The sequence below is a fragment of the Cryobacterium sp. 10C3 genome (assembly GCF_034314285.1).
GTDB lineage: Bacteria > Actinomycetota > Actinomycetes > Actinomycetales > Microbacteriaceae > Cryobacterium > Cryobacterium glucosi.
Genome location: NZ_JAVIWF010000002.1, coordinates 3893457 through 3949931 on the forward strand (window position 1 = coordinate 3893457; position 56475 = coordinate 3949931).

The window sequence follows — 56475 nt, forward strand, 5'->3', positions numbered from 1 at the left end:
GCAACGTGGTGGCCGCGGGAACGGCCACCACGAAGAACGACGCCATCAAGGAGGCCGGCGCACTGCTGGTCGCCGCGGGTGCAGTGACCCAGGCGTACGTCGATTCGATGTTCGACAGGGAGGCGAGTGTGTCGACCTACATGGGCAACTTCCTCGCCATCCCGCACGGCACGAACGAGGCGAAGGAGTCGATCCTTCATTCGGCGCTCTCCCTCGTCCGCTATGACACGCCCATCGACTGGGACGGCAACCCGGTCCGGTTCGCAGTCGGGATCGCGGGGCTCAACAACGAGCACCTCGCGATCCTCTCGAAGATCGCCATCGTCTTCTCGGACGAGGACGAAGTACAGAAACTGATCGATGCAGGAAATGCAGGAGAGATTTACGCTCTCCTCGAGGAGGTCAACGCAGAATGAAAGCAATTCACTTCGGTGCAGGCAATATCGGTCGCGGATTCGTCGGCCTCCTGCTTCACGACGCCGGATACGAGGTGGTCTTCGCCGATGTGAATGCTTCCCTGATCGACGCCCTCAAGGCCGCGACGACCTACTCGGTGCATGAGGCGGGGAGGAGTCGACCACTCGCGTGGTCGACAACTTCCGCGCCATCAACAGCGCGACCGACGAGGCCGCCCTGATCCAGGAGATCGCGACGGCCGACATCGTCACGACCGCCGTCGGCCCGACCGTGCTGCGCTTCGTGGCCCCGGTCATCGCCGCCGGACTCGCGGCCCGCGACGCGTCGCTGCCCCCGCTCGCCGTGATGGCGTGCGAGAACGCGATCAACGCGACCGACGTGCTCGCGGAACAGGTCTGGCTCCACGTGGCAGAGGGAGATCGCGCGGCCGTCAACGCCCGCGTCGCCTTCGCCAATACAGCCGTCGACCGGATCGTTCCCGGGCAGGCGGACGGCAGTGGCATCGACGTCACCGTCGAGGCCTTCTACGAGTGGGTCATCGAGCGCGGCGCCTTCAACGGCGCCGTGCCCGTGATCCCCGGTGCGACCTTCGTCGACAACCTCGCGCCCTACATCGAGCGCAAGCTGTTCACGGTCAACACCGGCCACGCAACGGTCGCCTACCTCGGCTCCGTTGCCGGCGTCACGAAGATCTCGGACGCCCTCCTGGTACCCGAGGTGCTTGACGGCGCCCGGCGCGTCCTGGAGGAGACCAGCGCCCTCCTGGTGGCCAAGCACGGGCTCGACGAAGCCGCCCAGCGCGCCTATCGCGAGAAGATCCTGGTTCGGTTCAAGAACCCGGCCCTTCCCGACACCGTGCAGCGCGTCGGACGCCAGCCGCTCCGCAAGCTCAGCAGGCACGAACGCTTCATCGGCCCCGCCGCGGAGATCGCCGAACGCGGCACCCGCCCGACGGCACTGCTCGAGGCGGTCGGCGCAGCCCTCCGCTTCGACGTGGCGGACGACGAGCAGAGCGTCGAACTCCAGGCCAAGCTCCGCAGCCTCACGGCCGCGGGCTTCGTGACGGATGTCTGCGGGCTCGACGCGACGCATCCGCTCTTCTCGGACGTCGTCACCGTCGTCGAAGGCGTGCAGCGCACGCTCTAGGTCCGTCAGGCTCAAAAAGCACAATCGGCACTGAAGCGACACAACAGCACGATTCCGCACTGAAACGGGCGGCGGCAGCAGCAATTGCCAAGGGATTATAGGGAAGAATTGCCAAAAGGCAACTTCATACCATAGAGTAAATCCTTGGTGTCTGATGCCGTCGCCTGCGGCGTGTCTAGAGCACCATATCCCCGCACGACCAGCAATCAATACCTAGTGATAGTGAGTTATGGCCAAAAAAGACGGTGTCATCGAAATCGAGGGCGCAGTAGTCGAAGCTCTTCCCAATGCGATGTTTCGCGTTGAGTTGACGAACGGCCACAAAGTTCTTGCCCACATTTCGGGCAAGATGCGTCAGCACTACATCCGCATCCTTCCTGAGGACCGCGTGATCGTGGAGCTGAGCCCTTACGATCTGACTCGCGGCCGGATCGTCTACCGCTACAAGTAAGAAGTTGCTGTAAGTAACGGCCCGCGGCATTCCGCGGGTACGAAGACAGCGAATACAAGGACACACCATGAAGGTCAAGCCCAGCGTCAAAAAGATCTGTGACAAGTGCAAGGTCATCCGCCGCAACGGCAACGTGATGGTCATCTGCGAGAACCCGCGTCACAAGCAGCGTCAGGGTTAGCCGGTGGGAGTCTGTCACCCGACAGGCTCACCCTGGTGAACGATTCAACTGAATACAGAAAATAGCAGTGCCAGGAACCCCGCGAGGGGGACACCATCGGTTGGAGGCCGATGAACGGGCACTGCTACAGACCTCCACTCATATACAGGAGAAGCCATAATGGCACGTCTAGCCGGCGTTGATATTCCCCGCGATAAGCGCGTGGAAGTTGCACTGACTTACATCTTTGGTGTTGGCCGCACGAGGGCACTCAAGACCCTCGCCGACACTGAAATCGATGGAAACATCCGAGTCAAGGACCTGACCGACGAGCAGCTCGTCGCCCTCCGTGACTACATCGAAGGAACCTTCAAGGTTGAGGGTGACCTCCGCCGTGAGGTTGCCGCCGACATCCGCCGCAAGGTCGAGATCGGCAGCTACGAGGGAATCCGCCACCGCAAGGGCCTGCCCGTCCGCGGCCAGCGCACCAAGACCAACGCTCGCACCCGCAAGGGCCCGAAGCGCACCGTAGCCGGCAAGAAGAAGGCGCGCTAGGCCTCGGCCTGGCCCGTCTCGCCTTTAGGATTCAGGAGAAATTCATGGCAGCACCCAAGTCGGCCGTTCGGAAGCCGCGCAAGAAAGAAAAGAAGAACGTCGCCGTGGGCCAGGCCCACATCAAGAGCACGTTCAACAACACCATCGTCTCGATCACCGACACCACCGGTGCGGTCATCAGCTGGGCGTCCTCAGGTGGAGTTGGCTTCAAGGGTTCGCGTAAGTCGACCCCGTTCGCCGCACAGCTGGCAGCCGAGTCGGCCGCCCGCCAGGCGCAGGAGCACGGTATGAAGAAGGTTGACGTGTTCGTCAAGGGACCCGGCTCAGGCCGCGAAACCGCGATCCGCTCCCTTCAGGCCGCCGGCCTCGAGGTTGGCTCGATCAACGACGTGACGCCCCAGGCTCACAACGGTTGCCGTCCGCCGAAGCGTCGCCGCGTCTAAAGCACCCGCACTGGCCGGGTTCGTCCTCGTGACGACCCCGGTCGCCGCGGATCGCCGGGCCTGGACTGCTCCTCACGGAGCGGTCCAGGCCCCGCGCGATTCTTTTTCTTTCACACTCAACACCTCGCCTCGCAAGTGTCATATAGCGGACACTTTGCCGAAAGGAATCAATAGTGCTTATCGCACAGCGCCCCACGCTCACCGAGGAGAACATCTCGGAGTTCCGGTCCCGGTTCATCATTGAGCCGCTCGAGCCTGGCTTCGGTTACACCCTCGGCAACTCCATGCGCCGCACCCTGCTCTCCTCGATCCCCGGAGCCGCTGTCACCAGCATCCGTATCGACGGCGTGCTGCACGAGTTCAGCACGGTTCCCGGTGTCAAGGAAGACGTCACCGAGATCATCCTGAACATCAAGGGACTCGTCATCTCGAGCGAGCACGACGAGCCGATCACCGCGTACCTGCGCAAGCAGGGTGCCGGCCAGGTCACCGCCGCCGACATTTCGGCTCCGGCCGGCGTCGAGGTGCACAACCCCGAACTGGTCATCGCCACCCTGAACGACAAGGCGAAGTTCGAACTCGAACTGACCATCGAGCGTGGCCGCGGCTACGTGTCGGCCACCCAGAACCGCAACGAGTACTCCGAGGCCGGCCAGATTCCGGTCGACTCGATCTACTCGCCCGTGCTCAAGGTGACCTACCGCGTCGAGGCGACCCGTGCCGGTGAACGTACCGACTTCGACCGCCTCGTCGTCGACGTGGAGACCAAGTCGGCGATCTCGCCTCGCGACGCCATCGCATCCGCCGGTCGCACCCTGACCGAGCTGTTCGGTCTGGCCCGCGAACTGAACACCGCGGCAGAGGGCATCGAAATCGGCCCCGCGCCGGTCGACGCCGTGTTGTCGACCGAACTGTCGATCCCGATCGAAGACCTCGATCTGTCGGTTCGTTCGTACAACTGCCTCAAGCGTGAAGGCATCAACAACGTCAGCGAACTGGTCGCCCTCTCGGAGACCCAGCTGATGAACATCCGCAACTTCGGACAGAAGTCGGTGGATGAGGTCAAGGACAAGCTCGTCGAGCTTGGCCTGTCACTGAAGGACTCGGTGCCCGGATTCGACGGCGCCCACTTCTACAGCGGCTACGACGAAGAAACCATCTAAAAGCAGTCTCCCGACTGACTTTTGACTTTTGATACTGGAGATTACTAATGCCCACGCCCACTAAGGGAGCCCGCCTCGGTGGCGGCCCGGCACACGAGCGCCTCATGCTCGCCAACCTTGCCGCCTCGCTGTTCACCCACAAGTCGATCAAGACGACCGAAACGCGGGCCAAGCGCCTTCGTCCGGTCGCCGAGCGACTGATCACGTTCGCGAAGAAGGGCGACCTGCACGCCCGTCGTCGCGTTCTGGCCACCATCGGCGACAAGACCGTCGTGCACGAGCTCTTCACTGAGATCGCACCCCAGGTCGCCTTGCGCGAGGGCGGCTACACCCGCATCACGAAGCTCGGCTTCCGTAAGGGCGACAACGCTTCGATGGTCCAGATGGAGCTCGTCCTCGAGCCCGTCACCCCGAAGGTCAAGTCCGCGAAGACGTCCGCCGCTGCAGCTGCTGCCGTCGCGCCGGTCGTCGTCGAGGCCCCCGCCGAGACCGAGGCCGTCGTCGACGCCCCGGCCGAGGACGAGGTCGTTGCCGAGGCTCCCGTCGAGGAAGCCAAGTAACCCACGCTTCACCCGCTTCACCTGGAAGGGCCCGACTTCGGTCGGGCCCTTCTTTTTGATCTCCTAGGACACTGGGCGGAGGACGACGGGGTCCTGGCCGAGCCGGTAGGGGTCCCGGCCGTGCAACGGATGCTGGGGGGCGAGCCAGTCCAGCGCGGACGCGATGCAGTCGGCGTAGATCCGCCCTCCCGTGGGACCCGGGTGGATGTTGTCCCCGGCCAGGACGTCGGTGTGCGGCGCGATCGCGTCGTGCCAGCCGGCGATGCCCACGAGGCGGTGGTGGGCGGCGAAGCCGGCGAGTGCATCGTTCACGCCGGCCGTCCAGTCCCGGTCGGCGAAGGCGGTCACGAGCACGAGCTTCCGGTCGGGGCCGATCGCAGCCTCGATCGCGAGCAGCTCATCCGTGGTGATCGGCCCGTTCGTGCCGAGCCCGACGACGACGACCGGACGCAGCGTCCCGGCGGCGGCCTGGGCGGCAAGGATGTCCGGAGCCGCGCGCATGCCCCGGGACACGGCGGCGTCGATCAGGATGCCCGGGAACCGGTCTTCGAGCTCGGGTGCCGAGGCGAGCATCACGGAATCGCCGACGGCCGAGATCAGGTCGCCCGGTGCGACCGGCGCGGGCGCCGCGGTCGGGTCGCTCTTCCGCTCGGCGTCCTCGCGCTTCCGGTCGGCCTGGGCGGCTTCGAGCATGTGCCGGCCGCTCGTGATCCGTGCCTGCGCACTCGTCTCGGCGGGTGCGACGACGACAGCGGCCGTCGTGCCGCCGACGAGGATCAGGCCGACCATCGCTGCGACGCCGACGACCGCGAGCCGGGACCACGACTCGGTCGCGAAACCCGACAGGGAGCGGATGCCGCCGCGCAGGCCCCTGCGCCGCACCGGCTGCTCGAGCCACCGATACGAGGCTGCGGCCACAAGCACGGCGACGGCGGCGACGAGCAGGTGCACCTCGACGCCGGCGGCCGGCCAGGCGACGCCGGCGAGCACGAAGAGAGGCCAGTGCCAGAGGTAGATGCCGTAGGACCGTTCGCCGATCCACCGGAGCACCGGGGTGTCGAGCCAGCGGCCGAAGCGGGCGCCGCGCACGGCGGCCCAGATCACGACGCATGACAGCAGGCTGATAGCGGCGAGTCCGCCCCGGTACGCCAACGGGCCCGCGGCGGGCAACCACGCCGCAGCCGCACCGATGCCGAGCAATGCGGCGAGGCCGAGCCAGGGGCGCAGCCGGGCGGGGGAGGCGAGCCGGGAGGCGAACCGGGTGAAGCCCGCTGGGCCGGTGCGGGCGGCACCGGCGTTGGCGTTGCGGGTCGGTGCGCCCAGGCCGTTCGGGTGCCGCAGCAGCAGCGCGAGGGCCGCGCCGGCGAAGAGCCCGAAGCTGTGCGTGTCCGAGCCGTAGTAGACCCGGGTCGGATCGGAGCCCGGCTGGAACAGGAACCCCATCCAGAGCAGGGAGAGGAGGCCGAAGGTGCACACGACCGCCAGGCTGATCCGGGCGCTCCGGATCAGCAGCACCGCGAGCAGCGCAAACGGCCAGACCAGATAGAACTGCTCCTCGACGGCCAGGGACCAGAGGTTCCGGAACAGCTCAGGACTCGTCGCCGAGAAGTAGCTCGCGGAGCCTGCGATCGACACCCAGTTGTAGCCGAACGTGACCGCGCCGAGAACTTGCCAGCCGAGGCCGACGAGCACGTCGCCCCCGAGCATCCACGCCACGGTGCAGCAGAGCAGCACGAGGGGAACGAGCGGCGGCACGAGCCGGCGCACCCGGCGGCTCCAGAACCGGCGCAACGAGATCCGGCGGGACCGGGCATATTCGTCCACGAGGAGACCGGTGATCAGGAACCCGCTGATCACGAAGAACACGTCGACGCCGACGAAGCCGCCGGGCAGCACCTGTGGGAAGAAATGAAAGACGAGCACAACGCTCACGGCGATGCCGCGCAGGCCGTCGAGGCCGGAGAAACGGCGCGAATCCCGAGTCTCAGAGTCCGGGCGCAGGGATGCGGGAGTGCGGTAACTGAGTTTCATAGCGGTGAGCGGAGCCGATCCGGGTTCTACGATACCCGGCCCGGCACTTACACTTACCTCCGTGAATCTTCCTGCCGCCCCTGTTGTCTCCCCGCTCCCGGAGAACACCCGGATCAGGCTGGACATCGCCTACGACGGCACCGATTTTTCGGGATGGGCGATTCAACCAGAGCTCCGCACCGTGCAGGGCCAGATCGAGGCAGGACTCGCCACGATCCTGCAGAGCTACCCGCCGTATCCGTCCCTCATCGTCGCCGGGCGAACGGATGCGGGGGTGCACGCCCTCGGTCAGGTCGCGCACTTCGACCTCACCCCCGACCAGGTCGGGGGCCTGCTCCGACGGGGAAGGGGCCGGACCCCTGCGACGCTCGCGGTGATGGTGCAGCGGAGGCTCGGGGGGATCCTGGTGACCCAGCCGGAGATCGTGATCAAGGCATCCGCCGTCGCACCCCCGGATTCGACGCTCGGTTCTCGGCGAACTGGCGCCGCTACGAGTACCGGATCGCCGACTCGGTGCTCGGGCACAACCCTCAGGACCGGCTGCGCACGACCTGGCACGGCTTCGCGCTCGACCTGGAACCGATGCAGGTGGCCGCGGCGTCCCTGCTCGGGCTGCATGACTTCGCGACCTATTGCAAACCCCGGCCGGGCGCCACGACGATTCGCACCCTGCAGGAGTTCAGCTGGCGGCGGGACCCGGACGGCGTGCTCGTCGCGACGGTGCAGGCGGACGCCTTCTGCCACAGCATGGTGCGGGCACTCGTCGGGGCCTGCGTCGCGGTCGGAGAGGGGCGGCTCGCAGGGGAGCGGCTCGCGACGCTGCGGATCAACCGGGCCCGCACGAGCGAGTTCAAGGTCATGCCGCCGCAGGGCCTCACCCTGCTCGCGGTCGACTATCCCGCCGACGACCGGCTCGCGGCCCGCGCCCTCGACACCCGTGCCCGGCGCGCCCTCGACGAGGACGAAGAGTAGCGCAGCGCGTCGCCGAATCGCGCAGGCGAATTGCGCCAACGCTCCCGGCGGACTAGCATTGACCCTTGGTGTCTGTGCGTTGCAGCCAGGCACACGAACGTGAGCCCTCCATCGATCGTGTTCCCCGTCGGGGAACACACCCGGAGCGGGATTCACGAACACCTCCGTTCGAACAAGAAAGCAGCACAACAGTGACGCGCACTTATACTCCCAAAGCAAGCGAAGTCCAGCACGACTGGGTCGTCATCGACGCCACAGACATCGTGCTCGGTCGTCTTGCCAGCCACGCCGCCGTTCTCCTCCGGGGGAAGCACAAGGCAACGTTCTCTCCCCACATGGACATGGGAGACTTCGTCATCATCGTCAACGCCGAGAAGATCGCCCTCACCGGCAAGAAGCTCGAACTGAAGATCGCATACCGCCACTCCGGTTACCCGGGCGGCATTTCCGCCCAGAACTACTCGGAGATGCTCGAGAAGCACCCGACGCGTGCGGTTGAGAAGGCGATTCGCGGCATGCTGCCGAAGAACTCGCTCGGTCGCGCCCAGCTCGCGAAGCTCAAGGTCTACGCAGGCCCGGAGCACCCGCACGCTGCGCAGCAGCCCAAGCCGTACACCCTCTCCCAGGTCGCTCAGTAGCGCCGGCCACCAGACTTCTCGACTCTAAGAAAAAGGATTCACACCATCGTGGCGAAGATCGCAGATCAGATTGACCAGGCTCCGGAGAGCTATTCCACCGAGACCCCGGCCGAAATCGTAACCAAGGCGCCCCGCGCCGTCCTCAACGTTCCCGGCGCAGCCGTGGGCCGTCGCAAGCAGGCCATCGCCCGCGTGCGCATCGTTCCCGGCTCGGGCACCATCACGGTGAACGGTCGCGAATTCGGGGACTACTTCCCGAACAAGCTTCACCAGCAGCTCATCAACGACCCGTTCAAGGTCCTCGACCTGATCGGCAGCTACGACGTCATCGCACGCATCACCGGCGGTGGCCCCTCCGGCCAGGCCGGCGCCCTGCGTCTCGGCATCGCGCGTTCGCTCAACCAGATCGACGAAGAGAACAACCGCGCCATCCTCAAGAAGGCCGGCTTCCTCAACCGTGACGCTCGCGTCAAGGAGCGCAAGAAGGCCGGACTCAAGAAGGCCCGTAAGGCGCCTCAGTTCTCGAAGCGCTAGATCGATAGTCGGCGCCGACATGCCTCGACTTTTCGGCACCGACGGTGTTCGGGGCCTGGCCAACCGTGATCTCACGGCTGGCCTGGCCCTGGGCCTCGCCCAGGCGAGTGCCGCAGTTCTCACCCAGGGTCGCCGCGCTGAATCGCGTCGAGCCGAGGGTCGCCGTCCGGTGGCCGTCCTCGCGCGTGACCCGCGCATTTCCGGCGAATTCCTCGCCTCGGCAGTAGCCGCGGGCCTCGCCAGTTCCGGTGTCGACGTCCTTGACGCCGGCGTCATCCCCACGCCGGCCGCGGCATTCCTGATCGCGGACATCGGTGCGGACTTCGGCGTGATGATTTCCGCCTCGCACAACCCCGCCCCCGACAACGGCATCAAGATCTTTGCCTTCGGTGGCACCAAACTTCCCGACGACGTCGAGGATCGTATCGAGGCCCACCTCGACCACGACAAGCTCACGCCGATCGCCGGCGATGTCGGCCGGATCTCACGCTTCGCGGACGCAGAAGACCGCTATGTCGTGCACCTCCTCGGCACCCTCCCGCACCGCCTCGACGGTATCCACGTCGTCCTGGACTGCGCCAACGGCGCGGCCGCGGGCGTGTCCCCACAGGTCTTCACGGATGCCGGCGCGCAGCTGACCGTCATCGGCGCCCACCCGAACGGGCTCAATATCAACGACGGGGTCGGCTCGACCCACCTCGACAACCTCGCGAAGGCCGTCCTCGAGCACGGTGCCGACGTGGGCATCGCCCACGACGGCGACGCCGACCGCTGCCTCGCCGTCGACCGGCACGGCAACATCGTGGACGGCGACCAGATCATGGCGATCCTCGCCGTCTCGATGGCCGAGCGCGGCGTCCTCAAGGACCGCACGCTCGTTGCCACCGTGATGAGCAACCTCGGCCTCCGGAGGGCCATGGCGGCCAACGACATCCGCATGATCGAGACCAAGGTCGGCGACCGCTACGTGCTCGAAGAGCTCAACGCGAACGGCCTGTCTCTCGGCGGGGAACAGTCCGGACATGTCATCATGACGGACTTCGCGACCACCGGTGACGGTATCCTCACCGGACTCCACCTCGTCGCCGAGATGGCCCGCACCGGCAAGCCGCTCCACGAGCTCGCCGCCGTGATGACCGTGTTCCCGCAGATCCTCGTGAACGTGCGCGGCGTCGATCACCACGCGCTGAAATCCGACGAGGTCATCGCCGCCGCCGTGCGCGAGGCCGAAGCCGAACTCGGAGACACCGGCCGGGTGCTGCTGCGTCCGTCCGGCACCGAGCCGATGGTGCGCGTCATGGTCGAGGCGGCCGACCAGGCCACCGCCGACCGGCTTGCGCACTCCCTCGCCGACGTCGTGCGCCTGCGCCTCGCCCTCGACTCCCTCTAGGACCCGGGCCCGGTCGGAGCGAACGAGCGGTAGAGAATGCCGCGTTCGACGAGCGTCCAGGCCGTGCTCACCGTGAGGTAGAGCGTCGCGGCCAGCGGGACCACGCTCGCGAACACAAGCGTCAGGAACGGGAGCCAGCTGAGGATTGCGGCGAGCCGTGCTGCAGCGGGCCGGGCTGTCGGCACGACCGGAGAGGCGTATCGCGCAGCCAGTCGTCGAGAGAGCCCCGCGGTCAGGGCGATGACGGCGAGGAGCGCTCCGAACAGCATGAGTCCGGGCCAGAAGACCGGGGTGGTGCCCAGAAGCGCAAGGAACGACGTGCCGAGCGGGACGCCGCCGAGCTCCTGAGCGAGGAGCGGATTCGGTTGTCCGTTGATGCTGGCGAGGACGAAGAGCGCGTACACGGTTGACACGATCGGCGCCTGCAGGAGCGTCGGCAGGCATCCGGCCAGAGGCGACGCCTTCTCGGCCGCGTAGAGCTCGGCTGTCCTGCGGTTCAGCAGCTCGGGGTCGGCCCGGTACCGGCGTTGCAGCTCCCGGAGTTTCGGGGCGAGGCGCCTGCGGACGAGCTCGGCGCGCACCTGGGCGCGGCCGACCGGTACGAGAACTGCCCGCAATAGGAGCGTGACCAGGACGATGACGAGTGCGGTGCTGCTCGCGCCGGAGATGGGTGCGAGCGCGGAGGAGAAGGTGGTGACGGCCGCCGAGGCGGCTTGGAGCAGGGCTGCGACGGGCGCAACGGAATAGAGGTCCACGGAGGATATCCCAACGGTCGGAGGAAGAGGGGCGCGTCTGCGGTCGCGCTGCCTCGCCCTGCGTTGGAGTTGCCGGCTGAGGTCTAGGCGACCGCGAGCGGCCGGGCCGGTGCGCGCGGGCGTGGACGCCCGGCGGTGTTGGGATGACTCGGTGCGGCGAGTTCGCTGAGCACCTCGCGGTGTCGGTGGGAGCGGCGGCCGACTGTGATCTCGAGGGCGTCGGCGGCCGTGAGCCGGCACTGGACGCCGATCACGAGCGCCAGGCCGAGTACGGCGACGCCGGCGAAGAACATCATCCCCGGTTCGGTCGGCACGAGGATGAGCGCGAGCAGCGGACCGGCCAGGTACAGCACCAGCGCGGTGTAGGCGGCTCTCACGATCGCGCCTCCAGGCGGGTCGGCCAGAACGATTGGTGAGTCGACTCTACGCCGCGGAGTGAAGCAATTCGACGGAGATTTTCGGTTCTGAACCGGTCTACCCGGTCTCCCACGTATCGGAAAGCCAAAAACCCGTCGAATCGGTCAGGGCTGCGGGCGGATGCCTCACCGCTCAGAGCTTGCGGAGCAGCACCTTCGACACGGCGTGGTTCTCGTCCTTGCGGAGCACAAGGGTCGCCCGGGAGCGCGTCGGCAGGATGTTCTGCACCAGGTTGGGCTCGTTGATCTCGTCCCAGATACGGCGGGCCTCCCGGCGGGCCTCGTCCTCGGTCATCGTCGCGTACCGGTGGAAGTACGACTTCGGGTTGCTGAACGCGCCGCGCTGCAGGCGCAGGAACCGGTCGACGTACCAGCGGGCGATGTCCTGGGTGCGGGCATCCACGTAGACGGTGAAGTCGAAGAGGTCGCTGACCGTGAGCCCGTGCCCCGTTGTCGGCGGCGCGAGCACGTTGAGGCCTTCGACGATGAGGACGTCCGGCTGGCGCACCACGATCTGCGCGTCGGGAACGATGTCGTAGTTCAGGTGCGAATAGAACGGAGCCCGCACCTCGGCGGCGCCGCCCTTGACGGCGGACACGAATCGGAGCAGGGATCGCCGGTCGTACGACTCTGGAAATCCCTTGCGAGCCATCAGTCCCCGCCGGGCCAGTTCGGCGTTCGGGAAGAGGAACCCGTCGGTCGTCACGAGTTCGACCCGGGGAGTGTCCTCCCAGCGGGCCAGCAGTTCGCGCAGGAGCCGGGCGATCGTCGACTTGCCGACGGCGACGGACCCGGCGACGCCGATCACGAACGGGGTGCGCCGGGCACGTTCGCCGAGGAAGTCGCTCGTCGCCCGGTGCAACTGGCTTGCTCCAGCGGCATAGAGGTTGAGCAGGCGGCTGACGGGCAGGTAGACATCGGTCACCTCGCCGAGGTCGAGCGGCTCGCCGAGGCCGCGCAACTGCACGATCTCGGTCTCACGGAGGGGGAGCTGGGTGGTGGGTGCAAGGGCCGCCCAGTCCGCTCGATCCAGCTCGACGAACGGTGTGGTGTGGCCGTTGTTCCAGAGGCTCGCGGCTGGATCGGACATTCCACACAGCTTAGTCGGACTAAAATCGGGGCTATGTGCGGAATCGTGGGTTATGTCGGGGAAGATAAAAGCGTCGAGGTCCTGATGAGGGGGTTGCGGAGACTGGAATACCGGGGGTACGACTCGGCGGGGATCGCGGTCATCGACGATGACGGCGTGCTGAACACCAGGAAACGGGCCGGTAAGCTCGCCATTCTGGCCGGGGACCTCGAAGGCAACCCGATGAACAACGGCCGTACCGGCATCGGCCACACCCGCTGGGCCACCCATGGCGGACCGACCGACGCGAATGCGCATCCGCACCTCGGTGACAACGGCAAGCTCGCCCTTATCCATAACGGCATTATCGAAAACTTCTCCGTTCTCAAGGAGGAGCTCCTCTCCGAGGGCTTCACCTTCGAGAGCGAGACCGACACCGAGGTCGCCGCAGTGCTGCTCGGCCGCGAATACCAGCGCCTCGGCGACCTGAGCGCCGCGTTCCTGAGCGTCGTCGGCCGCCTGGACGGCGCATTCACCCTCCTCGCGGTGCACCAGGACCAGCCCGGTGTCGTCGTCGGCGCCCGTCGCAACTCTCCGCTCGTGATCGGTCTCGGCGACGGGGAGAACTTCCTCGGCTCCGACGTCGCAGCGTTCGTCGAGTTCACCCGCCGGGCCGTCGCCGTCGGCCAGGATCAGATCGTCACGATCACCCCTGAGGTCGTCACCATCACCGACTTCGACGGCAACGCCGTCGAGTTCGAGGAATTCGACATCGCCTGGGACGCCTCCGCCGCCGAAAAGGGCGGTTGGTCCAGCTTCATGGCCAAGGAGGTCTCCGAGCAGCCGGACGCCATCGCCAACACGCTCCTCGGCCGCATCCACGAGGGCCAGGCCGTCGTGCCCGAGCTCGAGGCCTTCGGCGACGACGTGCTCGCCGGCATCCGCCGGATCGTCATCGTCGCCTGCGGCACCGCGGCGAACGCCGGCTACGTCGCCAAGTACGCGATCGAGAAGTGGACCAGGGTGCCCGTCGACGTCGAGCTCAGCCACGAGTTCCGCTACCGCGACCCGGTGCTGAACCCGGAGACCCTGATCATCTCCATCAGCCAGTCCGGCGAGACCATGGACACCCTGATGGCGGTCAAGTTCGCCAGGGAGTCCGGCGCCAAGGCCATCTCGATCTGCAACACCCAGGGTGCGACCATCCCCCGCGAGTCCGACGCCGTGATCTACACGCACGCCGGCCCAGAGGTCGCCGTGGCCTCGACGAAGGGCTTCACCGCCCAGATCGCCGCCCTCTACCTCTTCGCCCTGCACCTCGCCCGCGTGCGCGGCAGCATGACCGAAGCGGATGCCGCGGCCCAGATCGTCGAGCTGCAGGCCATTCCCGCAAAGATCGCGACCACCCTGCTCCAGGAGAGCGCCGTGCACGAACTCGCCGCCTGGATGTCGGACACCCGTGCCGTGCTGTTCCTCGGCCGCCACGTCGGTTTCCCGATCGCCCTCGAGGGTGCGCTCAAGCTCAAGGAACTCGCGTATATCCACGCAGAGGGCTTCGCTGCCGGCGAGCTCAAGCACGGTCCGATCGCGCTGATCGAGCCCGGCCAGCCCGTCTTCGTCGTCGTGCCGAGCCCGCGCGGTTCCGCGCACCTGCACCCCAAGGTCGTCTCGAACATCCAGGAGATCCGCGCCCGCGGCGCTCGCATCATCGCGATCGCCGAAGAGGGCGACGTGGCCGTTCTGCCGTTCGCGGACACCGTACTGCGGATCCCGCTCGCCTCGCCGCTGTTCGAGCCGTTCCTCGCGGTCGTGCCGATGCAGATCTTCGCGATGGAGCTGGCAACGGTCAAGGGCCTCGACGTCGACCAGCCCCGCAACCTCGCGAAGTCGGTCACGGTCGAATAAGCGCGGACGGAGTGGGGACGGGCAGGCGGTCGCGGGCGTGATTCGTGGCATCGGCGTCGACATCGTCGACCTCGACCGGTTCGACCGGCAGGTTCTGCGCACGCCCGGACTCGTTCCCCGGCTGTTCGCGGCCGCAGAACGCGGCCTGCCCAACCACTCCCTCGCGGCGCGGTTCGCGGCCAAGGAAGCACTGATCAAGGCGCTCGGCGACAGCGCGGGCACGAGCTGGCAGGAGATGGAAGTCGTGAGCGACGCGCACGGTAACCCCGGATTCCGGCTGAGCGGGGTCATGGCCGAGGTGCTGCGTGCGCGCGGCGTCGACTCCGTGCACCTCACGATGACCCACGATGCGGGCGTCGCCTGCGCCTTCGTCGTGCTCGAGGGTGCATCGTGAGCGAGTTCCGCGAGGCCGTCATCGACCTCGGTGCGATCGCCGCGAACGTCGCCCACCTGCGCACCACGATCGGCACCCCGCATTTCATGGCCGTCGTCAAGGCCAATGCGTATGGCCACGGCGCGGTCCCCGTCGCCCGCACCGCCCTCGCCGCGGGGGCCGACTGGCTCGGCGTCGCCGATCTCACCGAAGCGCACGCGCTCAGGGACGCCGGCATCGAGGCCCCGCTCCTCGCCTGGCTGCACGGGCCCGACACGGACTTCGAGGCCGCGATCGCCAGGGACATCAACCTGGGTGTCTCGTCCGCCCGCCAGCTGCGGACCATAGCGGATGCCGCCGGCCGGCTCGGCCGCGTCGCCAATGTCCACCTGAAGCTCGACACCGGCCTCAGCCGCAATGGCCTGAACGGGCCGGACTGGGCCGAGGTCTTCGCGCTCGGCTCCGGCTTCGAACGGGACGGCCTCGTGCACGTCCGCGGCATCTTCAGCCATCTCTCCAACGCCTCCCCGGCCGCGGACGACGAGGCCGTCGCCCGCTTCAGCTCCGGCCTCGACCTCGCCGCAGCGGCAGGGCTGACCCCGGAGCTCGCGCACCTCGCGTCGACAGCGGCCGCCCTGCGCCTGCCCGCCGCCCGGTTCTCCATGGTGCGGATCGGCATCGGCCTCTACGGGTTGTCCCCCTTCGACGACGCGAGCCCGCGGGAGCTCGGCCTTTCGCCGGCGATGACCCTCCGCGCGAGCGTCGCCGCCGTGCGCCGGGTGCCTGCGGGAGCGGGCGTGTCCTACGACTACCTGTGGCGTGCCCCAGAGGACGGCAATCTGGCCCTCGTCCCGCTCGGTTACGCGGACGGTGTGCCCCGCGCGGCGTCCGGCTCTGCGCGGGTGAACATCAACGGCCGCGGCTATCCGATCGTCGGACGCATCGCGATGGACCAGTTCGTCGTGAGTCTCGGCCAGGACGGTGTCGACGTCGGGGACGAGGTCGTGCTCTTCGGCGACCCCGACGTGCGTGGGGGAGAGCCGGAGCCGGTGCCGAGCGCTGCCGACTGGGCGGATGCCGCCGGCACGATCAACTACGAGATCGTCACCCGGATCGGGCACCGCGTTCCGCGCAGCTACCGGGCTGTCCTCAGCGAGAGCGGGGAGCCCGCGCGATGAACCGCCGGGTGATCCCCGACGCCGCTGCGATGCACTCCTGGGGTGTCCGCGTCGCCGCTGAGCTCCGCGCGGGCGACCTGCTCGTACTGACCGGTCCGCTCGGCGCGGGCAAGACCACCTTCACCCGCGGCCTCGGCGTCGGACTCGGGGTACGCGGCGCGGTGACGAGCCCGACCTTCGTGCTCGCCCGCACACACCCGAGCCTCGTCGGCGGCCCGCCGCTCGTGCACGTCGACGCCTACCGGCTGCAGGGCGCGATGGAACTCGACGACCTCGACATCGACTTCGAGCATTCCGTCGTCGTGGTCGAGTGGGGCCGCGGGCTGCTCGATGGGGTCGCGGACTCGTGGCTCGACATCGAGATCGAGCGGCCGACGGGCGCATTGCAGACCGGGCCGGCGGGCGCGGCCGGCTCCGCCCGGGCATCCGCCGCACCCGGCCTGGACCTCGACGTCGACCTCGACGAGCCGCGCACCGTCACCATCACCGGGTTCGGCCCCCGCTGGGCCGCGTTCGAGGGCGCATGGCCCGGGGAATAGGCTGAACAGGTGCTTCTCGCCATCGATACCTCCGCCGGAACCAGCGTCGCGGTCGTCGACGGGGTCCGCGGCGTGCTCGCGGACATCGACACCGCAGACACCATGCGCCACGCGGAGGTGATCGGCAGACTCATCGCAGAGTGCCTCGACCGGGCGAACGTGCGGGTCGCCGACCTCACCGGTGTCGTCGGCGGCATGGGCCCTGGCCCATTCACCGGTCTCCGCGTCGGCATCGCCGCTGCCCGCGTCTTCGCTCTCGGCGCCGGCCTGCCCTTCCTCCCCGTGATCAGCCACGACGCCATCGCCCTGAGCCGCTTTCGGGCCGGCCACACCGGCGGCCTCGTCGTCGTGACCGACGCCCGCCGGCGCGAGGTGAACTGGTCGGCATACAGCGGGGCGGATGCCGCCGGCCTGCCCGTACGCCTCGCCGCGCCAGGGGTGGCGAAACCGGCCGTCCTGCTCGAGCCCGACTGGGTCTACGCGGGCCTGGTCCGCGCGGACGCCGTGACCGTTCCGGCCGCCGACCTCGGCAGGGTCGCCGAACTGCTGCTGGCCAACGACCGTGCCTTCGCGACCGACGCCGCCTTCTACCTGCGCTCGCCCGACGTCACCCTCTCCAACGGTCCGAAACGGGTGAGCTGAGTGACCTGGCAGCTGCGCCGCGCCCACGCGGGCGACCTCGACGGCATCATGGCCCTCGAGACCCGCCTCTTCGAGAACGACGCCTGGTCCGCGGAGGGCATGCTCCGGGACGTGACCGACCCGGACTGCTACTACCTCGTCGCGGTCCCGCCGGACGAACCCGACCGCATCGAGGCATACGCGGGGCTGCTCGCGCCGCGCGGGGCGCTCGAGGGCGACATCCAGACCATTGCCGTCACCGAGACGGCCCGCCGGCACGGTCTCGGCGGCACCCTCGTGCAGAGCCTCGTCACCGAGGCCCGCAAGCGAGGCATCCGCGAGGTGTTCCTCGAGGTCCGCGCCGACAACCCCGGCGCCCAGCGGGTCTACCTCCGGCTCGGCTTCGAGGAGATCGGTGTGCGCCGCGGCTACTACCAGCCGGACAACGTCGACGCGCTCGTGATGCGACTCGCAGTGCCGCCCGCGGAGGCGGCGCTCGCCGCGCCCGACCCGGTGCAGTCCCCGACCGACCCGACGGATGCCGCGGAGGCGACCGAATGAACCGCGACAACCCCCTGGTGCTCGGCATCGAAACCTCCTGTGACGAAACCGGCATCGGGATCGTCCGCGGAAGCCGGCTGCTCTCCAACACGATCGCCTCATCGATGGATGAGCACGCCCGGTACGGCGGCGTCGTACCCGAGGTCGCGGCGCGCGCCCACCTCGAGGAGCTCGTCCCGATGATCCGGGCGGCGACCGAGGACGCGGGCATCCGCCTCGAGGACGTCGACGCGATCGCCGTCACCTACGGCCCCGGCCTGTCCGGCGCGCTCATGGTCGGCGTCGGCGCCGCGAAAGCACTCGCGATCGCCCTCGGCAAGCCGATCTACGCGGTCAACCACCTCGTCGGCCACGTCGGTGCCGACGTACTCCAGACCGACGCCGATCCGGGCACGGAGCCCCTCGAATACCCGACGATCGCCCTCCTCGTCTCCGGAGGGCACACCTCGCTCCTCCTCGTGCGCGACCTCGTCTCCGACGTCGAACTGCTCGGCGAGACCATCGACGACGCGGCGGGGGAGGCCTTCGACAAGGTCGCCCGCATCCTCGGCCTGCCATACCCCGGCGGCCCGCAGATCGACCGCGTCGCGCTCGGCGGCGATCCGGCGTACATCCGCTTCCCCCGCGGCCTCAGCCATCACAAGGACATGGAACACCACCGCTACGATTTCTCCTTCTCCGGGCTGAAGACCTCGGTCGCCCGCTGGGTCGAGCAGACCCGCGACGCGGGGAGACCGTGCCGCTCGCGGACGTCGCGGCGAGCTTCCGCGAGGCCGTCATCGACATCCTGCTCACCAAGGCCGTCGCCGCGTGCACCGACCTCGGTGTGCCGCGACTTCTCCTCGGCGGCGGGGTGATCGCGAACGCGCGGCTCCGCGAGCTCGCCGTCGAGCGAACGGATGCAGCAGGCATCGCCCTGCGCATCCCGCCGCTTTCGCTGTGCACCGACAACGGCGCCATGATCGCCGCGCTCGGCGCCCAGCTGATCATGGCGGGTCACGAGCCGTCCACCCTCGACTTCGGTGCGGATTCAACGCTCCCTGCTTCCGTCATCCAGGGCTGAAAACCGCGTCCCATCTCCGGTTCCTATGCATCCGCGATACGCTGGACGCAACAGACATGGCGCGTCATGGGCGTTGACACCCGTTCAATGAGGGTGCAACTATGGCACCGCCAGCTGATCGAAGCCCAAAGGAGCCGTTAGTCATGACCGACCCGAACCAGCCTCCGGTAACCCCGCCCCCGGTGAACCAGCCCCCGATCTACCAGGCGCCCGCCGCGCCCGAATACCAGGCACCCGCCGCGCCGGCGTACCAGGCACCTGCCGCCCCCGCGTATGGCGCACCGGACACGTACGGTCAGCAGCAGTACGGCCAGCAGCAGCAGTACGGCCAGCCGCAGGCGTACGGCCAGCAGGCCTACGGCCAGCCCCTCGCCCAGGACAAGTACAACGTCCTCGCGATCGTGTCGCTCGTGTCGGCGTTCTTCGTCTCTCTCGCCGCGATCATCACCGGCCACATCGCCCTCAGCCAGATCAAGAAGACCGGAGAAAAGGGCCGCGGGCTCGCCATCGCCGGCCTCGTTCTCGGCTACCTGGGCATCGTCGCCGGCATCATCGGCGCGATCCTCTTCATCGTGCTGATCAGCACGGCCTCGACCAACGGGTACTCCAGCTACTGACCCACTGGATCGTCCCTGCCGGCCTGTCGTCACGACTGACCTGCCATCACCGTTGACCCGTCAATGAAGTGGAAAGGAACAGCTCATGAGTGATCTGAACGCCCCTGGTGCCTCGGGAATCCCTCCGGTTCCCGAGGTTCCGCAGGTGCCCGACGTGCCGCACGTGCCCGAGGTTCCCGAGGTCCCGCAGATTCCGCGCGGCGAGTCCACCGTGGCCGCTGCAGGGCCCCCGGAACGCAGCCCGTGGCATCCGGCGGCGATGGGTTCGCCGGTCCGCCGTTCACGGATCCTCCGACCGCCGGTCCAGCGCCCGGCGGTCCTGCCTCCGCCGGACCGCCGTCGCCGCCGCCCGGTTACGGGTATCCGTACCCGCCCGCCCCGGGGACGCAGGCTTCGACCCGCCAGCCGCTGCTCAGCATCCTCTCGCTTGTCGCAGGTGTCGTCGGACTGCTGGGCCTCCCGATCGCCTTCATCCCCTTCGTCGGCGGGGTGCTCACCCTGCTGCTGCCGGCCGCGGCCATCGTGCTCGGGGCGCTCGGTCGCACGAAGGAACCGCGCGCACGTGCCCTGTGGCTCACCGGCCTGATCACGGGCATCGTCGGCGTCGCCCTTTCCCTGCTGAGCATCGTCGTCTGGATCATCGTCTTCGCAAGCATGCCGAGTACCTACTAATATCGCTGAGAGCCCGTTCCCCGGGCGAAGTGAACGGACCGGGAGGCCGCAGTGACGGATGCACGACGTCCCACCGCCGGTGACGACCTCCGCTTCGAACTGACGCGCCCGCCGGAGGAGGTCACCGGCGAACTCGACTACGCGTCGACCGTCACCGCTCCCACCGAATGGGTGCCGTACGTCTACACCGAGTCCGAGCTGCGCGCCCTTGCGCGCAGGCGCGCCCGCTCTCTCGCCTCCCTCTTCTTCGGCGCCGTCGGCCTCGCCGGCGCCGTCTTCGTGGTCTGGACCGCGCCGCTCTCGCTCGCGGCCGTCGTGCTCGCCGTCTGGGCGAGCCGCACCGAACGCGCGGCCGTCGCGATCTGGGCCTGGGGCCTCGGCACCGGTCTCGCGGGCCTCGTCATCGCCGCCGGCTGGATCGTGCTGATCAGCCAGGGCATCAGCCCCATCCCGCACTGAGCTCCCGGCGTTGAGTGCCCGGCGCTGGGTGCCCGGCGCTGAGTGCTCAGCGCGGCGGCTGCACCCGCTCCACGAGCAGAGCGAGCCTGTGGCCGCCCGCCCGGGTGAGCACGAGAGTGGCGGACTCGGACCCGTGCAGCTTCAGCCGGGTGCGCAGCACGGCCGGGTCAACGTCCACGCCGCGCTTCTTGATCTCGAGAGTCCCGATCCGACGCTCCTTGAGCGCGAGCCGGAGTTTCTTCTCGTCCACCGGCAGCGACTCGAGCACCCGGAACGCCGTCGCGAACGGGGTCTCGTGCAGCGACTCTGAGCTCAGGTATGCGATGCCCTCCCCGAGCATCAGCGCGTCCATGCTGCGGGCCAGGTCGCCGATCAGCCGCGCCCGGATCACGGCGCCATCCGGCTCATACAGGTAGCTCCCGGGCACGCCCGCCTCTCCGGGCACGGTCTCGACATCCGGACTGTCCGCGGCCGCGGTCAGCTCGTGCCGGCCGTCCCTGCCCAGGAGCAGGGCCGAACGGCGGATGCCCTCGCGAGCGAGAACGCCGAACCAGAGTCCCATCTCCACGAGCTTTCCGTCCACGGACACCCACTGCGCTTCCGCGGCGGCGGGAATGGCGTCACGGTCGTGACCCGGACCGAGCTTCACTCCGATCGGCATCCGCTCGCTCAGTCCGAAGACGAAGTCGAGGTTCGGCGAATAATCCTCCGGGCGGGTCAGCCGGGAGGTATTGCTGTGACCGGCCGTACGGCGGGCCGGGTCGAGCCAGGCAGCGTCGAAGCCGGTGAGGTCGAAGGTCTCCGCGTCGCCGTGCACGACGGCGGCATTGTCGAAGGGGGCGAGGTTGTAGCTCGCGACCGTGGCCGTGACCTCGTCCGTGTCCACGGCGGTCACCTGGATGTCGAGCGCGGCGAGGGCCATCGAGTCGCTGCCGATCCCGCTGCCGAGATCGGCGACCCGGTTCAGTCCGGCAGCGGCGAACCGGCCGGCGTGCAGCGCGGCGACGTTCAGGCGGGTGGCCTGTTCGAGACCGGCCTCAGTGAAGAGCATCCGCCCGGCGAAGTCGCCGAACTTGGCCACGGCCTTCGCCCGCAGCCGCGATTGGCCGAGCACCGCGGTCACGAGTCCCTGAGGATGGCCGGCCTTCCGCAGGTCGCTCACCAGCCGAACCACATCGGAGGCGTTGTCCCAGGGCGGAAGCGAGTCCAGCAGGCGCAGCCCCTCGGGGGACAACAGGTCAACAAGCTCGGAGCGTTCCATTGTCCAAACGATATCAAGCCATGGCCGCCGCGCCCGGAACGCCCGAGTCTGGCACTCACGTTGCGTGAGTGCCAGAAGCGCCCTAAACTCGCTGTTAGCACTCTCGCTGTGAGTCTGCCAACCAAGTCTTAGCTAAGAAAGAGGTCAACCGTGTCGGTCTCCATCAAGCCGCTCGAGGATCGCATCGTCATCAAGCAGGTCGACGCCGAGCAGACCACCGCATCAGGTCTGGTCATCCCTGACACTGCCAAGGAAAAGCCCCAGGAGGGCGAAGTTGTCGCCGTCGGCCCCGGCCGCATCGACGACAACGGCAACCGCATCCCGCTCGACATTGCCGTGGGCGACAAGGTCATCTACTCCAAGTACGGCGGAACCGAGGTCAAGTTCGGTGGCGACGACCTCCTCGTCCTCTCCGCACGCGACGTGCTCGCCGTCGTCGTCCGCTAGGGATTCGTTCCAGGCGCCACGCACGACCGCAGTACACGTACGAACAACACAAAATCCCGGAGGCCTGATCATCCGGGATTTTGTGTTGCCAGGTCCGCCCGAGCGCGGCCCGCACCACCCAACACGTCCAGGCAGGGCACGCCCGCGAAGGGGAATCGTTGTGAGCAGGACACGGAGCCAGTCGGCCGAACCGACCAGCGGACTCGCCTTCGCGACCTCCGCGTACGGCCTCTGGGGCCTGCTCCCGCTCTTCTTCCTGCTGCTGCACCCGACGGGACCCTTCGAGGTCGTGGCCTGGCGCGTGCTCTTCTCCCTGGTCTTCTGCCTCGCCCTAATCACCGTCACCCGTGGCTGGCCCGCCCTGCTCACAGTCCTCCGCCGCCCGAAGACGGTCTGGGTGATGGGCCTGGCCGGCCTCCTGATCTTCGTCAACTGGCAGACCTACGTCTTCGCGACGCTGACCGGGCACGTGGTCGAGGCCGCCCTGGGCTACTTCATGAACCCGATCGTCACGGTGCTGCTGGGCGTCTTCGTTCTGCACGAGCGGTTGCGGCGCATCCAGTGGATCGCGGTCGCGATCAGCGCGGCCGCTGTGCTCGTGCTGACGCTCGGCTACGGGGCACTCCCGTGGATCTCGCTCGTCCTCGCCCTGTCCTTCGGGTTCTACGGGCTGATCAAGAAGAACGTCGGACCCGGCGTCGGCGCGCTCACCGGCCTCACCCTCGAGACCGCCTGGCTGATGCCGATCGCGGTCGCGGAACTCCTCATCGTGGGCGCCGTCACCGGGCTCACCTTCGGCACCGTGTCGCCGTGGCACACCGTCGGCCTCGTCTCAACGGGCGTCGTGACGGCCGTCCCGCTGCTGTTCTTCGCAGCCGCCGCCCGCCGCCTGCCGCTCAGCCTGCTCGGCCTCGTGCAGTTCGTCGCACCGGTGCTGCAGTTCCTCGTCGGGGTCTTCATCCTCGGCGAGCCGATGCCGCCGGAGCGCTGGGTCGGCTTCGGGCTCGTCTGGGTCGCGCTCGTGATCCTCACGGCCGACATGGTCGTCACCGGACGCGCCCCGCGGCGAGCATCCCCCGAACCCCTCTGACCGGCGATACGCTCGGAGCATCCCACCTGTGAAAGGACCACGGATGCCCTTTCCAGCTCTGAACGTCACCTCGCGACCCCGGGGGCTCACGTCTGCCGGTCTCGCGCTCACCGTCGTCGCCGCCGCGCTGCTGCTTTCCGGGTGCACCGCAGGGGACGCCCCCGTCGTCGTGACCAGCACTCCGACCGTCGCCGCGACGGTCGCGCCGACCGGCGACGGCACGCTCCTGATCGGCACGCTGTTCCCGATGACCGGGGAAGCGGGAGCCGCAGTGACCGGCGCCGCTCAGGTTGCCGGCACCGAGCTGGCCGCCCGCGAGATCCTTGAGCAGGCCGTGCCCGGCACTCTGCCGATCCAGCTCGTGCATCGGAACTCGACGGGGAACGTCGCGGCCGCGGTTGCCGACCTGGTGGCGCGACACGTTGACCTCGTTCTCTGGGACGCGACGAGTGCGGTGCCCGCTGATGTCACGGCATCCGTCGCCGCAGCGGGCATCGCCCTGCTGCCTCTGAACGACTTCACGAACGGCGGCACTCCGCTCGCAGCAGACGAGGCCTTCGCAGTGCGCCTGCGCACCTCGGACCCCGGGCTCGCCGACACCGCCGGAGGCGGGGAAGCCTTCGACGGGGTGGTGCTCGCGGCCCTCGCCGCGAGGGAGGCAGGCGACGACGGCGGGCCCTCGATCGCCCCGGCGCTCGACCGGGTCAGCCACGGCGACGCGGTGTGCGCATCCTGGGCATCCTGCATCACCGCCCTCGGTGAGAAGAAGCAGATCGCATACCAGGGCGTGACCGGGCGACGCTCCTAGTACAGCACCTCGTCCGACGGCGTCCCCCAGAGCAGGTGCCGGTGGTGTCACGAATCGCTAACGATGTTCTCTTTGCGCGGCAAGAAAACATCCTCGAAACAAAGTGATCCTAGGTTGGAGCCTAATAACGCGAGTGGGCCTCACCCGGAGGCGTACTTACGCGTGCAAGATGAAAGGGTACCCAGGATGATTAAATCCAAGCACGCCCTCCGGACCGCCATCGTGGCGGGAGCAGGCGTCATCGCCGTCATGCTCTCCGGTTGTGCATCCGGCGGCGGTTCAACCGCTACCACGACCTCGGCTGCGGCCGCGTCCTCGTACACCGACGCAGCTTGTGCGAGCGGAGCGTCCACGGACAAGTCGCTGGTCGTCGGCTCGATCCTCCCGATCACCGGTAGCCTCGCCTATCTCAACCCGCCGGAACTCGCCGGCGTCGGCCTCGCCGTCTCCGACATCAACGCCGCCGGCGGCGTCGACGGCAAGGACGCCTGCGTCCTGGCCACCGACTCCGGTGACAGCACGGACCTGACGATCTCGACCGCGTCCGCCCAGAAGCTCATCGCGGCCAAGGTATCCGTCGCGATCGGCGCCGCGTCCTCGAGCGTTTCGCTCAACGTCGTCGACTCCTTCGCCTCCGCCAAGATCGTCCAGATCTCCCCGGCCAACACCTCGGCCAAGCTCAGCGGCTACGGTCCGTTCTACTTCCGTACCGCACCGCCGGACTCGGTCCAGGGTTCCGCGCTCGGCCAGCTCATCACGGGTGACGGCAACGCCAAGGTCGCCTTCCTCGTCTTCAACGACTCCTACGGCACCGGCCTCCGCGACTTCACGCAGGCCAGCGTCGAAGCCTCCGGCGGAACCGTCGTCTATGGCGGCAAGGGCAACGGCCAGGAATTCCCCCCGGCCAGACCACGTTCTCGTCCGAGGTGACCGCTGCGAAGGCGACCAACCCTGACGCGATCGTCATCCTCGCCTTCGACGAGACCAAGTCGATCATCCCCGAGCTCAAGGCCCAGGGCGTCGACCTCTCCAAGGTCTACCTGTCCGACGGCAACACCGCCGACTACAGCAAGGACTTCGAAGCCGGCACGCTGACCAGCGCACAGGGCACGATCCCCGGCGCATACCCGGCTGATGACTTCAAGGCCAAGCTCGTCTCCTGGTACAAGGACACCCAGAACGCAGCTCTCGGAGACTTCTCCTACGCTCCTGAGGCCTACGACGCGACCACCCTCTCCGCCCTCGCGGCGCTGAAGGCCAAGTCCACCGTCTCCGCCGACATCCAGGCGCAGCTCGCGGCCGTTTCCGGCGCGAGTGGCAAGGGCACCAAGTGCAAGAGCTACGCCGAGTGTGCACCGCTCGTCACCGCCGGAACGGACATCCAGTACGTCGGACAGTCCGGCGTCGGCCCGTTCAACTCGCACAACGAGCCGTCGAGCGCCTTCATCGGCATCTACAAGTTCGACAAGGACAACAAGCCGGTCTGGCAGTCCGCCATCGAAGGACAGACCTCCTACTAGCAGGAGAGTGCTGATCGTCGGCTGAGGCCGGACGAACACAGGGAGCGGGGTCGGGCGAAAGCCCGGCCCCGCTCTTTCGTGCGCCCGCCCCCGCGCCTCCCCGCCCCGCGCCTCCCCGCCCCGCGCCTCCCCGCCCCGCGCCTCCCCGCCCCCGCGCCTCGCCGTGCTCGCCAGCATCCGCTCTTTCGCTGAGGTGTCGCAGATCGACGTTCGCCGACCCCGTGAACCTCGATGTGCGACCCCTCAGCGAGGTTTCCAGCCGCACCGGCGCCGGTTTCGGCAGCCCGCGCCCGCCGTTGCGGGAGCGCCTGAGCAGACGGGCGCAGCGGCGGATGTCGCCGGGGACACGAAAAGGCCCGTGCCTGCCCCCAGGGGGCTGGCACGGGCCTCTCGGCGGTGCGGGCGGGTCAGGAGATGATGACGGGCTTCTCGTCCTTCTCAGCGTCGACGTCCTTGGCGAGGGTGCCGAGGTAGAGCTCGATGACCTTGGGGTCGTCGGCGAGCTCGCGGCCGGTGCCTGTGTAGGCATTGCGGCCCTGATCGAGCACGTACCCGCGGTCGCAGATCTGCAGGGCGGCACGCGCGTTCTGCTCGACCAGCAGAATCGTGACGCCGGTCTTGTTGATGCGGCGGGTGCGGATGAAGGTCTCGTCCTGACGCACCGGGGAGAGGCCGGCGGACGGCTCGTCGAGGAGCAGTACGGACGGGTCCATCATGAGCGCACGCGCCATCGCGACCGACTGGCGTTCGCCGCCGGAGAGCGAACCGGCGCGCTGGTTGCGGCGGTCGGCGAGGGCGGGGAACAGGTCGAAGATCGCGTCGAGACGCTCGACGAGCAGCTTGGGCCGCAGGTACAGGCCCATCTGCAGGTTCTCCTCGATCGTGAGGGAGGGGAACACGTTGTTGTTCTGGGGGACGAAGCCGACGCCGGCCTGCACGAGGCGGTTCGCCTTGAAACCGGTGATGTCTTCGCCCTTGAGCGTGACGTTGCCGCTGCGGACGGACACCAGTCCGAACAGTGCCTTGAGCAGCGTGGACTTGCCCGCGCCGTTCGGGCCGATGATTCCGATGAGCTCACCGGGGTAGACATCCAGGTTGCAGCCGTTGAGGATATTGACCCCGGGAACATAGCCGGCGACGAGATCCGTCGCTTGCAGGACCGGAGCGGGAGAGCCTGTGGGTACAACCATGACTACGCGTCGCCTTCCGTGCGGTTTTCGAGTTCGACCTCTTTGGCCAGTTCCTCCGCGACTTCGTCCGTGAGGAGCGAGTCGTCGCCGAGGTCGGTGTCGTGGTGCGCGCCGAGGTAGGCGTCGATCACGGCCTGGTCGTCCATGACGGTGGCCGACGGGCCCTCAGCAACGACCTTGCCCTCGGCCATCACGACGACCCAGTCGGAGATGTGCCGCACCATGTGCATGTCGTGCTCGACGAACAGGACGGTCATGCCCTCGTCGCGGAGAGACTTGATGTGCCCGAGCAGCGACTGGGTGAGTGCGGGGTTGACCCCGGCCATCGGCTCGTCGAGCATGATCATGGTCGGTTCGCTCATGAGCGCCCGCGCCATCTCCAGGAGCTTCTTCTGGCCGCCGGAGAGGCTGCCGGCCATGTCGTTCTTCTTCTCGAGCAGCTTGAATCGCTGCAGGAGGTCCTCGGCCTGCGCCGTGATCTCCCGTTCGCGCGCGGCCCAGAGCGGCTTGATCACCGCGGCGAAGAGGTTTTCGCCTGGCTGGTCCTTCGCGCCAAGGAGCATGTTCTCGAGCACGGTGAGCCTGCTGAGCGCCTTCGTGAGCTGGAAGGTGCGCACCATGCCGCGCTGGGCGACCTTCGCCGCACCCATGTTGTTGACCGAACGCCCGTTGAACATCGAGCGGGCGGCCTGGTCGGACTTCGGCCCACCGATGAGGCGCGGAGCGGAGCTCGGCTTGTCGAAGCCCGTGATCAGGTTGAAGAACGTGGTCTTGCCCGCGCCGTTCGGGCCGATCAGGGCCGTGATGATTCCGCGCTGTACCTCGAGGTGCGGCACGTTGACGGCGGTCATGCCGCCGAACTGGCGCACGATGTTGTCGACGACCAGGATCGGGTCTGGCTTGGGGACGCCGGGAAGGGGGAGACGGCGGCGACGCTCGCGGTTGCGGCTGCCGCAGCGGCTGTCGGGGCGACGGTGACTCCGAGATCAGTTGACATTGAAGCTCAGCTCCTTCTTGTTACCGAGTACACCCTGGGGTCTGAAGATGACCACGAGCATGAGCACCACACCGATCAGGATCCAGGAGAACTGTTCGGCCTGCTGGCCGTTCATGATGCTGTCCGGCACGAACTGGCCGGCGACACCCTGCACGAACAGGCGCAGGGCGAAGAAGATGATCGAGCCGAGCACGGGCCCGAACACGGTCGCGGCGCCGCCGAGCAGCAGTGCTGTCCACACGAAGAACGTCATCGAGCGTCCCATGCTGTCCGCCTGAACGGATGCCGGCAGCACGTAGATGATGCCGCCGAGCGCTCCGATGGTGCCGCCGAGGATGAGCGCCTGCATCTTGTAGCTGTAGACGTTCTTGCCGAGGCTGCGGATCGCATCCTCGTCTTCCCGGATGCCGCGGAGTACGCGACCCCACGGGCTGCGCATCAGCAGGAACACGAAGAGGCAGAGGATCCCGACGATGGACCACGCGACCAGGCGGATCCACCAGCCGTTGGAGCCGGTGTTGTCGTAGGTGAACGGGCCGAGGGTGGTCTGGCCGTCGCCGAGGAAGGAGAGGTCGGTGAACGGGCCTCGGTAGCTCTGGCCGGTGAGACCGTTCGAGCCGCCGGTGATGTCGGTGAGGAGCGACGAGCGCCCGATCATCCGCACGATCTCTGCGGCCGAGATCGTGACGATCGCGAGGTAGTCACCGCGCAGCTTCAGCGTCGGAACGCCGAGGATGAGTGCGAAGACCGCCGCGGCGACGAGTGCGATCAGCACGGCGGGGAACAGCGGGATCCCGGCGACGATGGAGATGGCGAAGGCGTATGCGCCGACGAGCATGAACCCGGCCTGGCCCATGTTGAGCAGGCCGGTGTAGCCGAAGTGGATGTTGAGTCCGATGGCTGCGATGGCGAGTGCCGCCGTCGATGGCGAGAAGGCGGAGGCGGCAATCGCCGTCAGGGTCGTCAGAAATTCATTCACGGTCTTGTCCTTCCTAACCGATGCGCTCTCGGCGCCCGAAAATGCCTTGTGGCCTGACGAGCAGGACGAGGATGAGAATGAGCAGTGCCGTGGCGTACTTGAAGTCGCCGGGGAGCACGAGGTTCGTGAGCTCGACGACCATGCCGATGATCATCGCGCCGGCGAGGGCGCCGAACGCGGTGCCGAGGCCGCCGAGGGTGACCGCGGCGAACATCAGCAGCAGCAGCTGCAGGCCGGTCTGCCAGTTCACGCCATTGAGCACGAGGCCGAGCATGACGCCGGCGAGACCGGCGAGTCCGGCGGAGGCCGTCCAGACCAGGCGGATGATGGCGTCGACGTCGATCCCGGAGGCCGCGGCGAGCGAGGGGTTGTCCGAAACGGCGCGGGTGGCCCGGCCGATCCGGGACCGGAGCAGGAACAGCCCGACGAGGATGATGACCGCAACGGCGATGCCCATCGCCCAGAGCGACTGAACCGAGAGGGTGATCGGGCCGATTTCGACGGTGACCGGGTTGGCCTTGTCGATCCGGACGGTCTTGGCCCCGATGAAGAACTGGAACGCGTACTGCAGCGCGATCGAGAGCCCGATGGTCACGATCATCAGCTGGGTGTTCGGCAGGCCGCGCTTGCGCAGTGGCTTCCAGATCAGCGCATCCTGGAAGTACCCGGTCGCCGCGCAGACCGCGACGGTGAGGAAGGCGGCGAGGAAGAGGTTGAGACCGAGCTGGTTGGCGAGCACGAATGCCAGCAGGCCGCCGAGGGTCACCTGCTCGCCGTGGGCGAAGTTGCTCAGCCCGGTCGTCCCGTAGATCAGCGAGAGGCCGACGGAGGCGAGGGCGAGCAGCAACCCGAGGCGGATGCCCGACGCGGCCTGCTGGAGGAAGCGCTCCCACGTGACGGAGCCGGTCGTCGCGGAGTCACCCGTCGACGGGGCAGAGGTCGAGAGGCCGGTGCTTTCCCCGCTGACCAGCTTGAAGATGGTGCCGGCGTTGCGACCCAGGCCGCCATTGACGGTTGCCGGGTTGGCGATGCTCGGGTCGAGGGTGTTCCCGCTCGGCAGGCTCGTGGTGTCGAGGGTGACGGTTGAGGGGCCTGCGACCGTGATGGCCACGCCCCACTTGCCCGCGGCATCCGTCACGAGGTTCTCGGTCGTGTCACCGTTCGTGACCGTGAGCCTCACGCCGACGGCGGGGTCGCCGTTGCCCTGCTTGATCGTGCCCTGGATACAGCCTGTGGTGGCATTGGCCACACACGCCGTAGTCGGGACGGCCGTCGCCGCGGAAGCACTCGTCGCGCCGAGGCCCATCAGGCCCAGACTGGCGACTCCGATGAGCAGGAGACCGGCGAGCATCCGCCGGGACGACAGGAGGCCTGCCGTACGTGTTCGCTGCATGAATGGTGTCAAAACGTAACCTCCGTGAACGGGCGGGGCCTCGGGGTGGTCGAGGGGAAAAACTCGGGTGAACCGGCCCCTGCCAACTTCTTCGTCGACAGTACGTCCCGATTATGTCGCAAATGTTTCGGAGTGGTCCTCGGAATCGTTTCCGTCCTCAAGGAATGCGCACGCGGAGAAGTCGCTTAACATTGGGGAACCGGTCGTTTCCAGGAATTCCCGGACTCTTCTGTTATTTCTCTGCACCAGCAAAAGGGGTTTCATGGATCAGCCAGATCCGTTCGGTTTCACCGGGCTTACCTACGACGACGTCCTGCTCCTGCCAGGCCACACCGACGTCATTCCCAGTGAAGCAGTGACAATGTCGCGGTTGACCCGGAGAATCAGCGTCGCGACGCCCCTGCTTTCGAGCGCCATGGACACGGTCACCGAGACCAGGATGGCCATCGCCATGGCCCGCGAAGGGGGCTCGGTGTCCTGCACCGCAACCTGTCGATCGCGGACCAGGCCGAACAGGTCGATCTCGTCAAACGCAGCGAATCCGGGATGATTACCAATCCGGTAACAACTTCGCCGGAGGCCACCGTCGCGGACGTCGACGCCCTCTGCCGGCAGTTCCGGATCAGCGGACTCCCCGTCGTCGATGGAGACGGCGTGCTCGTCGGCATCATCACGAACCGCGATATGCGCTTCGTCACGGCCACCCAGAAGCACACGATGCGGGTGCGCGAGGTGATGACGCGGATGCCGCTTATCACCGGCAAGGTCGGCATGGCGCCGATGGACGCGGTGGCCATCTTCGCCACCCACAAGATCGAGAAGCTTCCCCTCGTCGACGACGCCGGCCGGCTCACCGGCCTGATCACCGTCAAGGACTTCGACAAGAGCGAGGAATACCCGCACGCGACGAAGGACGACGCCGGCCGGCTGCGCGTCGGCGCGGCCATCGGCTTCTTCGGCGACGCGTGGCAGCGCGCGACCGCGCTGCTCGACGCGGGGGTCGACGTGCTCGTCGTCGACACCGCCAACGGCGACAGCGCCGGCGTGCTCGAGATCATCCGCCGGCTCAAGACCGACCCGGCCTTCGCGGCCGTTGATGTCATCGGCGGCAACGTCGCCACCAGGAGCGGCGCCCAGGCGCTCATCGACGCGGGCGCGGACGCGATCAAGGTCGGCGTCGGCCCGGGCTCCATCTGCACGACCCGCATCGTCGCCGGCGTCGGCGTCCCCCAGATCACGGCGGTCTACCAGGCCTCCCTCGCCGCGCGTGAGACCGGGATCCCGGTCATCGCCGACGGCGGACTGCAGTACTCCGGTGACATCGCCAAGGCGCTCGTCGCCGGCGCGGACACCGTCATGCTCGGCTCGCTCCTCGCCGGCTGCGACGAGAGCCCGGGAGAGCTCGTTTTCGTCAACGGCAAGCAGTTCAAGACCTACCGCGGCATGGGCTCGCTCGGCGCGCTGCAGACCCGCGGTAACAAGACCTCCTATTCGAAGGACCGCTACTTCCAGTCGGACGTCCCCTCCGACGACAAGCTCATCCCCGAGGGCATCGAGGGGCAGGTTCCGTACCGCGGTCCGGTATCCGCCGTCGCGTACCAGCTCATCGGCGGCCTCCGCCAGTCGATGTTCTACGTCGGCGCGCGCACGATCGACGAGCTCAAGCAGAAGGGCAAGTTCGTGCGGATCACCTCCGCCGGGCTCAAGGAATCGCACCCGCACGACGTGCAGATCGTGGTCGAGGCCCCGAACTACCGTCGCTGACCGGGTCGCGCCGGCACACCCAGCCGGGTGCCGGTGCGGCTCAGGTCGCCGCGGCGATCCGCGAGACGGCCTCGCTGAGCACCTCGGGTGAGCAGCCGAAGTTGAGCCGGGCGAAACCGGCGCCCGGAGTGCCGAAGAGCAACCCGGGGAGCAGCGCGACCTTCGCCCGCTCGAGGGCGACCGCTGCCGGATCATCGCCCCAGCCGAGCGAGCGCAGGTCCAGCCAGGCCAGATAGCCCGCGCGCGGCTGCTCGTAGCCGACCCCGCCGAGATGCGCGTCGAGGAGCCCGGCCAGCAGTCCCCGGTTCGCCTGGAGCGCGGCGAGCGCGCCGTCGAGCCACGGGCCGCCGTCACGGAACGCCGTGGTGCTCGCGAGCAGCCCGAGGTGGCCGGTGCGCTCGCGGATGCCGGGCGGCAGGGCGGAGGTGAGCAGGCGCATCCGTTCGGAGGCGGTGACGATGAGAGCGCAGGTGAGCCCGGCGAGGTTCCAGGCCGTGCTCGCGCTCGTGACGCAGACGCCGTGCTGGGCCGCGGCAGGGGACACCGTGAGGTACGGGGTGAAACTCTCGGCGCTGTAGGCGAGCGGTGCGTTCACCTCGTCGCTGACCACGAAGGCCCCGTACCGGTCGGCGAGTTCGGCGAGGGCCGTGAGGTCCTCGATGCCGTGCGGGTGGCCGAGCGGGTTCTGCGGATTGCAGAGCAGTACGGCGCGGGCGCCCCGGCGGAGCGCGGCTTCGAGGCCGTCGAGGTCGAGCGTCCATCCGGTCTGGCCGTGCAGGAGCGGCACGTCGACGACCCGGCCGCCCGCCTCGGGCACGAGGTCGAAGAACGGCGGGTAGACCGGGGAGTGATCACGACCTCGTCGCCCGGCTCGAGGATCATCCGCAGCACCTCGACGACGGCCGAACCCACTTCGTTCGTCGCGACCACCTGCCCGGGGTCGACCGGCCAGCCCCAGCGGCGGGCGGCGAAGCCGGCGAACGCCTGGGCGAGCGGCTCAGCGGATACCGCGTAGCCGGTGTCGCTCCGGCGCACGGCCTCGAACAGGGCGTCCCTGATCGGCTCGGCGAGCGGGTAATCGAGTTCGGCGACGAAAAGGGGCAGCACGTCGTCGGGAAAAGCCCGCCACTTGAGGCTCGTGCGTTCGCGCAACAGGGACAGCGGTTCGGCTTCAACGTTCATGACAGCAGCTTGCACCTCCTGTGCGGGCGGCGCACCCGTTGATTGCCTCGCTGAGGTGTCGCATATCGAGGTTCGCGGGCGCCACGAACGTCGATCTGCGACACCTCACGAAAGCGGGGGCGCGCGGGTCAGGGGACGGTCGCGGTGCCGCTCGCGGTGGCGCTGTTGCCGCCGAAGTCGGTCACGGTCAGGTCGACCCGCAACCGGCTGCCCGAGGGGAGCCTGGCGAAGGCGTAGTGCAGGGCAGGGAGGTCGGCGTAGAGGCCGTAGTCGCTCGTGCCGACCCAGCTCTCGGTGCCGTCGCCCTGCACGTTGAGCCGCTCGGGCACGATGATGCCGTCCGGGTCCGCGGTGAGCTCGCCGTAGCTGCCGAGCTTGTCGTCGTAGGCGAAGTAGGTCTCGTTGAGGATGTCTCCGCTCGTGCCGTCGAGGGTGAGACTCAGGAGCACGTCCTGGTAGGTCTCTCCCGCGACGTCACCGGGAGAGTAGTACGCCATCGGCACGTCGATCGTGACGGAGCCGGACCCCGACGTGGCAGTGCCCGTGTCGTCTCCGAGCTGCGCGTACGCGGGCGTCGTGTCGGTGCCGTCGGCCAGGGTGAGCTGGGTGAGGTCGTACCCGCCATGCACCAGGCCAGACCCGCCCGCGTCCACCGTCGCCGGCCGCTCGCCGAGGTAGGTGACCGAGCCGTCTGCCTCGATGAGGCCGTACCGGACGGATGCGCTCGCCGCGTTCCCGAGCCCGGCCGGGTCGAGCGCGGCGCTGATGCTCAGTCCGTCCGCGCCGAAGGAGACCTCGGCGTCACCCCCGGTGAACCGGGTCTTCTGGTCGCCGGGGATCGCACCGCCGGCGGCGTAATAAGAGGTCAGGAAGTCGAGCCAGCCACCTGCAGTGCCGAGTGCACGGTAGTCCTCTGCGAAATAGGCCTTCTGGGGCGGGAAGTAGATCGACAGACCGGTGGCGCCCGCGGTGGACTGGCCGTCGACCTTGTCGACCACCGCCGAACTGATCGCCCGTACGAGCGCATCGGCAGCGTCGGCTTCCGCGGTGTCGCCCTGCCCGATCTCGCCGGCGAGGAGGCCGAGGTCGGTCATGAACGAGTCCTCGGCCGGATCGGGGCTGCGCCCGAAGCCGAGGGTGCTCGCGAGGGTTCGGCCCACGACGGGAGCGAGACCGGCCCCGCGCCCGACCAGGCTGCTGCTGAACGAGGCGAGGGCGGCATCCACCGCCGGCAGCTTGCCGAGGTCGATCAGGGACAGGGTGATCTCGGCCGCGTCGCCCTCGGTTTCGGCCTGGGAGGAGAACCCCTGGATCAGCGCGGAGCCGAGCTCGTCGACGGTGGCGCCCGCGGCGGCCGTCTCGAGGGCCGTGTAGTTCCAGCCGTGACCCGGCTCGAGCTCCTGGGAGGCGAGCAGGCGATCCGCGCGCGGGGCCAGGGTGCTTGCGACCTCGTAGGTCGCCATCAGGCAGGCGTCGAAGCCGAGCAGGTCGAGCTTCGCCACACCGGCCGCGCTCAGGCCGCTGCCGATGGCGTCGTTCAGTTCGGCGAGGCTCAGCGAATCTCCGTCGGCGGACTCGTCACCGCCGACGCCCGGCCAGGATGCGCCGTGATCGGAGATGATCACGGCGTAGTGCTCCGCGGGGTACGCGCTGATGCCGCGGGTGATGAAGTCGGAGAGCACGGCGGGGTCGCCGGTGTCCACGGGGCCGAGGTCGTCCATCACCTCTGCGCCGCCGGGCAGGACGTGCAGGAGCTTCCCGCCGGCCCAGTCGGGCTGGCCGAGCACGGGTTCTGCACTGTAGTCCGCCGAACGGTCGACGAGGGCGACGAGATTGAGGCCGTCGTGCGAGCCGACCTCGCCCATCTCGCCGAGGTCGGCCATCATGAACGGCTCGAGGTCGGTGTCGGCGATCGAGTAGGTGAGAACGGTCCAGCTGCCGGCGGCCGGGCCGTCGCCGCTGTCCGGCTCGACCGGGCTGCCCGTCGTGCACGCGGCGAGACTGACGACCAGGGCCAGTGCGGCCAGCGCCGCGACGGTCCTGCGTGTCACTCCTGCAGATTGTGCCGTTCGCACAGCTTGCCCCGCTACAGGCCGACGTAGGGGATCATCGCGGTCAGCGCGGCAGCGGCGAGGAAGATCACCACGCCGGTCGACATCAGCACGAGCTGCACCTTGAACTGGCGCACGAGGGCGGCGATGCCGAGCAGGAACAGCGAGATGGACATCAGCACGGTGTTGAGGGTGAGCCGGTCACTGAGGCTGTTGTACTCGTCGCCCTGGCTGATCGTCGCGACCGACTTCGCCTGCGTCTCGGAGTAGCCGCCGAAGAGGGTGCTCTGGTATTCCTCGTCGTCGAGCGGGCTGTGGTACACCGTGGCGTCGGCGGTGTTCTCGGCGTCGGCCCGGGCGATGGCCGCGGCGAAGTCCGTCGAGACGGCCTGGAAGGTCAGGGTGTCGTACTTGCCCGTCGCGTCGGCGGCGATCGCCGCATCCGTGCTGTCCTTCTCGATGTCGAGCTCGGCGAGGCGGTTCCAGACCTGGGTGTCCTCGAGGAATTGCTGGTTGGCCTCGAGATAGAGCGACTCCGCCTCGGTGGACTGCGTCGAACCCTTGGTGTACGCCCCGGCCATCTGGCTGTCGTAGAGCGCCGCCTGGAAGGAGGCATAGGCCGTTGCGATGGAGACGAGGCCGAGGAGGACCGCGATCACGAGCTCCAGGTTGCTGAACATCAGGTTGAGGCGAGGCTTCGCGGACTCGGTGGGCTTTTCGGACGACATCGGGTGCTCCTGGTGCATCGGGCAGGTTTGCGGGCCTCACCTGCGGGATTTGCGCCAGCCTAGCGGTTCATACCCTCCGGTTACGGGCTGCGCCTAAGCTGGGGGTATGGAAATCGAGATCGGCCGCTCCAAGCGCGCTCGCCGCGCGTACGCCTTTGACGACATCGCGGTTGTGCCCAGTCGGCGCACCCGCGATCCCGAAGACGTGAATGTCAGCTGGACGATCGACGCGTATGAATTCGCGATCCCGTTCCTCGCAGCCCCGATGGACTCCGTAGTCTCCCCGACGACGGCGATCATGATGGGCCAGCTCGGCGGCATCGGCGTGCTCGACCTCGAGGGCCTCTGGACCCGCTACGACGACCCGGAACCGCTCCTCGCCGAGATCCGCGAACTTCCGGCCGACCGGGCGACCGCACGCATGCAGGAGATGTACTCCGAACCGATCAAGCCGGCCCTCGTCACCGAGCGGCTCGCCCAGATCCGCGCCGCCGGGGTCACCGTCGCCGGAGCGCTCTCCCCGCAGCGCACCCAGGAACTCTACGAAACCGTCGTCGCCGCAGGCGTCGACCTCTTCGTCATCCGCGGCACCACGGTGTCCGCCGAGCACGTCTCGCTCAACCAGGAGCCGCTCAACCTCAAGAAGTTCATCTACGAGCTCGACGTACCCGTCATCGTCGGCGGTGCGGCCACATACACGGCGGCCCTGCACCTGATGCGCACCGGCGCTGCCGGCGTGCTCGTCGGCTTCGGCGGCGGCGCGGCGTCGACCACCCGGGCCTCGCTCGGCATCCACGCCCCGATGGCCACGGCCGTCGCCGACGTCGCCGGCGCTCGCCGCGACTACCTCGACGAATCCGGCGGACGCTACGTGCACGTCATCGCCGACGGCGGCCTGAGCACCTCCGGTGACATCGTCAAGGCGCTCGCCTGCGGCGCGGACGCCGTCATGCTCGGCACCACCCTGGCCAGGGCGACGGATGCCCCCGGCGGCGGATTCCACTGGGGCGCCGAGGTGCACCACCCGCAGCTGCCCCGCGGCAAGCGGGTCGAGGTCGGCACCGTCGCCCCGCTCGAGACCATCCTGTACGGCCCGACGCCGATCGCCGACGGCACCGCCAACCTCGTCGGCGCCCTGCGCCGGTCGATGGCGACCACCGGTTATTCGACCCTCAAGGAATTCCAGCGCGTCGAGGTGGTTGTCGCGCCGTACCGAACGAACTAGCGTCGAGGTACGCACCACCACCTCGATGGGAGTACGCACATGGCAACAGGGAATTCGGTCACGCGGTCGAACAAGCTGGGACCGGCGGAACGCGCCGCGGCCATTGAGAGGCTGAAATCCAAGGAGGTCGACATCCTCGTCGTCGGCGGCGGGATCGTCGGCGCGGGCAGCGCCCTCGACGCCGTCACCCGCGGACTGAGCGTCGGCATTCTCGAGGCGCGAGACTGGGCCAGCGGAACGTCGAGCCGGTCGTCCAAGCTCGTGCACGGCGGCATCCGCTATCTCGAGCAGCTCGATTTCCGCCTCGTTCGGGAAGCGCTCACGGAGCGCGGACTGCTCCTGCAGCGGATCGCCCCGCACCTGGTCAAGCCCGTGCGCTTCCTGTACCCGTTGAAGAAGCGGGTCACCGAGCGCTTCTATGTGGGTGCGGGCATGCTGCTCTACGACATCTTCTCGTACACCGGTGGCCGGCCGCCCGGCGTCCCTCACCACCGGCACCTGTCCAAGCGCCAGGTGATGGGCATGATCCCGAGCCTCGACGCCGACGCGACGGTCGGCGGTATCACCTACTACGACGCGCAGGTCGATGACGCCCTGTACACGGCGTCGCTCGTGCGCACCGCCTCGTTCTACGGCGCCCACGCGGCGAGCCGGGTGCGGGTCGAGGGCTTCATCAAGGTCGGCGAGCGGGTCGTGGGCGTGCGCGCGCACGACCTCGAGACCGGCGAACGCTTCGAGGTGCGCGCGAAGCAGGTCGTCAACGCGACAGGCGTCTGGACCGACGACACCCAGCGGATGGTCGGCGAACGCGGCACCTTCAAGGTGCGCGCGAGCAAGGGCATCCACCTCGTCGTGCCGCGTGACCGGTTCCAGTCGGCGATGGGGCTGCTGCTGCGCACGGAGAAGAGCGTGCTCTTCGTGATCCCGTGGGGCAGGCACTGGCTCATCGGCACCACCGACACCGACTGGCACCTCGACAAGGCGCACCCCGCGGCGACGGCCGCCGACATCGACTACCTGCTCGAGCACGTCAATTCGGTGCTGCGGGTGCCGCTGACCCGCGAGGACGTCGAGGGCGTCTACGCAGGTCTCCGGCCGCTGCTCGCCGGGGAGTCGGAGCAGACCTCGAAACTGTCCCGCGAACACCTGGTCGGGCACTCCGTTCCCGGTCTCGTCGTGATCGCCGGCGGCAAGTGGACCACATACCGGATCATGGCGAAGGACGCCATCGACGCGGCCGTTGACGCCCTCGACGGGAAGATCGCCCCGTCAACGACGCACGAGATCCCGCTGCTCGGTGCGGAGGGGTACAAGGCCGCGTGGAACAAGCGCACCCGCATCGCGACGGCATTCGGGCTGCACACCGTGCGGGTCGAGCACCTGCTCAACCGGTACGGTACCCTCACCGACGAGCTGCTCGACCTCATCCGGGAGAGCCCTGAGCTGATCGAGCCGCTCCCGGGAGCCGACGACTACATCCAGGCCGAGGTCGTGTACGCGGCCGGCCACCTGGGCGCCCTCCACCTCGAGGACGTCCTGGCCCGGCGCACCCGCATCTCGATCGAGGCCTGGGATCGCGGGGTCTCCGCGGCGCCGGTCGCGGCCAGGCTGATGGCCGGCGTGCTCGGCTGGGACGCCGAACGCGAGGAACGCGAGGTCGCGGTCTACCTCAAGCGCGTCGCCGCGGAACGTGCCTCCCAGCTCGAACCCGACGACGAGTCCGCCGACCGGGTGCGCCTCGAGGCTCCCGATATCGTCCTGACCGAGCGGTCGGCGATGGGCGACTCCGTCACGCACTGACACAGGCGACACCACCACCGGGCGGATGCCGGGCGCACGTCGTGCGCCCGGCATCCGCCTGTGCCCGGCCGGGTGACGGGCGGCTTCGATAGACTAGGGCCCACTTGCCCATAATCTTCAGGAGTCGTAACCATGGTTGACGTTCGGCGGGTCAAGCTTCCCGGAGTGGGTGTGCTGCACACCTTCATCACCGATGACGGCGGCAAGGTCGGCGTCATCGCCCACCGCTCCGGGCACAGCAGACCTCATCACCTTCGCGGACGACGAGGGCGGTCCAGACGCGAGCAAGGTCTCCCTCCGCCTCAACGAAGACGAGGCGCACACCCTCGCCGAACTCCTCGGCGGCACCCAGATCACCGAGTCGCTCACCGCGCTCGACCAGATCCCCGGTCTCAGCATCGACTGGTTCACGGTCGACTACGAGGATCACATCGCCGGCCAGACCCTCGGCAACCCCGCCGACCGCGGCATCGCCGGCCTCACGGTCGTCGCCGTCGTGCGCGGCGAGTCCGCCAACCCGGCACCGGCCCAGGACTTCCGGGTCTTCCCCGGCGACACCCTCGTCGTCGCAGGATCCCCGGAGAAGGTCGCCAAGGCCTTCACGTTCTTCCGCACCGGTGAACTCAAGGCCAAGACCGTCGACGCGCCCCCGGGGGCTAACCAATGAACCTTGGCACGGACCTGATCACACTCGGCATCCTGCTGGTCGTGGCTTATGTGCTCGGGCGCGCCGCAAAACTGATCGGCCTGCCGTCCATCCCGATCTACATGATCGTCGGCCTGCTCGCGAGCCCGTACACCCACTGGTTCCCGCTCGACTTCCACTCCGCAGACATCGAGCTCATCGCCGTCTTCGGGCTCATCCTGCTCCTGTTCAGCCTCGGCCTCGAGTTCGACCAGGAGGAGTTCTTCAACGACGCCGGGAAACTGCTGCTCTCCGGCGGCTCCTACGTCGTGATCAACATGGGCATCGGGTTCGCCTTCGGGATGATGGTCGGCTGGGGCACCCGGGAGGCCCTCGTCATCGCCGGCATGACCGGCACCTCCTCGAGCGCGATCATCACCAAGCTCCTGATCGAGCTGCGCCGGCTCGCCAACAAGGAGACGCCGATGATCCTCGGCGTGACCGTGGTCGGCGACATCTTCATCGCGGTGTACCTGTCGATCGTCTCGGTCGTGCTGAGCGGCAAGACCGAGAATGCTGGCCGATCGTGCTGCAACTGAGCATCGCGTTCCTCTTCCTCGTCGTGATGTTCTCGCTCGCCCGGTGGGGCGGACGGGTCGTGTCCCGCCTGGTCCGCACCAAGGACGACGAACTCTTCACGATCCTGTTCTTCGGGCTGGCCGTGCTCTTCGCCGGCATCGGCGAGATCATCGGGGTGACGGATGCGATCGGCGCGTTCCTGATCGGTGTCGTCCTCGGCGCGAGCACCTACCGCACCCGGCTCGAACGTGTCGCCGTCCCGTTGCGGGACATCTTCGCCGCGTTCTTCTTCCTCAACTTCGGCCTCGCGCTGCACATCAATGAGTTCGGTTCGGTCATCCTCGTGGTGCTCGCGGCGGTCGTGATGACCTTCGTGCTCAACCTGATCTCGGGGATGCTGCTGGCCCGGTTGCACTCGATGGGAATCTCCGAGGGGCTCAACGCCGCCGCGATCCTGGTGAACCGCGGAGAGTTCACGCTCATCCTCGCGACCCTCTCTGTCGGAGCGGGCCTGAACGGGCTACTCCAGCCGTTCGCGGGACTCTACGTGCTCACCATGGCCATCCTCGGTCCGCTCTTCGCCGCCAATTCCGAGAGGCTCGGCGCCCTGCTGCCCGGACGCCGCCGGAAGCGCGCGGGCGTCCGGCCCGACCGCGACCCGATGCACGCCGAGGAGTTCCGGCTCGTCGACGCGGCGACAGCGGGCGCGCTGAGCGACCAGGACGCGCAGCGCGCCGCCGCCCACCTCGGCGACCAGCCGCTGCCTTCATCACGGCCGGAGCCGCGGAAGCGCACGGACCACGACCGCCGCGCCGACCACGACGAACGGGCGGAACAGGCCGAACGCGGCGAATACGTCAAGCACGTGGTGGATGACGGCATCGACGAACTCGACGGGCCGACACCGCTGCCTGCCTCAGTCCGACCGAACACGGCCCCGCGCCCGAGCGCACGCGTGAACCCAGACCCAGACCCAGATGCCGATGACGAGACGCAGGCGCACGCACCTGCCGACGTGCATGTTCCTGCCGACTCGCACCCCGCCGCCGCCCCGGAATCGGACCGGGATTCCGGCGTCGATTCCGGCCAGGCCGCAGAGGCCGACGCAGACGCCGACCCGATGGCCGACTACGCCAAACGACTTTCGCGCACTCGCGCCCAGAGGGACAAGCCGGCACCCGACGCCGGGACAGGTGACTACCAATGATCCGCATGATGCTCCGCCCCCGCTGGATTCTCGCGCTCCTGCTCGCCCTCGCCGTCGCGGCCGGCTTCGCGGCGCTCGGGCGCTGGCAGCTCGAACGCGCCGTCGCATCCGGTGTGGTCGTCGAGAAGACCACCGAGACCGTGAAACCCCTCGCCGACGTCGTGACTCCCGGAGGCGCCCCGCGTGACGCGGCGACCGGCCAGCTCGTCACCGTCGACGGCAGTTACGTACCCGGCGACGAGCAGCTGATCAGCGACCGGTCCAACGACGGCGCCTCCGGCTACTGGGTCGTGAGCCACTTCATCGTCGGTGCGGCCGGCAGCGGAAGCAGCGCGGGCGCGAGCATCGCCGTCGCCCGCGGCTGGGCTCCGGACGAGGCGACAGCCCGGTCGACGATGGAAGGCCTCGCGTCGGCCCCGGCCAACCAGGTCGTCACCCTGGCCGGCCGGTTCCTCCCGACCGAAGCCCCCGTCGTTCCCGCAGACGACCGTGACCCGCACAGCATGACGACCGTGTCCACCGCGGCCCTGATCAACCTCTGGGCCGGCTTCGACGGCACAGCGGTCTACCCGGGCTACATCGTCGACGGGACCGCGGCATCCGGTCTCACGGGAATCGATTCGCCGGCACCCCTCACGGATGCCTCCCTCAACTGGCTGAACATCTTCTACGCCATCGAGTGGGTCGTCTTCGCCGGCTTCGCCGTGTTCCTCTGGTACCGCCTCGTCCGGGACGCCTGGGAGCGCGAGGAGGAGCTCCGCGAGGAAGCGGCGATATCCGCCGGTTAGAATTGGCGCATGCCACTCGAACCCAAACGCGCTGATATCCCCAGCATCCCGGGGGCGTTGAAGCTCTACCAGACGTCCTCGATCATCACCGGCGTCTTCCTGCTGCTGCTCTGCGCCGAGGTCATCCTCAAGTTCGGCTTCCAGTACGAGCTCGAGCTCGGCGGCCCGTACGGGCTGCTCGTCCCGCGCGACACCGTCACCGCGTTCAATCTGAGCACCGCGATCCTGATCATGCACGGCTGGTTCTACGTGTTGTACCTGTTCGCGGACTTCCGGCTCTGGAGCCTGATGCGCTGGCCGTTCAGCCGGTTCCTGCTGATCGCCCTCGGCGGCGTGATCCCCACCCTGTCCTTCTTCCTCGAGGGCCGCGTCGCCCGCGAGGTCCGCGCCTGGCTTTCCGCCAGGGCACTTTCCGACGCCGAGGGTGCGGAGGCCCGTTCATGACTGCAGTTGCCGACCCGACCGTGGTCGTGACTCCGACGGAGGCGTCCGGCATCGACCGACCCGTGCTCGTGGTGGACTTCGGCGCCCAGTACGCCCAGCTGATCGCGCGCCGCGTGCGCGAGGCATCCGTCTACTCGGAGATCGTCGCACACTCGATCACCGCTGCGGAGGTCGCCGCGAAGAACCCGGTCGGGATCGTGCTGAGCGGAGGACCCTCGAGTGTCTACGCCGAGGGCGCCCCGACCTTCGACCCCGCGATCTTCGACCTCGGTATTCCCGTGCTCGGCATCTGCTACGGCTTCCAGGTGATGGCGACCGCCCTCGGCGGCGAGGTCGCCCACACCGGGCTCAGCGAATACGGGTCGACCCCCGTGACGGTCGCGAGCGGCGACAACGTCCTCCTCGCCGGGCAGCCGAACGAGCAGACCGTGTGGATGAGCCACGGTGACTCCGTCTCCCGCGCCCCTGCCGGCTTCGCGGTGCTCGCCTCGACCGGCTCGACCCCGGTCGCCGCGTTCGCGAACGACGAGCGCCGCCTCTACGGCGTGCAGTGGCACCCCGAGGTCAAGCACACCGAATTCGGCCAGGACGTGCTCGAGAACTTCCTGCACCGCGCCGCCGGGATTCCCGCCGACTGGAACAGCGGCAACGTCATCGCCGAACAGGTCGCGAAGATCCGCGCCCAGGTCGGCACCGGCAAGGTCATCTGCGGGCTCTCCGGCGGCGTCGACTCCGCCGTGGCCGCGGCGCTCGTGCACAAGGCCATCGGCGACCAGCTCGTCTGCGTCTTCGTCGACCACGGCCTGCTCCGCCAGGACGAACGCCGCCAGGTCGAGGAAGACTACGTCAAGGCCACCGGCGTGCGCCTCGTCACCGTGGACGTACGCGAGCAGTTCCTCGCCGCGCTCGAGGGTGTCAGCGACCCGGAGACCAAGCGCAAGATCATCGGCCGCGAATTCATCCGCACCTTCGAGCAGGCCCAGGCCGAACTCATCAGGGAGGCCGCGGAGAAGGACGGCGACCCGATCCGCTTCCTCGTCCAGGGCACCCTGTACCCCGACGTCGTCGAGTCCGGCGGCGGCAGCGGCACCGCGAACATCAAGAGCCACCACAACGTCGGCGGCCTGCCGGAAGACCTGAAGTTCGAGCTCGTCGAACCGCTCCGCACCCTGTTCAAGGACGAGGTGCGTGCGATCGGCGCCGAACTGGGTCTGCCGCCGGAGATCGTGCAGCGCCAGCCGTTCCCCGGTCCAGGCCTGGGCATCCGCATCGTCGGTTCGATCACTTTCGAACGGCTCGAACTGCTGCGGCACGCGGATGCGATCGTGCGCGCCGAGCTGACCGCCGCCGGCCTCGACGGGGTCATCTGGCAGTGCCCGGTCGTGCTGCTCGCGGATGTCCGTTCCGTCGGCGTCCAGGGCGACGGCCGTACGTACGGTCACCCGATCGTGCTGCGCCCGGTCTCCTCTGAGGACGCGATGACGGCCGACTGGACCCGCCTGCCGTACGACCTGCTCGCCCGCATCTCCAACCGCATCACGAACGAAGTGGATGGCGTCAACCGCGTCGTTCTCGACGTCACGTCGAAGCCGCCGGGAACCATCGAGTGGGAGTGAGCGCTCCCCGCTGAGCGACTCCCGCTGCAGCACGAAAGAAGCACCCTCGTCGTCGAGACGAGGGTGCTTCTTTCGTAACCGGGCGAAGGCGGTGCGTTTCCGGTGCGCTCCGGGTGGCGATCACCGGAACGTGACAGCTGTCATGGGGCAGCGGTGACAGGAGGGACTTCCGACGTCGTGGCATCCGCGTGAGGATGAGTGGGAAGCGTCGACGGGAGCCGCTTCGGCTCTCCGTCGTCTCCCGCGGAGGCCTCCTCGCGGCGGCAGCCGGCCGGGCATTACGGTCGGGGCGTCGTCCCCGGACGAAGGTGACGCCCATGGATTCCACGGTTCCGGAAACACGCGGGTTCGATGATGAGCCGCGCTCGCCGGGCGCTGCGCCCCGGAGCGTCCCTGCCGAGGAATCCGCACCGCGGCACCGCATCCACTCCGACGGCGATGAGATCGCCGCGGAGGCCATCGTCCTGTTCCGGAACGCCGCGGCCCGGCCGCGCGTCGAAGCCGTGTACACCGGCGCGGACGGCTGGGTCGATGTGCCGGGACGCGCCGTGTTCACCCGTGCGCTCGCGGATCACTACCGGCAGGCGGGCGTCGCGATGGTCCGGTTGGCCTGGCGGTTCCGCACCCGCACCTTCTCGATGAGCCGGGCGACCGCGCGGCCCGGCGGGCCGGACGGGCAGTGGCGCGTCGAGGCTTCGTCCTCCCGGCACTGACCGCCCGGGCGTTGGTCGGGACTTCTGGGCAGATCTCCACCCCGTTCGGGGGTTTTTCGCTGTCGGTGTTTGCTAGAGTCCATACGCGACCTTCCACTTCACAACTGCCGTGATCGCGGGCAGTCGTCCGACGTCGGGAGGGGGCAGGGATGAGCTTCGACACCACCCAGCCCGCACTTCCCGCACCGGTGAAGGGGCAGGGCTCGCAGATCCGGGTGTTGCTCGTCGAGGATCACGTCCTCCTGCGCACGGCGCTCCAGGCCGTCTTCTCGCTCGAAGCCGACATCGAGGTCGTTGCCGCGATCGGCGACGGCGCCGAGGTCCTCTCGACGGTGCGCCGGACCGCTCCCGATGTCATCGTCCTCGACATCCACCTGCCGACGATCGACGGCCTGGGGCTGTTGCCGCTGATCCAGGCCGCCGACCCGCGGGTGAAGGTGCTGCTGCTCGCGAGCCATCCGCGCCCCGGTGACGTCCGCCGCGCCATCCAGGGCGGCGTGGACGGCTTCCAGCACACGGACCTCGCCTCAGAGCGCCTGATCGCGGTCATCCGGAAGATCCGGGCCGGCGAACGCGTGGTCGACCCGCAGCTCGCGATCAACGCGATGATGCACGGAGAATCACCGCTCACCGCGCGGGAGACCGAGGTCCTTTTCCTCGCGGCGGGGGACGGAGTGCCCCAGAGGTCGCACGCGCCCTGCACCTGAGCCCTGGGGCCGTCCGGAACTACCTCTCGGCGGCATCCGCCAAGCTCGGGGCGAGCAACCGGTCAGAGGCGATCCGCATTGCGACAGACAAGGGCTGGATCTGAGCCGGCCTCCGGCTCTGCGACCCCTGCCTTAACGACGTGAAGTCGGAGATTTTCCTGACGAAAATCTCCGACTTCACAGTGTGTGCGGCGAGGTCCTGCTCTCGCCAGGGTGCGAGCGAGCTAGTTTCGCGAGATCGCGAAGAGGCGGAGCAGCTCGACGTAGAGCCAGACGACAGTCACCATGATGCCGAACGCGCCGGACCAGCCGTACTTGCGGGCGACCCGGTTGTTGACGCCACGCTGTATGAAGTCGAAGTCGAGCACGAGGGAGTACGCGGCCATGAGCACCGCGAGGATTCCGATCGCGACGCCGAGCGGGATGCCGAAGATCTTCACGTTGCTGCTGAGGCCGAACGGGCTGTCGACGGCACCGAAGGCGACGAGGCCGAAGTTGAGCATCGAGAACACGAAGTAGCCGACCATCGCGATCAGGAAGACCTTGGTCGCGCGCTTCGAGGCGCGGATCTTGCCGCTTGCGAACAGCGCGAGGGTCACGCCGACGACCACGAGGGTCGCGAGCACGGCCTGTACGACGACGCCAGGGTAGATGGCCTCGAAGATGTACGAGATACCGCCGACGAAGAGGCCTTCCGCTGCGGCGTACGCGAGGATCAGGCCCGGTGACGGCTCCTTCTTGAAGGCGTTGACCAGGCCGAGCACGAGGCCGGCGATCATGCCGAGGAACGGCAGGAACGGCATCGTGGGAGTGAGCAGCCAGCTGGCCGCTGCTGCGACGAGCAGAAGGGCGAAGCTCAGCGTGGTCTTCACGATGGTGTCTTCGTAGGTCATCCGGCCGGTGTCCTGCGAGCCTGCGGACGGCGCTTCGTAGATGCGCTGCAGGTCAGCTTCGGTCAGGCCGTTCGCTGCCGCGGATCCTTGTGCGGCAAAGGCGGGATTGCGCGAGAATGCGGGGTTTGAGGATGCCATGTTCCTAAGATCTCAATCAGCTCGGGTATTGTCAACGCCGGGGATCCGGCACTACGCCGGTGGGCGTTTCTGAGAGTCTATTCAGCCCTGCTGGGCGTCTGCCTTGTAGATCCTGAGGGGTTGTCCCCGGTGTCGCCTGTTCCGGCCGTTTCGCCGGCCGGCGGCGGATTGAGCCGCGCCCAGCGTCGCCGTGCGAGAGCGCGGGCGACCCACGCCGCGGCGATCACGGTCACCGACCCGGCCACGTCTCCGACCCAGTTCTGCGACGAGTTGTGCAGCGACAGCTTGAGGGCGAAGCTCACGACGACGGGGGCGAGCAGCACGAGGTAGCTGATCCCCGGCCGGTGCCGCACGAACAGCCAGCACGCGAGGAGTACGGCGAACGCGCCGGTGAAATCGGGGCCGGCCAGGAGCGTGAGCGCGGCGATTTCCGCGGGGAGGATCACCAGCAGTCGCCGCCAGAGGGCCCCGGGCAGCGCGAGCCAGCCGAGCAGCTGCACGGCGGGCCCGATGGCGAGGAAGAAGAGACTGTAGGTGCTCGTGAGGTTCGTCGCGGCAACGCCGAGGGCGATGGCAGAGACTCCGAGCGTGAGGCGGGCGCGATACACCGCCGGCGAGTGGCGCCGGGTGTCGGGTTCCCTCCAGAGTGTCATGGCTTCGAGTCTGCCAGCAGCGCGTATGGTCAGGGAATGCAACCGATCGTGATCGGTCACCGCGGGGCGAGCGGTTACCGGCCGGAGCACACCCGCGGCGCCTATGAGCTCGCGGTTGCCCTCGGTGCGGACGCGGTCGAACCCGACGTCGTCGTCACCCGCGACGGCGTGCTCATCGTGCGTCACGAGAACGAGATCTCCGCGACGACGGATGTTGCGGCCCATCCCGAATTCGCCGCTCGCCGCACCCGGAAGGTCATTGACGGCATCCGCATGACGGGCTGGTTCACCGAGGACTTCACTTGGGCCGAGCTGCGCACCCTGCGAGCTCGCGAACGGCTGCCGGCACTCCGCAAGGCCAGCGCGTCCTTCGACGGCCGATTCCCGCTGCTGCGGTTGCGCGACGTGTTCAAGCTCATGGACCGGGTATCCAGCCGGGCGAGGCGCCCGGTCGGCGTCGTCGCCGAGATCAAGCACGCGAGCTATTTCGAGTCGATCGGCCTCCCTGTCGACGAACTCTTCGCCGCCGAGGTGAACACCGCCGGCTGGAACGCCGGCGACGGACGGCTCACGATCGAGAGTTTCGAACGCACCCTGCTCGACCAGGTCTACGCACGCGGCATCTATGGGAAGCGGATCTTCCTGCTCGAGGCGACGGGGAAACCGGCCGACCAGGTGCGCCTGCTCGGCCGCTCGGCCCCCGACTACGCGGACTACCTGACCGACCAGGGCCTCTACGGGCTGAGCGGTCTCGTCGACGGCGTCAGCGTGCCGAAGTCGCTCGTCCTCGAGATCGGGGCGGACGGACACGTCACGGGAGCTTCCGATCTCGTCGACGCCGCCCACGCCGCCAACCTCGAGATCTACTGCTGGACCCTGCGCCCGGAGAACGTGTTCCTTGCGAAGACCTTCCAGCGCGGGCGGTTCCGCGCCGACTTCGGCGACTGGCAGACCGAGTTCCGCACCATCATGGGCACCGGGATCGACGGGGTCTTCGCCGACCACCCCGACCTCGCCGTGGCGGTCCGTGACGAACTCGCCGCAGAGGCCCGCGAAGACCGCTGACCCGGGCGGCCGCCGGTCGACGTGCCTCCGGTCGACGTGCTGCCGGCAACGCCGGCAGGCGGCCGGGTGCCCCTGCCGGTGTCAGGGGCACCGCTTGGACTTGGAGGCGAGATGATGACGCCCTTCGACCCGGACAACACCCCCGCACGCACTTCTTCGGCAACGCCGATAATCCTGGACGGCTACGGCCCCGGCCGCCCCGATGGCGAGCCCGGCCAGCGGCAGAGTCCCCTGCTCGACGGGCTCAACCCGCAGCAGCTCGAAGCCGTCGAGTACCGCGGGCCGTCCCTCCTCATCATCGCGGGTGCGGGCAGTGGCAAGACGAGCGTGCTGACCCGCCGCATCGCGAGCCTGCTCGAGACCCGGGAGGCCTACCCGAGCCAGATCCTCGCGATCACCTTCACGAACAAGGCCGCCGCCGAGATGCGCGAGCGGGTCAAGGTCCTCCTCGGCGAGGGTTCAGAGGGCATGTGGATCTCGACCTTCCACTCCTCCTGCGTCCGCATCCTGCGTCGCGAGGCAGAGAGCGCCGGCCTCTCCTCGAGCTTCAGCATCTACGACTCCGCGGACACCAAGGTCACCCTCAAGCGCATCATCAAGTCGCTCGACGCCGACACGTACGGATTCACGCCCGGCAACGCCGCCGCGAAGATCTCCAAGCTCAAGAACGAGCTCGCCGACGTCGATTCCTACGCCCGCAACGCCAACCTCAGTGACCCGCAGGAGGTCATGTTCATCGAGATCTTCCGCCAGTACACGCAGCGCCTGCGTGCGGCGAACGCCCTCGACTTCGACGACCTGATCGGCGAGACGGTCTACCTGTTCCGCGCCTTCCCCCGCGTCGCCGCAACCTACCGGCGGCGCTTCCGGCATATCCTCGTCGACGAATACCAGGACACCAACCACGCCCAGTACTCGCTCGTACGCGAACTCACGCTACCCGTCACCGCAGAGCTCGCCGACGAACTCGAGGCGACCGGCGTGCACGTGCGCAACCTGCGCGAGCCGACTGGCGGCATCCCCGGTGCCTCCCTCACCGTCGTCGGCGACTCCGACCAGTCCATCTACGCCTTCCGCGGCGCCGACACCCGCAACATCAGCGAATTCGAACGGGACTTCCCCGGCACGAAGGTCATCCTGCTCGAGCAGAACTACCGCTCGACCCAGAACATCCTCTCGGCGGCGAACGCCGTGATCGGCCACAACTTCGACCGCAAAGACAAGAAGCTGTGGAGCGCGGGCGGCGACGGCGAGAAGATCGTCGGCTACACCGCGTACAACGGTCACGACGAGGCCCAGTTCGTCGCGGACGAGATCGAGACGCTGCACGGGGCCGGCATGGCGTACCGGGACATGGCCGTGTTCTACCGCACCAACGCCCAGACCAGGGCGCTCGAGGAGATCTTCGTCCGCGCCGCCGTGCCGTACCGGGTCGTCGGCGGCACCAAATTCTACGAGCGTGCCGAGATCAAGGACGCGCTCGCCTACCTGATCGCGGTCGCCAACCCCGACGACGAGCTCGCCCTGCGGCGCATCCTGAACACCCCCAAGCGCGGCATCGGCCCCGCAACGGAGACCGGGCTCGGCAGCTTCGCCGAGGCCAACCAGATCAGCTTCCGCGAGGCGATGCGCGATTCCGCGTCCCTCGGACTCGGCCAGAAGGTCACCGGCGCGATCCTGCAGCTGGCCGGCGTGCTCGACGAGGCCGCCCTCAAGATCGACCCGGCGTATCCCGGCGGGCCGGTGAACGTCTCCGAGCTGCTGACCTTCGTGCTCGAGGGCAGCGGGCTGCTCACGGTGCTGCGCAACAGCCGCGACCCCCAGGACGAAGCGCGGGCGGAGAACATCGAGGAACTCGTCGCCCAGACGAAGGACTTCAACCGGGAGAACCCCGACGCCGGCCTCGTCGACTTCCTCACCCAGGTCTCGCTCGTCGCGGCAGCGGACGACCTCGACGACGCCTCGGGCACCGTCTCCCTGATGACCCTGCACACCGCGAAGGGCCTCGAGTACGAAGCCGTGTTCCTGACCGGGGTCGAGGAGGGGCTGCTGCCCCACCAGATGTCGGCGAACGAGCCGGGCGGCCCCGCCGAGGAACGCCGCCTGTTCTACGTGGGCATCACCCGGGCCCGGCAGCGCCTCTACCTCTCGCTCGCGATGACCCGCGCCCAGTTCGGCGAGATCAACGTGGCCATGCCGAGCCGTTACCTCCAGGAGATCCCGGCCGCGCTGATCGACTGGAAGCAGTCGCCCGGCATGGCCAACTCCCGGAACGGCACCCAGTCGCGTGCGCTCAATCGCAGGGACGGCTTCGGCGGCGGCTTCAACTCCACCCGCAGCGGTTTCAGCGAGCTGCCGCCCGCCCCGAAACCGAAGACCGAGTGGGCGAACGCCGTCACCCAGGTCCGCGACAACGGCGACCTCGAGCTCGCGGCCGGCGACCGGATCCGGCACTCGAGCTTCGGCGACGGGCGCGTCAACCAGGTCACCGGCGAGGGCACCAAGCGGGTCGCACACGTCCAGTTCGATACGGCGGGCGCAAAGAAGCTCCTGATCAAGATCGCGCCGATCGAGAAGATCTAGTGTCGGAGGGACTCCTCGAACGGGTGCGTTCGCTGCGCGCGCTCGACATCGAAGTGGCCGTGCGAGCGAGCCTCGCGATGGCACTCCCACTGGTGCTCCTCGTGGTCTGGGGGCGCCTCGACTGGACCGCCTACGCGTCCTTCGGTGCGATGACGGCGCTCTACGGCCGCAACGAGCCCTACCGGCTCCGTGCCCGCACCATCAGCATCGGCGGGGGATTCCTGCTCGTGAGCATCACCCTCGCGCTCATCGTGGCCATCGCCGGTGCGAGCCTTCCCCTCCTGACCGCCGGCCTGCTGTTCGTCGTGGCCGCCGGCATCCTGATCGCCGCGACCGCCGGGCTCGTGCCCGGCACCCCGCTGTTCTTCGTGTTCGCGTTCGCGGTCTGCGCCCAGGTGCCGACGCCCGCGGCGGAATTCGGACCGCGGCTGCTCGTGGCGGTGTGCGGTGCGGTCTTCGCCTGGTTGCTGACGATGTCCGGCTGGACGCTCCGGCGGCTCTCGGGGGACCGGTCTGCCGTGCTGTTCAAAGGTCTGCCGCGGCGGCCGCGCCTCTGGCCGCGGGCCGTCACCGATCCGCAGGTCTGGCTGGCGATCCTGCAGAACGTCGTGGGCGTGCTCATCGCCGGCGGTCTGGCGATCGCCGCCGGAATCGGGCACCCCTACTGGGCCGTTGTCGCCGTCGTCGCCGTGCTGCCGCCGCCCCGGGCGGCCCACTCGATCTCCCGGGCCGTGCACCGCGTGGTCGGGACCGCACTGGGCGTGGTCGTGACTGGCCTCGTGCTGTTGCCTGGGCCATCCGTCGCGTGGCTCGTGGTCGTGATCGCGGTCAGCCAGTTCGGCGCCGAGATCCTGGTCGGCAAGCACTACGGCGCCGCGCTGCTCTTCATCACCCCGCTCGCCCTCTCCGTCGTGCACCTCAGTAGTCCCGTTCCGGTGCCCGCCCTGCTCGTCGACCGCATCGTCGAGACCGCACTCGGGGCGGCGGTCGCGATCCTGCTCGTGCTGCTCTTCCGGTTCGGCTCCGGAAAGCGGACCGGCGCAGCAGCATAGGCGGCAGGTGAGGCGGATTTCATAGCCGGCACATAGGCTTCCGAAAGGCTCCCCATCGGAAGCGGCCCGATGCTCGGAACATGAGCCTCGACACCAGACCCCTGCGCCTCCAGCAGCGTCTCCCCGAGACGACGCACACCCGCCGTCAGCCCGCCCCACGCGTCAACCCGAACTACCCGAGACGGATGCGCCTCGCCGACACCCTGCAGGTGCTCTGCATCGTCTCGGTCGCGCTCGCCGTCGCCCTCTTCCTCGGCTCCGGTGGGGCCGCCCGCTTCGGCACCCCCGCGGACGCCCTCACCTCGATCGGCATCGTCACCGGCCTCGTCGGCACCGACCTGCTGCTCGTGATGACACTGCTCGCCGCCCGGCTGCCCGCGATCGACCGCGCCTTCGGCCACGACAGCGCCATGGCGCTGCACCAGTCCCTCGGCAAGCCGGCCCTCTACCTGATCCTCGCCCACGCGGTCTTCCTCATCATCGGGTACGCCCTCTCCAGCGAGGTCAACGTGTTCGCCGAAACGTGGAACATGCTCACCCAGATGCCGGACATGCTCCTGGCCTTCATCGCGCTCGGGCTGCTCGTGTTCGTGGTCGTCACGTCGCTCGTCATCGTGCGCCACAAGCTGCCATACGAGGTCTGGCACATCGTGCACCTGCTCTCGTACGTCGCCGTGCTCGCCGCACTGCCGCACATGCTGACCGCCGGTACGGTCCTCGTCGCCGGCTCGCCGCAGTGGTACTACTGGCTCGCCCTCTACGTCGCCGTGGCCGGATCTATCGTGGTCTACCGGGTGGTGCTCCCGATCGTGCGGTCGCTGCGCTCCCGGCTCGTCGTGGCCGGCGTTGATCGAGAGGCGCCCGGTGTCGTGTCGATCCGTCTCTCCGGCCGCCGGCTTCACCACCTGCAGGCGACAGCAGGCCAGTTCTTCATCTGGCGGTTCTGGACGCCCGGGCAGTGGTGGCAGGTGCACCCGTTCTCGCTCTCCGCCGCGCCGGCCCACAACTCCCTCCGGGTCACGGTGCGCGCCCTCGGCGACGGTTCGACCGACCTCGCCTCGGTGCCGGTCGGGACCCGGGTGAGCTTCGAAGGCCCGTACGGGTTGTTCACCGACCGGGCCAGGACGAGCCCGCGGATCGTGCTCGTCGCCGCAGGCATCGGCGTCGCCCCGATCCGGGCGCTCCTGGAAACGGCGACATTCGCGCCGGGCCAGGCGACCGTGCTGTTGCGCTCGCACTCCGTCGCGGACAGCTACCTCGTCGACGAGATCGCCGAGCTCTGCCGCGTGCGGGGAGCCGAGTTCCGGATCATCGCGGGCAAGCGTGCGCCCGGAGCCCACAGCTGGCTGCCCGGTGACGCCGTCAACGCGCGGATCTCCCTCAGAACCCTCGTCCCGAATCTCAGCGAATCGGACGTCTACATTTGCGGTCCACGGCGGTGGACCGACGAGGTCGTGCGGGATGCCCGCTCGGCCGGTCTACCCACGCAACAGATCCACTTCGAAAGGTTTGACTGGTGAGAAAACGAGCAGCGGCTGCGGCCGCAACAGCGTCCCTGTCCGTACTGGCAATCGGGTGGCTGGTCGGAACACCGGCCGTCGCCTCCCTGCAGAACACCCTGGGCGGATCCGCGACGGATGCGACGGTGTCTGCCGCCGCATCCGCCCCGGCCGTTTCGACCCCCACAGCCACGGACACGGCGCCGGCGGTCGCCACCGCGACTCCGACCGCGACCGCGACGGCTACCCCGGCCGCGGCCGCCCCGGCGGCCGGCGTCACCGGAACCTTCACCGGTTCCGTCGTCGCCACTCGGTTCGGGAACATGCAGGTCTCCGCCACGATCGCGGCCGGCACGATCACCGACGTCACTGCGCTCCAGCTGACCGACAAGGATTCCAAGTCGGTCCAGATCAGCAACCGGGCCGCCCCCGTGCTCAAGGCCGAAGTGTTGAAGGCACAGTCCGCCGCGGTGGCGAATGTGAGCGGCGCGACCTACACGACCCAGGGGTACCTCACCTCGTTGCAGGCGGCGCTCGACGCTGCCGGGTTCTAGCCGAGGGCATCCGTTTCGCCGGGCAGAGGGGAACCTGTGAACTCGTGCAGCGCACATTGGCGACGCACAGGTTCCTCTCAGGTCCTCGATAGAGATTCATTGGATTCGCCGGGGATGCTCACCTTATGAGCCTCGACACGCGCGCACGCCCGCACCAAGCCAGGCCGCGCATCCACCCGAATTACCCGCGGCGGATGCGACTGGCCGACAGCCTGCAAATCCTCGCGGTGGTCTCGGTGGCGCTCGTCGTCGCGGTCTTCCTCGCCGACGGGGGAGCGGCCAGGATCAGCACACCCGCCGACGCCATCACGGCACTCGGAATCGTCACCGGGCTGGTCGGCACCGACCTCCTCCTCGTGATGATGCTGCTCGCCGCGCGGCTGCCCGCGATTGACAGGGCGTTCGGCCACGACAGCGCGATGGCGCTGCACCAGTCGCTCGGCAAGCCGGCGCTCTACCTGATCCTCGCCCACGCCGTGCTGCTCACCATCGGGTATGCGCTCGTGCAGCCCGCCGGGTTCTTCGACGAGGTCTGGATCATGTTCTCGTCGCTCCCGGACATGCCGCTGGCCTTCCTCGGGCTGGGCCTGCTCATCGCCGTCGTGGTCACCTCGCTCGTCATCGTGCGGCACAAGTTCCGCTACGAGGTGTGGCACCTCGTGCACCTGCTGTCCTACGTCGCCGTGCTCGTCGCGATTCCGCACCAGCTCAGCGTCGGCACCCTGTTCCGCGAGGGATCGCTGCAGCGCTACTACTGGCTCGCCCTGTATGCGGGCGTTGCCGGGTCCATCATCCTCTTCCGCTTCATCGTGCCGATCGTGCGATCGCTGAGGGCCCGCCTCACCGTGGTCGGAGTCGACCAGGAGGCCCGTGGGGTCGTCTCGATCCGCCTGTCCGGCCGGCAGCTGCGCAGCCTCAGGGCGAAGTCCGGCCAGTTCTTCATCTGGCGGTTCTGGACCCCCGGGTTGTGGTGGCAGGCGCACCCGTTCTCGCTCTCTGCCGCGCCCACCGGCTCGTCCCTCCGCATCACCGTCCGCGGGCTCGGCGACGCGTCTTCCACGCTCCCGCGCGTGCCCGTCGGCACCCGGGTGAGCTTCGAAGGCCCGTACGGGCTCTTCACCGACTTCGCCCGCACCTCGCCGCGGATCGTCCTGATCGCCGCGGGCATCGGAGTCGCCCCGATCCGCTCGCTTCTCGAGACCGCCACGTTCGCACCCGGGCAGGCGACCGTGCTCCTCCGGTCGAGCACCGTCGACGACACCTACCTCGTCGATGAACTCGCCGCCCTCTGCCGCGCCCGTGGCGCCGAACTGCGCATCATCGCCGGCAAGCGCGCCCCGGGAACCAGCAGCTGGCTCCCCGGCGACGCGGTCCAGGCCCGGATCACCCTCGCAACCCTCGTGCCCAAGCTCCGCGAGGCCGATGTCTACATCTGCGGGCCACGCAAGTGGACGGACGAGGTCGTGCGGGACGCCCGGTCGGCAGGCTTGCCGACCCGGCAGATCCACTTCGAAAGGTTCGACTGGTGAGGGCCCGCGCAGTCAGCCTGGCCACCCTGGCGTCCCTGTCCGTGCTCGCAGTCGGGTGGCAGGTCGGCGCCCAGGCGAACGCCTCGATGCAGGCGCTCTCGGCGCCGCAGGCCGCGCCCGCGACGATCCCGGCTCCGAGCGCCGGCCCGGCAACGCCGACGCCGGCCGCCTCAGCACCGGCAGTGTCCGGTCCGGCGACGACGTCTGCCGGTTCAACGACCACGGTGCCGACAGCGGCGGCGCCCGCTCCGGCCGCGCCTGCCCCTGCGGCGCCTGCCCCGGCGGCCCGACCGACGGGGACCTTCACGGGATCGTCCGTGCAGACCCGGTTCGGCCCCGTCCAGGTCTCCGTCACGATCGCCAACGGCACGATCACCGAGGTCACAGCCCTGCAGCTGACCAACGACGGCGGCCGCTCCGTCGCGATCAGCGCGCAGGCCGCCCCGATCCTCCGCTCCGAGGTGCTCTCCGCCCAGTCCGCGAAGGTCAGCAACGTCAGCGGAGCCACGTACACGACGAGGGGCTACCTCACCTCGCTGCAGGCTGCGCTCGACACGGCCGGGTTCTAGATCGTGCACCCGGCAGGGGCGCCGCTAGCGTTGGCGTCATGGACGCGCAGACCTTCGAGACCATGGGCACCGTCGTGAGCCTCCGCATCGGCAGCACGGCACGCGGCGGCGCCATGCGTGACGGCGGCCTCGGTGACG

58 protein-coding genes and 4 pseudogenes (2 of these 62 running past the window's edge) are annotated in these 56475 nt (G+C 68.5%); 47 read left to right on the plus strand and 15 right to left on the minus strand.

The window, feature by feature from the left end; translation table 11 throughout:
• The 8 genes and pseudogenes from RGU41_RS19535 to rplQ form a co-directional block, all read left to right on the plus strand.
• Positions 1-416 carry the 3' portion of a PTS sugar transporter subunit IIA gene (locus RGU41_RS19535; RefSeq protein ID WP_134449908.1) on the plus strand. Its footprint begins 25 nt before the window's first position, so 416 of the gene's 441 nt are visible here — the last part of the coding sequence; its start codon lies beyond the left edge, outside the window; its stop codon occupies positions 414-416.
• Positions 413-1563, plus strand: a pseudogene (locus RGU41_RS19540) (mannitol-1-phosphate 5-dehydrogenase). The gene RGU41_RS19535 and the pseudogene RGU41_RS19540 overlap by 4 nt, the downstream one beginning before the upstream one ends.
• 229 nt (positions 1564-1792) lie before the next feature.
• Positions 1793-2014 (plus strand): translation initiation factor IF-1, encoded by a 222-nt coding sequence (gene infA / locus RGU41_RS19545; RefSeq protein WP_022883252.1) that lies wholly within the window; start codon positions 1793-1795, stop codon positions 2012-2014.
• Positions 2015-2081: 67 nt separating this feature from the next.
• Entirely contained in the window at positions 2082-2195 is a 114-nt protein-coding gene (rpmJ, locus tag RGU41_RS19550) for a 50S ribosomal protein L36 (protein ID WP_035834639.1), read from the plus strand.
• 159 nt (positions 2196-2354) lie between these two features.
• On the plus strand, positions 2355-2729 hold the full coding sequence (gene rpsM / locus RGU41_RS19555; RefSeq protein ID WP_134449910.1) for a 30S ribosomal protein S13: 375 nt from the start codon (positions 2355-2357) through the stop codon (positions 2727-2729).
• A 44-nt stretch (positions 2730-2773) separates the two neighbouring features.
• On the plus strand, positions 2774-3172 hold the full coding sequence (rpsK, locus tag RGU41_RS19560; protein WP_022883249.1) for a 30S ribosomal protein S11: 399 nt from the start codon (positions 2774-2776) through the stop codon (positions 3170-3172).
• Positions 3173-3345: 173 nt separating this feature from the next.
• The gene (locus RGU41_RS19565) at positions 3346-4335 is read left to right on the plus strand and encodes a DNA-directed RNA polymerase subunit alpha (RefSeq protein ID WP_134449911.1); all 990 of its coding nucleotides are present in this window, start codon (positions 3346-3348) and stop codon (positions 4333-4335) included.
• 47 nt (positions 4336-4382) lie between these two features.
• Complete coding sequence (gene rplQ / locus RGU41_RS19570; RefSeq protein WP_134557999.1) at positions 4383-4895, plus strand: 50S ribosomal protein L17; 513 nt, start codon at positions 4383-4385, stop codon at positions 4893-4895.
• 63 nt (positions 4896-4958) lie between these two features.
• Here the strand turns inward: rplQ and RGU41_RS19575 are convergent, their stop codons facing one another.
• On the minus strand, positions 4959-6926 hold the full coding sequence (locus tag RGU41_RS19575) for an acyltransferase family protein (protein ID WP_322137161.1): 1968 nt from the start codon (positions 6924-6926) through the stop codon (positions 4959-4961).
• A 61-nt stretch (positions 6927-6987) separates the two neighbouring features.
• On the opposite strand from RGU41_RS19575, the pseudogene truA reads away from it, so the two are divergent.
• From truA to glmM, 4 genes and pseudogenes are all read left to right on the plus strand, one after another.
• Positions 6988-7898 (plus strand): annotated as a pseudogene (truA, locus tag RGU41_RS19580) (tRNA pseudouridine(38-40) synthase TruA).
• A gap of 191 nt (positions 7899-8089) precedes the next feature.
• Positions 8090-8536, plus strand: a complete 447-nt coding sequence (rplM, locus tag RGU41_RS19585; RefSeq protein WP_134449915.1) for a 50S ribosomal protein L13 — start codon at positions 8090-8092, stop codon at positions 8534-8536.
• A gap of 48 nt (positions 8537-8584) precedes the next feature.
• Positions 8585-9070: a 30S ribosomal protein S9 gene (gene rpsI / locus RGU41_RS19590; protein ID WP_134449916.1), complete on the plus strand. Its 486-nt coding sequence runs from the start codon at positions 8585-8587 to the stop codon at positions 9068-9070.
• Between the two features lie 19 nt (positions 9071-9089).
• Entirely contained in the window at positions 9090-10460 is a 1371-nt protein-coding gene (gene glmM / locus RGU41_RS19595) for a phosphoglucosamine mutase (RefSeq protein ID WP_322137162.1), read from the plus strand.
• Here the strand turns inward: glmM and RGU41_RS19600 are convergent.
• From RGU41_RS19600 to coaA, 3 genes are all read right to left on the minus strand, one after another.
• The gene (locus RGU41_RS19600) at positions 10457-11215 is read right to left on the minus strand and encodes a YidC/Oxa1 family membrane protein insertase (RefSeq protein WP_322137163.1); all 759 of its coding nucleotides are present in this window, start codon (positions 11213-11215) and stop codon (positions 10457-10459) included. The genes glmM and RGU41_RS19600 overlap by 4 nt on opposite strands.
• An 83-nt stretch (positions 11216-11298) precedes the next feature.
• On the minus strand, positions 11299-11592 hold the full coding sequence (locus RGU41_RS19605) for a DUF6412 domain-containing protein (RefSeq protein WP_134449919.1): 294 nt from the start codon (positions 11590-11592) through the stop codon (positions 11299-11301).
• A gap of 172 nt (positions 11593-11764) precedes the next feature.
• Positions 11765-12721: a type I pantothenate kinase gene (gene coaA / locus RGU41_RS19610; RefSeq protein ID WP_134449920.1), complete on the minus strand. Its 957-nt coding sequence runs from the start codon at positions 12719-12721 to the stop codon at positions 11765-11767.
• Positions 12722-12754: 33 nt separating this feature from the next.
• On the opposite strand from coaA, the gene glmS reads away from it, so the two are divergent.
• The 10 genes and pseudogenes from glmS (at position 12755) to RGU41_RS19660 (ending at position 20688) form a co-directional block, all read left to right on the plus strand.
• Complete coding sequence (gene glmS, locus RGU41_RS19615; RefSeq protein WP_134449921.1) at positions 12755-14605, plus strand: glutamine--fructose-6-phosphate transaminase (isomerizing); 1851 nt, start codon at positions 12755-12757, stop codon at positions 14603-14605.
• 37 nt (positions 14606-14642) lie between these two features.
• A complete protein-coding gene (locus RGU41_RS19620) occupies positions 14643-14999 on the plus strand; it encodes a holo-ACP synthase (RefSeq protein WP_322137164.1) in 357 nt (118 codons plus the stop codon).
• Positions 14993-16156, plus strand: coding sequence for an alanine racemase (gene alr / locus RGU41_RS19625; RefSeq protein WP_322137405.1), 1164 nt, complete (start codon positions 14993-14995; stop codon positions 16154-16156). The genes RGU41_RS19620 and alr overlap by 7 nt, the downstream gene beginning before the upstream one ends.
• Positions 16153-16695, plus strand: a complete 543-nt coding sequence (gene tsaE / locus RGU41_RS19630) for a tRNA (adenosine(37)-N6)-threonylcarbamoyltransferase complex ATPase subunit type 1 TsaE (protein WP_134449924.1) — start codon at positions 16153-16155, stop codon at positions 16693-16695. Before alr ends, tsaE begins: the two co-directional genes overlap by 4 nt.
• 9 nt (positions 16696-16704) lie before the next feature.
• Complete coding sequence (gene tsaB / locus RGU41_RS19635) at positions 16705-17337, plus strand: tRNA (adenosine(37)-N6)-threonylcarbamoyltransferase complex dimerization subunit type 1 TsaB (RefSeq protein ID WP_134561632.1); 633 nt, start codon at positions 16705-16707, stop codon at positions 17335-17337.
• Complete coding sequence (gene rimI, locus RGU41_RS19640; protein ID WP_166787419.1) at positions 17338-17877, plus strand: ribosomal protein S18-alanine N-acetyltransferase; 540 nt, start codon at positions 17338-17340, stop codon at positions 17875-17877.
• Positions 17874-18940: pseudogene (gene tsaD / locus RGU41_RS19645) on the plus strand (tRNA (adenosine(37)-N6)-threonylcarbamoyltransferase complex transferase subunit TsaD). The gene rimI and the pseudogene tsaD overlap by 4 nt, the downstream one beginning before the upstream one ends.
• Positions 18941-19083: 143 nt before the next feature.
• Positions 19084-19557, plus strand: coding sequence for a DUF4190 domain-containing protein (locus RGU41_RS19650; RefSeq protein ID WP_134449927.1), 474 nt, complete (start codon positions 19084-19086; stop codon positions 19555-19557).
• A 243-nt stretch (positions 19558-19800) separates the two neighbouring features.
• Complete coding sequence (locus RGU41_RS19655) at positions 19801-20229, plus strand: hypothetical protein (RefSeq protein ID WP_134557994.1); 429 nt, start codon at positions 19801-19803, stop codon at positions 20227-20229.
• A gap of 51 nt (positions 20230-20280) precedes the next feature.
• A complete protein-coding gene (locus RGU41_RS19660; protein WP_134449929.1) occupies positions 20281-20688 on the plus strand; it encodes a hypothetical protein in 408 nt (135 codons plus the stop codon).
• Positions 20689-20734: 46 nt separating this feature from the next.
• Here the strand turns inward: RGU41_RS19660 and RGU41_RS19665 are convergent, their stop codons facing one another.
• On the minus strand, positions 20735-21949 hold the full coding sequence (locus RGU41_RS19665; protein WP_134561629.1) for a class I SAM-dependent methyltransferase: 1215 nt from the start codon (positions 21947-21949) through the stop codon (positions 20735-20737).
• 150 nt (positions 21950-22099) lie between these two features.
• On the opposite strand from RGU41_RS19665, the gene groES reads away from it, so the two are divergent.
• The 5 genes from groES (at position 22100) to RGU41_RS19690 (ending at position 25814) form a co-directional block, all read left to right on the plus strand.
• Complete coding sequence (gene groES, locus RGU41_RS19670; protein WP_092339382.1) at positions 22100-22396, plus strand: co-chaperone GroES; 297 nt, start codon at positions 22100-22102, stop codon at positions 22394-22396.
• A gap of 160 nt (positions 22397-22556) precedes the next feature.
• Positions 22557-23486: an EamA family transporter RarD gene (gene rarD / locus RGU41_RS19675; protein WP_322137165.1), complete on the plus strand. Its 930-nt coding sequence runs from the start codon at positions 22557-22559 to the stop codon at positions 23484-23486.
• A gap of 43 nt (positions 23487-23529) precedes the next feature.
• Entirely contained in the window at positions 23530-24294 is a 765-nt protein-coding gene (locus RGU41_RS19680; RefSeq protein WP_134449932.1) for a hypothetical protein, read from the plus strand.
• Between the two features lie 186 nt (positions 24295-24480).
• Complete coding sequence (locus RGU41_RS19685) at positions 24481-25224, plus strand: ABC transporter substrate-binding protein (RefSeq protein ID WP_322137166.1); 744 nt, start codon at positions 24481-24483, stop codon at positions 25222-25224.
• Positions 25221-25814, plus strand: a complete 594-nt coding sequence (locus tag RGU41_RS19690) for a hypothetical protein (protein WP_322137167.1) — start codon at positions 25221-25223, stop codon at positions 25812-25814. Before RGU41_RS19685 ends, RGU41_RS19690 begins: the two co-directional genes overlap by 4 nt.
• A 407-nt stretch (positions 25815-26221) precedes the next feature.
• On the opposite strand, the gene RGU41_RS19695 is transcribed toward RGU41_RS19690, so the two are convergent.
• The 5 genes from RGU41_RS19695 to RGU41_RS19715 are packed head-to-tail and all read right to left on the minus strand — an operon-like array spanning position 26222 to position 30373.
• Positions 26222-27004, minus strand: coding sequence for an ABC transporter ATP-binding protein (locus tag RGU41_RS19695; protein WP_322137168.1), 783 nt, complete (start codon positions 27002-27004; stop codon positions 26222-26224).
• Positions 27005-27006: 2 nt separating this feature from the next.
• Positions 27007-27894 (minus strand): ABC transporter ATP-binding protein, encoded by an 888-nt coding sequence (locus tag RGU41_RS19700; protein ID WP_322137406.1) that lies wholly within the window; start codon positions 27892-27894, stop codon positions 27007-27009.
• Positions 27852-28001, minus strand: a complete 150-nt coding sequence (locus RGU41_RS19705) for a hypothetical protein (RefSeq protein WP_322137169.1) — start codon at positions 27999-28001, stop codon at positions 27852-27854. Before RGU41_RS19705 ends, RGU41_RS19700 begins: the two co-directional genes overlap by 43 nt.
• A complete protein-coding gene (locus RGU41_RS19710) occupies positions 27991-28980 on the minus strand; it encodes a branched-chain amino acid ABC transporter permease (RefSeq protein ID WP_134449936.1) in 990 nt (329 codons plus the stop codon). Before RGU41_RS19710 ends, RGU41_RS19705 begins: the two co-directional genes overlap by 11 nt.
• A 13-nt stretch (positions 28981-28993) precedes the next feature.
• Positions 28994-30373, minus strand: coding sequence for a branched-chain amino acid ABC transporter permease (locus RGU41_RS19715; protein WP_134449937.1), 1380 nt, complete (start codon positions 30371-30373; stop codon positions 28994-28996).
• A 262-nt stretch (positions 30374-30635) separates the two neighbouring features.
• Between RGU41_RS19715 and guaB the strand changes: the two are divergent.
• Positions 30636-32137 (plus strand): annotated as a pseudogene (gene guaB, locus RGU41_RS19720) (IMP dehydrogenase).
• A 40-nt stretch (positions 32138-32177) separates the two neighbouring features.
• On the opposite strand, the gene RGU41_RS19725 reads toward guaB, so the two are convergent.
• The 3 genes from RGU41_RS19725 to RGU41_RS19735 all read right to left on the minus strand — a co-directional run bounded on the left by RGU41_RS19725 (position 32178) and on the right by RGU41_RS19735 (position 36098).
• Positions 32178-32924 (minus strand): aminotransferase class I/II-fold pyridoxal phosphate-dependent enzyme, encoded by a 747-nt coding sequence (locus tag RGU41_RS19725; RefSeq protein ID WP_322137170.1) that lies wholly within the window; start codon positions 32922-32924, stop codon positions 32178-32180.
• Between the two features lie 523 nt (positions 32925-33447).
• Positions 33448-35370, minus strand: coding sequence for a clostripain-related cysteine peptidase (locus tag RGU41_RS19730; protein ID WP_134561627.1), 1923 nt, complete (start codon positions 35368-35370; stop codon positions 33448-33450).
• Positions 35371-35405: 35 nt separating this feature from the next.
• Positions 35406-36098: a hypothetical protein gene (locus RGU41_RS19735; protein WP_134449941.1), complete on the minus strand. Its 693-nt coding sequence runs from the start codon at positions 36096-36098 to the stop codon at positions 35406-35408.
• Positions 36099-36204: 106 nt separating this feature from the next.
• Here RGU41_RS19735 and RGU41_RS19740 point away from each other — a divergent pair, with 106 nt between their 5' ends.
• From RGU41_RS19740 to RGU41_RS21130, 11 genes are all read left to right on the plus strand, one after another.
• Entirely contained in the window at positions 36205-37323 is a 1119-nt protein-coding gene (locus tag RGU41_RS19740; protein ID WP_134449942.1) for a GuaB3 family IMP dehydrogenase-related protein, read from the plus strand.
• Between the two features lie 39 nt (positions 37324-37362).
• Positions 37363-39123, plus strand: coding sequence for a glycerol-3-phosphate dehydrogenase/oxidase (locus tag RGU41_RS19745; RefSeq protein ID WP_134449943.1), 1761 nt, complete (start codon positions 37363-37365; stop codon positions 39121-39123).
• 193 nt (positions 39124-39316) lie between these two features.
• Positions 39317-39790, plus strand: coding sequence for a cation:proton antiporter regulatory subunit (locus RGU41_RS19750; protein WP_322137171.1), 474 nt, complete (start codon positions 39317-39319; stop codon positions 39788-39790).
• Positions 39787-40347 (plus strand): cation:proton antiporter, encoded by a 561-nt coding sequence (locus tag RGU41_RS19755; RefSeq protein WP_322137172.1) that lies wholly within the window; start codon positions 39787-39789, stop codon positions 40345-40347. The genes RGU41_RS19750 and RGU41_RS19755 overlap by 4 nt, the downstream gene beginning before the upstream one ends.
• Positions 40335-41534 carry a cation:proton antiporter gene (locus RGU41_RS19760; RefSeq protein WP_322137173.1) on the plus strand — a complete coding sequence of 400 codons (1200 nt, stop codon included), beginning with the start codon at positions 40335-40337 and terminating at the stop codon, positions 41532-41534. The genes RGU41_RS19755 and RGU41_RS19760 overlap by 13 nt, the downstream gene beginning before the upstream one ends.
• A gap of 5 nt (positions 41535-41539) precedes the next feature.
• Entirely contained in the window at positions 41540-42322 is a 783-nt protein-coding gene (locus RGU41_RS19765) for an SURF1 family cytochrome oxidase biogenesis protein (RefSeq protein WP_322137174.1), read from the plus strand.
• 9 nt (positions 42323-42331) lie between these two features.
• On the plus strand, positions 42332-42766 hold the full coding sequence (locus tag RGU41_RS19770; RefSeq protein WP_134449946.1) for a DUF3817 domain-containing protein: 435 nt from the start codon (positions 42332-42334) through the stop codon (positions 42764-42766).
• The gene (gene guaA, locus RGU41_RS19775) at positions 42763-44382 is read left to right on the plus strand and encodes a glutamine-hydrolyzing GMP synthase (RefSeq protein ID WP_134449947.1); all 1620 of its coding nucleotides are present in this window, start codon (positions 42763-42765) and stop codon (positions 44380-44382) included. The genes RGU41_RS19770 and guaA overlap by 4 nt, the downstream gene beginning before the upstream one ends.
• 317 nt (positions 44383-44699) lie before the next feature.
• Positions 44700-45095 (plus strand): hypothetical protein, encoded by a 396-nt coding sequence (locus RGU41_RS19780; protein WP_322137175.1) that lies wholly within the window; start codon positions 44700-44702, stop codon positions 45093-45095.
• A 149-nt stretch (positions 45096-45244) separates the two neighbouring features.
• Complete coding sequence (locus tag RGU41_RS19785; protein ID WP_322137176.1) at positions 45245-45802, plus strand: response regulator transcription factor; 558 nt, start codon at positions 45245-45247, stop codon at positions 45800-45802.
• On the plus strand, positions 45799-45906 hold the full coding sequence (locus tag RGU41_RS21130) for a hypothetical protein (protein ID WP_416173193.1): 108 nt from the start codon (positions 45799-45801) through the stop codon (positions 45904-45906). Before RGU41_RS19785 ends, RGU41_RS21130 begins: the two co-directional genes overlap by 4 nt.
• A 120-nt stretch (positions 45907-46026) precedes the next feature.
• On the opposite strand, the gene RGU41_RS19790 is transcribed toward RGU41_RS21130, so the two are convergent.
• Entirely contained in the window at positions 46027-46833 is an 807-nt protein-coding gene (locus RGU41_RS19790) for a Bax inhibitor-1/YccA family membrane protein (protein ID WP_134449950.1), read from the minus strand.
• A gap of 77 nt (positions 46834-46910) precedes the next feature.
• Entirely contained in the window at positions 46911-47486 is a 576-nt protein-coding gene (locus RGU41_RS19795; RefSeq protein WP_134449951.1) for a hypothetical protein, read from the minus strand.
• 36 nt (positions 47487-47522) lie between these two features.
• Between RGU41_RS19795 and RGU41_RS19800 the strand changes: the two genes are divergently transcribed.
• The 8 genes from RGU41_RS19800 to RGU41_RS19835 all read left to right on the plus strand — a co-directional run.
• Positions 47523-48551 carry a glycerophosphodiester phosphodiesterase family protein gene (locus RGU41_RS19800; RefSeq protein WP_134449952.1) on the plus strand — a complete coding sequence of 343 codons (1029 nt, stop codon included), beginning with the start codon at positions 47523-47525 and terminating at the stop codon, positions 48549-48551.
• A gap of 114 nt (positions 48552-48665) precedes the next feature.
• Entirely contained in the window at positions 48666-51134 is a 2469-nt protein-coding gene (locus RGU41_RS19805) for an ATP-dependent helicase (protein ID WP_322137407.1), read from the plus strand.
• Positions 51134-52186, plus strand: coding sequence for an FUSC family protein (locus RGU41_RS19810; protein ID WP_241975339.1), 1053 nt, complete (start codon positions 51134-51136; stop codon positions 52184-52186). The genes RGU41_RS19805 and RGU41_RS19810 overlap by 1 nt, the downstream gene beginning before the upstream one ends.
• A gap of 80 nt (positions 52187-52266) precedes the next feature.
• The gene (locus RGU41_RS19815) at positions 52267-53706 is read left to right on the plus strand and encodes a ferredoxin reductase family protein (RefSeq protein ID WP_322137177.1); all 1440 of its coding nucleotides are present in this window, start codon (positions 52267-52269) and stop codon (positions 53704-53706) included.
• Positions 53703-54239, plus strand: coding sequence for an FMN-binding protein (locus RGU41_RS19820; RefSeq protein ID WP_322137178.1), 537 nt, complete (start codon positions 53703-53705; stop codon positions 54237-54239). Before RGU41_RS19815 ends, RGU41_RS19820 begins: the two co-directional genes overlap by 4 nt.
• Before the next feature lie 125 nt (positions 54240-54364).
• Positions 54365-55768 carry a ferric reductase-like transmembrane domain-containing protein gene (locus RGU41_RS19825; protein ID WP_241975337.1) on the plus strand — a complete coding sequence of 468 codons (1404 nt, stop codon included), beginning with the start codon at positions 54365-54367 and terminating at the stop codon, positions 55766-55768.
• Positions 55765-56337, plus strand: a complete 573-nt coding sequence (locus RGU41_RS19830) for an FMN-binding protein (protein WP_241975336.1) — start codon at positions 55765-55767, stop codon at positions 56335-56337. The genes RGU41_RS19825 and RGU41_RS19830 overlap by 4 nt, the downstream gene beginning before the upstream one ends.
• Positions 56338-56375: 38 nt before the next feature.
• On the plus strand, positions 56376-56475 hold the 5' end (the start) of the coding sequence (locus tag RGU41_RS19835; RefSeq protein WP_322137179.1) for an FAD:protein FMN transferase. It continues 356 nt past the right edge of the window; the window shows 100 of its 456 coding nt (coding positions 1-100); it begins with the start codon at positions 56376-56378; its stop codon lies beyond the right edge, outside the window.

Bases quoted from the DNA above. Each gene is read 5' to 3' on its own strand.
- rpsM (WP_134449910.1), top strand. From the start codon at position 2,355: ATGGCACGTCTAGCCGGCGTTGATATTCCCCGCGATAAGCGCGTGGAA.
- RGU41_RS19790 (WP_134449950.1), bottom strand. From the start codon at position 46,833: ATGGCATCCTCAAACCCCGCATTCTCGCGCAATCCCGCCTTTGCCGCA.
- RGU41_RS19685 (WP_322137166.1), top strand. From the start codon at position 24,481: ATGATTAAATCCAAGCACGCCCTCCGGACCGCCATCGTGGCGGGAGCA.
- infA (WP_022883252.1), top strand. From the start codon at position 1,793: ATGGCCAAAAAAGACGGTGTCATCGAAATCGAGGGCGCAGTAGTCGAA.
- RGU41_RS19800 (WP_134449952.1), top strand. From the start codon at position 47,523: ATGCAACCGATCGTGATCGGTCACCGCGGGGCGAGCGGTTACCGGCCG.
- RGU41_RS19735 (WP_134449941.1), bottom strand. From the start codon at position 36,098: ATGTCGTCCGAAAAGCCCACCGAGTCCGCGAAGCCTCGCCTCAACCTG.
- RGU41_RS19715 (WP_134449937.1), bottom strand. From the start codon at position 30,373: ATGCAGCGAACACGTACGGCAGGCCTCCTGTCGTCCCGGCGGATGCTC.
- RGU41_RS19745 (WP_134449943.1), top strand. From the start codon at position 37,363: ATGGCAACAGGGAATTCGGTCACGCGGTCGAACAAGCTGGGACCGGCG.
- RGU41_RS19755 (WP_322137172.1), top strand. From the start codon at position 39,787: ATGAACCTTGGCACGGACCTGATCACACTCGGCATCCTGCTGGTCGTG.
- RGU41_RS19680 (WP_134449932.1), top strand. From the start codon at position 23,530: ATGCCCTTTCCAGCTCTGAACGTCACCTCGCGACCCCGGGGGCTCACG.
- RGU41_RS19750 (WP_322137171.1), top strand. From the start codon at position 39,317: ATGACGGCGGCAAGGTCGGCGTCATCGCCCACCGCTCCGGGCACAGCA.
- glmM (WP_322137162.1), top strand. From the start codon at position 9,090: ATGCCTCGACTTTTCGGCACCGACGGTGTTCGGGGCCTGGCCAACCGT.
- rpsK (WP_022883249.1), top strand. From the start codon at position 2,774: ATGGCAGCACCCAAGTCGGCCGTTCGGAAGCCGCGCAAGAAAGAAAAG.
- tsaE (WP_134449924.1), top strand. From the start codon at position 16,153: ATGAACCGCCGGGTGATCCCCGACGCCGCTGCGATGCACTCCTGGGGT.
- RGU41_RS19795 (WP_134449951.1), bottom strand. From the start codon at position 47,486: ATGACACTCTGGAGGGAACCCGACACCCGGCGCCACTCGCCGGCGGTG.
- RGU41_RS19575 (WP_322137161.1), bottom strand. From the start codon at position 6,926: ATGAAACTCAGTTACCGCACTCCCGCATCCCTGCGCCCGGACTCTGAG.
- rplQ (WP_134557999.1), top strand. From the start codon at position 4,383: ATGCCCACGCCCACTAAGGGAGCCCGCCTCGGTGGCGGCCCGGCACAC.
- RGU41_RS19695 (WP_322137168.1), bottom strand. From the start codon at position 27,004: ATGGTTGTACCCACAGGCTCTCCCGCTCCGGTCCTGCAAGCGACGGAT.
- glmS (WP_134449921.1), top strand. From the start codon at position 12,755: ATGTGCGGAATCGTGGGTTATGTCGGGGAAGATAAAAGCGTCGAGGTC.
- RGU41_RS19740 (WP_134449942.1), top strand. From the start codon at position 36,205: ATGGAAATCGAGATCGGCCGCTCCAAGCGCGCTCGCCGCGCGTACGCC.
- RGU41_RS19815 (WP_322137177.1), top strand. From the start codon at position 52,267: ATGAGCCTCGACACCAGACCCCTGCGCCTCCAGCAGCGTCTCCCCGAG.
- RGU41_RS19765 (WP_322137174.1), top strand. From the start codon at position 41,540: ATGATGCTCCGCCCCCGCTGGATTCTCGCGCTCCTGCTCGCCCTCGCC.
- RGU41_RS19665 (WP_134561629.1), bottom strand. From the start codon at position 21,949: ATGGAACGCTCCGAGCTTGTTGACCTGTTGTCCCCCGAGGGGCTGCGC.
- coaA (WP_134449920.1), bottom strand. From the start codon at position 12,721: ATGTCCGATCCAGCCGCGAGCCTCTGGAACAACGGCCACACCACACCG.
- RGU41_RS19805 (WP_322137407.1), top strand. From the start codon at position 48,666: ATGACGCCCTTCGACCCGGACAACACCCCCGCACGCACTTCTTCGGCA.
- rpmJ (WP_035834639.1), top strand. From the start codon at position 2,082: ATGAAGGTCAAGCCCAGCGTCAAAAAGATCTGTGACAAGTGCAAGGTC.
- RGU41_RS19770 (WP_134449946.1), top strand. From the start codon at position 42,332: ATGCCACTCGAACCCAAACGCGCTGATATCCCCAGCATCCCGGGGGCG.
- RGU41_RS19650 (WP_134449927.1), top strand. From the start codon at position 19,084: ATGACCGACCCGAACCAGCCTCCGGTAACCCCGCCCCCGGTGAACCAG.
- RGU41_RS19785 (WP_322137176.1), top strand. From the start codon at position 45,245: ATGAGCTTCGACACCACCCAGCCCGCACTTCCCGCACCGGTGAAGGGG.
- RGU41_RS19825 (WP_241975337.1), top strand. From the start codon at position 54,365: ATGAGCCTCGACACGCGCGCACGCCCGCACCAAGCCAGGCCGCGCATC.
- RGU41_RS19705 (WP_322137169.1), bottom strand. From the start codon at position 28,001: ATGTCAACTGATCTCGGAGTCACCGTCGCCCCGACAGCCGCTGCGGCA.
- guaA (WP_134449947.1), top strand. From the start codon at position 42,763: ATGACTGCAGTTGCCGACCCGACCGTGGTCGTGACTCCGACGGAGGCG.
- RGU41_RS19780 (WP_322137175.1), top strand. From the start codon at position 44,700: ATGGATTCCACGGTTCCGGAAACACGCGGGTTCGATGATGAGCCGCGC.